This window comes from Roseomonas aerilata DSM 19363, assembly GCF_000711725.1.
GTDB lineage: Bacteria > Pseudomonadota > Alphaproteobacteria > Acetobacterales > Acetobacteraceae > Roseomonas > Roseomonas aerilata.
This window is the reverse complement of record NZ_JONP01000022.1, coordinates 1-55,276: the sequence shown is the minus strand read 5'-3', so window position 1 is coordinate 55,276 and position 55,276 is coordinate 1. Positions and strand designations below refer to the sequence as shown.

The following is a 55,276-nucleotide window of genomic DNA, read 5'->3' as shown; positions in this document are numbered from 1 at the left end:
CATGGTCGCGATGCGTTCGACGTCCTCCTTCAGGCGGGGGGAAAGCGTGAAGGACTGCACGCCGCGCAGGTGCACGCGCTGCTGCGCCAGCGCCCGCCGGGTGCGCCGGGCCTGCGCGTCCTCGCCGGTCACGAGGTAGCGCTGCACGGCCAGCCGCGCCTCGTTCACGCCGTTGCTGAAGGTGATCACGCGGGCGCGGATCTCGTCCATCTGGCTGCGGTCCGGCACCTCGAACTCGAGGGCGCCGAGCACGGCCTCCATGCCCTGGTCGAACTCGCCGTTCACGCGGTACAGCCGCTCGTCGCGCGCCTCGATCATGCGGGCGCGGGCCGCCAGCATGCGCGAGATGGCGGCGCCATAGGCCTGGATGGGAGGGATGGCCGCCCGAGCGGCGTCCCGCGCCGCGGTCAGGCTGGTCAGGGCGGCAGCCTTCTCGGCCAGCTCGGCGGCGGTCGCCAGGGCGGCCTGGCCCTCCGCCGCGGACTTCTGCGCGGCGGCCAGGGTCTGGGCGTTGCTGAGGTCGGACTCCGCGACCGGGGCCCGGCCCGCGCTCGCCCCCGCCTGCTCCACGAGGGAGACGACGTTGGAGGCGGTGGTCATGCCGGCCTGCTGCTCGTTCATCTCCCGCAGCTCGGTCCAAACGATCCCGACCAGCCCGGACAGAAGGAGAAGGGCGAGGCCCGCCGTCGCGCCGAGCTTTCGGGCGACGGATAGGTTTTGGAAAGCGCGCATGTTCCGCAAACGGCTCCGCTGTGGATCTGCCGTCATTTCACGCCCGAATCCCTAATCCAGGGATAATGAGCCCTGTCGGGCGGAACCGCGCGCGCTTGCGATTGGGGCCCCGATGGCGCAGATCGCGGGGCGTGCTGCACCTCATCAAGTTGGCCGTGGGGCCGAAGGACGTGGAGGCGATGCGCCGCGGCCAGGCCGCGCGCGCCGGGGGCCCGGAGGGCCTGCGCCACGTCACCCGCATGACGCCGAAGCGCGCGCCCGAAATCCTCAGGGGCGGCTCCATCTACTGGGTGGTGGCGGGCGTGCTGCGGGTTCGGCAGCGGATCGTCGCGATCGAGCCGGTGCAGCGGGCGGACGGCACCGCCGCCACCGCGCTCGTGCTGGAGCCGGGGCTGGTGGAGGTGCATCCGCGCCCGATGAAGCCCTTCCAGGGCTGGCGCTACCTGGAGGCGGTGGCGGCCCCGCCGGACCTCGCGGCCGGCGAGGTCGGGGCGGAGGGAATCGAGGACCTGCCGCCGAAGCTGCGCCGCGCCCTGCTCGACCTCGGGCTGCTTTAGGGCCCGCCATCCCCCCGGCGTGACGTCCGCGCGGCCGCGTGCTAGGGGCGCGCCTCGCCATGGCCCGCACCTCATGCTCAAACGGCTGACGCGCCATCCGCGCTTCCTCTCCCTGGCCGCCCGGCTGCTGGGGCTCTACGTCGCCTTCGCCTTCCGCACGACGCGCTGGACGCTGGCCGCCGATGCCGCGACCGAGGCGCTGCGGGGCGGGCTGGCGGAGGGGCCGGTCATCCTCGCCTTCTGGCACGAGCGGATCACCCTCGGCCCCGGCCTCTGGGTGACCATGCGCGGGCGCATCCCGGCGCTGGCGCCCAAGCACCCGCAGGTCCTCGTCTCCCGCCATCGGGACGGCGTCTTCATCGGCGGCGTCGTCGCGCGCTTCGGGCTCGAGACGATCCACGGCTCCAGCGACAAGGGCGGCTCCTCCAAGGGCGGCAGCGCGGCGCTGCGGACGATGCTGCGGGTGCTGCGCGGGCGGGGCGTGGTCGCGATCACGCCGGACGGGCCGCGTGGGCCGCGGCGCGTGGCGGCCACGGGGGTGGGGCAGCTCGCCGCCCTCTCCGGCGCGCCGGTCTTCACCTACGGCGCCGCGACGACGCGCTGCATCCGTCTCCGCTCCTGGGACAAGGCTGTGTTCCCCCTGCCCTTCGGACGCGGGCTGATGGTGCTGATGGCCCCCTTCACCGTGCCGCCCGAGGCCGCCGAGGCCGGGCGTGCCGCGGTGGAGGCCCTGCTGACCGAGGCCTGCGACGCCGCCGATGCCTGGGCGGAGGCGGTGCGCCGCGGCACCGGTGCGGAGGCCGCCCTGGCGGCGGCGCGGGCCCTTGCCGGCCGCGCGCCGCCCGTGTTCGCGCCGCCCCTTCCAGCGGGGACCGACCTCCTGCCGGACGAGGCACGGCCGGCTTGAGCGATCCCTCCGACGGCGGCTGGCGCGCCGCCCTGCCGCTGGCCGCCTGGCGCGGCGCGACCCGGCTCGGCGCCGCTGTCCTGCCGCTCTGGCTTGGCCATCGCGCCCGGCGGGGCAAGGAGGATCCGGCGCGCCTGCCCGAGCGGCGCGGCGAGGGCGCGGACCGCCCAGCGGGGCCGCTGCTCTGGCTGCACGGGGCGAGCGTCGGCGAGAGCCAATCCGCCCTTCCCCTGCTGGAAGCGCTGGCCGAGGCGCGGCCGGATCTGCACTTCCTGCTGACCACCGGCACGCTGACCGCGGCCCGGCTGCTGGAGGCGCGGCTGCCGGCGGCGCTGCGCCCGCGCCTTCGCCACCGCTTCGTGCCGCTCGACGTGCCCGCCTATGTCGCCCGCTTCCTCGACGGCTGGCGGCCCGACGCGGCGGTGCTGATCGAGAGCGAGATCTGGCCGAACCTCATCCTGGCGGCCGAGGCGCGTGGCGTGCCGATGGCACTGGTGAACGCGCGGCTCTCGGCGGGCTCGGCGCGCGGCTGGGGGCGGTTGCCCGCGGTGGCGCGGCGGCTCTTCGGCGCCTTCCGGCTGGTGATCGCCCAGAGCGAGGCGGATGCGGCACGACTGCGGGCTCTCGGCGCCGCCGAGGCGCAGCCCTGGGGCAACCTGAAATTCGCCGCCCGCCCCCTGCCCGCCCCCGGCCCGGCGCTCGCGGCGCTGCGTTCGGCCATCGGCGGGCGGCCGGTGCTGCTGGCCGCGAGCACCCATCCTGGGGAGGAGGCGCAGGTGGCGGCGGCGCATGCCGAACTGCGCGCGCGCCTTCCGGGGCTGCTGACGGTCCTCGCCCCGCGGCACCCGGAGCGCGGGCCGGCCCTGGCGCGCGAGCTGGCGCCCTCCATCGGGGCAGAGGCGGTTGCGCTGCGCTCCGCAGGCGCGCTGCCGGGCACGGCCACGGAGCTCTACGTCGCCGACACGATCGGGGAGCTGGGCCTGCTCTACCGCCTCGCGGGCGCGGCGCTGATCGGCGGATCGCTGGTGCCGCATGGGGGGCAGAACCCGCTGGAGGCCGCGCGGCTGGGCTGCCCGGTGCTGCTCGGCCCGCATACCGAGAACTTCACGGCGATCGCCGAGCGCATGGTGGGCGCCGGCGCGGCCCTGCGGGTGGCCGATGCCGCCGCGCTGGCCGAGGCGGCGGCGGCCGTGCTAACGGATGCCGACCGGGCCCGGTCCATGACCTCGGCCGCCGCCCGGATCGCGGCGGATGCCGGGGCGCTGCCCGAGCGGATGGCCGCCGCGATCGAGGCCCTGCTGCCCGAGCCCGACCCGCAGGGGGATCCGGTGCGGGAAGCCACCCGTTCCACAGGATAAGGACGCCCGACGGCACCATGCGTGCCCCCGATTTCTGGACCGGGGATGGCAGCGGGATCGCGCCCTTCCTCCTCTCCCCCCTCGCGACGCTCTATGCCGCGGCGACAGCCCGCCGCGTGGCCAAGCCCGGCTGGCGCGCCCCGGTGCCCGTGATCTGCTGCGGCAACGCGACCGCGGGCGGCGCGGGCAAGACGAGCCTCGCCCTCGATATCGGCCTGCGGCTGGCGAATCGCGGGGTGGCCGTGCACTTCCTCACCCGTGGCTATGGCGGCAAGCTGCGCGGCCCGCTGCGGGTGGAACCCGGCCGGCACGACAGCGAGGCGGTGGGCGACGAGGCCCTGCTGCTGGCGGCCGAGCGGCCGACCTGGGTGGCCGCGGACCGCGCCGCCGGCGCCCGCGCGGCGGTGGAGGCCGGCGCGCAGGCGCTGGTGATGGATGACGGGCTGCAGAACCCGACGCTGGAGAAGGACCTCTCCCTTCTCACGATCGACGGCTCCTACGGCTTCGGCAACGGGCGGGTGATCCCGGCCGGGCCGCTGCGCGAGCCCGTGGAGGCCGCAGTCGCGCGCTCCCACGCGGCGGTGCTGATGGGGGCGGACGAGCACGCGGCCCTGGACCGGCTGCCCTCCGGCCTGCCGGTGCTGCGGGCGCGCACGGTGCCGGGGCCCGAGGCCGCGCAGCTCGCGGGGCAGGCGGTCTTCGCCTTCTGCGGCATCGCCAACCCGCGGAAGTTCTTCACGACGCTCTCGGAGGCGCGGGCGATCATCGCCGGCCGCGCGGCCTATGCCGACCACTATCCCTACGACGCCGGGGACATGCGGGAGCTGCTGGGCGAGGCCGACCGGCTGCGGGCGATCCCCGTGACGACGAAGAAGGACTTCGTGCGCATCCCCCCCGCCTTCCGTTCGCGGGTGACGGTGGTGACGGTGACGCTCGCCTGGGACGAGCCGGCGCGGCTGGAGGCGATACTCGATCCCCTGGTGGCGCGGGTGCCCGTTCCGGCGTAGGACGCCGAGGCGCAATCGAGAATGCTTCCCGATTGCGTCTAACCGCATGTTTTCTCTCCGCTTTCCCCTTCGGCGCGCTCGGGTTACGAAGGGGGCATGAAGCGCTTCGAAGACCTGTCGGAAGCCGAGACCCTCGCGCTGGCCATCGCCAACGAGGAGGAGGACTCGCGGATCTACGCGACCTTTGCCATGCGGCTCCGGGCCGACTTCCCCGCCACCGCCGCCGTCTTCGACGGCATGGCGGAGGAGGAGGGCGGGCACCGCAACCAGCTGCTCGCCCTCTATGAGCGGAAGTTCGGCAAGGAACTGCCGCTGATCACGCGCCAGGACGTGCGCGGCTTTCTCCGCCGCAATCCCGTCTGGCTGGCCGAGGAGTTGCGGATCGAGGTGGTCCGCCGCCAGGCCGCCGTGATGGAGCTGGAGGCGGGGGAGTTCTATTCGCGGGCGGCGGAGCGCGCCCGCGACACCGAGGTGCGGCGCCTGCTGGGGGATCTCGCCCTCATCGAGAAGAAGCACGAGGGCGTGGCCGAGCGGCTGGCCGAGACGCACCTGACGGAAGCTGCCGTCGCGGGCGAGGACGCGACGGCGCGGCGGATGTTGGTGCTTCAGGTGGTGCAGCCAGCGCTGGCCGGGCTGATCGACGGCTCGGTTTCTACCCTGGCCCCCATCTTCGCCGCCGCCTTCGCCACCCACTCGCCGCATGACACCTTCCTCGTCGGTCTCGCGGCTTCCGTCGGCGCGGGGATCTCGATGGGGCTGACCGAGGCCATGTCGGATGACGGGGCGATCACCGGGCGGGGCCGGCCCTGGATCCGGGGTCTCGCCTGCGGCGCGGCGACGGCGATCGGCGGGCTCGGCCATACCCTGCCCTACCTCATCCCCGATTTCTGGACGGCGACCGCGGTGGCCGCCGTGATCGTGGTGCTGGAGCTGATCGTCATCGCCTGGGTGCGCTGGCGCTACATGGAAACCCCCTTCGGCGCCGCGCTGGTGCAGATCGTGCTGGGCGGCGTGCTGGTGCTGCTCGCGGGCATCCTCATCGGCAGCGGGTGACGCCTGCTGCGTCGCAACGAAAACCGTTGCGGCGCGATAAGGGACCATGCGCCTCCTGCCGCTCCTGGCCGTTCTGCTCGCCGCCTGCACGACGGCGCCTCCGCCGCCGGCCGGCGGCGCTCCGGCAGAGCGGCCGCGCCCGGGCGGAGCGGGCGCCGCCCGGCTCGTCGCCGCGGCCGAGGGCGAGTGGCGGGCCTGGGGTTCGATCGCGGTGGAGGGCTGGCCCGTCGCGCTCGACCGCACGCCGGACGCGACGCCCGCGCTCTTCGACCGGCTGATGACCTACTGGGCCGCGACGCCCGAGTGGCCGGAGGTGATCTCGGGCCACCAGCACTTCCGCGACACCATCACCGCGCCGGTGGCGGCCTCGGCCTCGCTCGACCCCGTCTCGGGCCTGCCCTTCGAGGTGGTGCCGGCGAATGTCGCCATCTCCTCCTACAACACGCCGGCCTGGTCGGCGGCCTTCGTCAGCCACGCCATGGCCTCGGCGGGGGTGCCGCGGGCGGAGTTCGACCCCTCGGCCAGCCACGCGCTCTATGTGGACCGGCTGATCGCGATGGCGCTCGCGGATCCCGAAGGCGCGGCCTTCCTGCCGCGAGGCCTCGCGGAACACGCGCCGCGCCCGGGGGACCTCGTCTGCGCCGACCGGTCGGCGGAACCACTGGCCGATTGGACGGCGAGGCTGGGCGAGAGCGGCCGCTTCCGGCCGATGCACTGCGACATCGTCGTGCGGGCGGGCAACGGCGCGGTGGACCTCATCGGCGGCAACGTGCTCGACGTCGTGCTCCGCCGCCGGCTGCCGGCGGATGCGGAGGGGCACCTAATGCAGGCGCCGCCCGACCGGCCGCCCTTCTTCGTCGTCTTCGAGAACCGGCGCTAGGTGAGATAGCGCCCGCGCAGGTGCGCCATGAAGGCGTCCGCCTCCAGCGGGCGGCCGGTCGCCGCGCGCATCAGATCCTGAAAACCGAGACGCGAGCCCTGGCCGTGGACATGGGCACGCAGCCAGCCGAGCAGCGGGGCGAAATCGCCGCGGGCGAGCGCCTCGTCCAGCCCCGGCACCGCCGCCCGCGCCGCCGCCATCAGCTGGGCCGCGGCCATGGCGCCGAGCGTGTAGGAGGGGAAGTAGCCGAAGGCGCCGTCGTGCCAGTGGATGTCCTGCAGGCAGCCGCGGCGGTCGTCGGGCGGGGTGATGCCGAGCAGGCGGCCCATCCCCTCCGCCCAGGCACCGGGGATGTCGGCCACGGCCAGATCGCCGCCGATCAGCGCCCGCTCCAGCCGAAAGCGGAGGATGACGTGCGCGGGGTAGGTCAGCTCGTCCGCCTCGGTGCGGATGAAGCCGCGCTCCACCCGGCGCCAGAGGCGGGCGAGGTTTTCCGGCGCGTAAGGCGCGGGATCGCCGCCGAAGGTTCTGTGCAGCTCGGGACCGAGCCAGGAGAGGAAGGCGTCGGAGCGGCTGGCCTGCATCTCGATGATGAGGCTCTGTGATTCGTGGGCGGCCATGCCGGCGGCCTCGCCCACGGGCTGGCGGGCCCAGGCCTCCGGCAACCCGCGCTCGTAGAGGGCGTGGCCGGTCTCGTGGAGGATGCCGAGCATCGCCTGCTCGAAGCTCTCGGGCACGTAGCGGGTGGTGATGCGGACATCCGTCGGCGTGCCGCCGCAGAAGGGGTGCAGGCTCTCGTCCAGCCGCGCGTGGTCGTAGTCGAGTCCGACGCGCTCCGAGAGGCGGCGGCCGAGGGCGCGCTGCACCTCCGTCGCGAAGGGGCCCTGCGGGTGGACAGGCGCGGGGCGGGCGGCCTGGATCGCCTCGGCGCGCGGCAGGGCCTCGGCCAGGAAGGTCTCGTAGGCGGCGAAGATCGGCTCCACGTCGGCGGCGCCGATGCCCGGCTGGAAGCTGTCCATCAGCGCGTCGTAGGGCGAGAGGCCGGTCGCGACGGAGAGGGCGGCGGCTGCCTCGCGCTGGAGGGCGACGACGGTCTCCAAGGCCGGGCGCACGGCGGCGAAGTCCGAGGCGGCGCGCGCTCCCCGCCAGATCTTCTCGCAGGCCGAGTTGGCCCGCGCCATCGCCTCCACGAGGTCGGCGGGCAGGGCAGTGGCGCGGAGATGGGCACGGCGCATGAGGGTGAGGTTGGCCCCGTCCCACTCGCCCTCGGCCTCCGCGGCGGCGAGGTCGCCGGCCACCTCCGGTGCGACGAGCATCGCGTGGGAGACGCCGGCGAGGACCGCGAGCTGCTCCCCGCGCGCCGCGCCGCCGCCGGGCGGCATCATGGCCGAGGCGTCCCAGCCGAGCATGGCCGAGGCCTCCCCAATGGTCGCGATGCGGGCGAAGCGATCCTTCAGGCGGGCATAAGGCTCGTTCATGTCTCGTCCTTGCGGAGGGACCAGGCCACCAGCACGCCGACCAGGGAGGCGGCGAGGCCGTACCAGGTGATGGCATAGCCGAGATGGGAATTGGGAGGGCGCGGCAGGGTCTGGGCGCCCTGGGGCAGGGCGTCGGGCGAGGCACCGGGCGGCGCGAGCGCCACCAGCAGGTCCGGCATCACCGCGGACAGGCCGAGGGCAGCGCCGATGGCGCGGGGGTCGGCGGTGTAGAAGCGGCGACCGGCGGTGTCGTCGGTGGCGGCGAAGAAGTCGCGGTCCTGCGGCGGCGAGACATAGCCGGTGACGCTGACCGGCCCCTCCGGTCGGGCGATCGCGGCGCCACGGCGCTCCAGCGGAACCCAGCCGCGGTCCACGAGGACTGTGGGACGCCCTTCCCGCTCCAGCGGTGTGACCAGGCGGGTGCCAAGGACGGGCCCGCGCACCTCCACGCCGAGAATAGCCTCAAGGTCGTAGCGGAAGCGCCCGCTGGTCTCGACCTTGGAGAAGGGCTCGGGCGTGTCGGTCAGCGGCACCGGCGGTCCGGCCTCGGCCCGGGCGATCGCCGCCAGCAGATCCGTCTTCCAGTACAGGCGCCGCACCTGCCAGGTGCCGAGCCCGAGTAGGATGGCAAGGACCGGGATGGAGGCGAGGACGGCCGGGAGAATTCGCCGGGCGCGGGGCGACATGGCGGGTCTTTCAAACGACGAACCCCGCCCGGCAGGCCGAAAGCTCGGCAGGCCGGACGGGGTTCGCTGATGCGGTTAGGGGCCTCAGTGCTGGGCGATCTCGCCCGCACCGAAGAGATAGATGCAGATGAAGAGGAACAGCCACACCACGTCCACGAAGTGCCAGTACCAGGCCGCTGCCTCGAAGCCGAAGTGGCGCTTCGGCGTGAAGTCCCCGCCCCAGGCGCGGATGAGGCAGACGAGCAGGAACAGCGTGCCGACGATCACGTGGAAGCCGTGGAAGCCGGTGGCGAGGAAGAAGGTGGAGGGATAGATGCCGCCGCCGGAGAAGGCGAACGGCGCCTCGGAATACTCCACCGCCTGCAGGAAGGTGAAGAACAGGCCAAGGACGACGGTAATCGCCAGGCCCTGGAGCATCCCCTTGCGGTCGCCCTCGATGAGGGAGTGGTGCGCCCAGGTGACGGTGCAGCCCGAAAGCAGCAGGATCATCGTGTTGAGGAAGGGCAGGCCGAGGGGGTCGAAGGTGTGGATGCCCTTGGGCGGCCAGATCGCCGTCTCGGCGCCCGCCACGTGCTCGGGGTAGAGCGCAAAGTGGAAGTAGGCCCAGAAGAAGGCGACGAAGAACATCACCTCGGAGGCGATGAAGAGCGACATGCCGTAGCGCATGCCGATCCGCACGATCGGGGTATGGACGCCCGGCTGCTTCGACTCGCGCACCACGTCGCGCCACCAGAGGGTGGCGGAGGCCAGGGTGCCGACGAGGCCCACGCCGAACATCCAGTGGATGTTGTAATGCGCCCAGAGCACGATGCCGAAGAGCAGCGCGCCGGCCGAGAAGGCGGAGAGCAGCGGCCAGGGGGACGGGTCCACCAGGTGGTAGGGATGCTTGTGCGGCGGCGGCGGCTCGGAGGCGTCGATCGCCATGCCGGCCGTGGTGGTGTCGAGAGCCATAGCGCGTCCTGGTGAAGCGGGACCGAGCCCGTTGATGGCCTGGGGCTGGGCCCCCTTTGGGTAACGCGGGACCGGGGCCCCGGGCGTGCATTGCATCAATCCCGCAAACCGCCCCCGGGATCAAGGGCAGGGCCGGTAATCTCGGCGCGCGCCCGCGCCCGCCGCGGGCAGTCAGCGCGTCGCGGTCGGGGGCTCGGCCATGCGGCCGACATGCGGCCCGGCGCTCGCGAGCGCCCCGGTGCGCTCCGCATCCGCCAGCGTGCGGAAGAAGGTGTAGCTGAGGGTGATGGTGCGGATGTCCCGGGTCTCCGGGTCCTTCGCCATCTCGGGATCGACCCAGAAGCTGACGGGCATCTCGACGGACTGGCCGGGCTGGAGGGTCTGGGCGTCGAAGCAGAAGCAGGCGGTCTTGTGGAAATACTTGCCGACCACCTCGGGCGTCACGTTGTAGGTAGCGACCCCCTCCACCGGGCGGTCCGCCCGGTTGGCAGCACGGTAGAAGGCGAGCCCGGATTCACCGAGATGGACGGGCATAGCCTTCTGCGCCGCCTCGAACTGCCAGGGCAGCGAGGGATGGGTGGTGGCGTTGAAGCGGACGGTCACCTGCCGTTCCACGGCGCCTGGCGCGGCCGGGCCGCCCGTCTGCACCGTGCCGTTGTAACCGGTGGCCTTGCAGAAGGCGGCGTAGAGCGGGACGGCGGCGAAGGACAGGCCGACCATGCCGACCACCGTCCCGAAGGCCGCGATGGCGATGCGCCGGTTACCCTGTGCCCGCTGCTTGTTCGCGGGCGAGGGCGTGGGCTCAGATCGCGGGAAGGGCGCTTCGGGCATGGGGCGGAAATGGTCCTCCCGGAGCCGGCCTCAAGAGACGGAGGAGGTCAGCTTGGCGATGGTGATGAAGAAGAAGATCGCGACGAGGGCGATCAGCAGCACGAGCATGCCGATATTGCGCCCGCGGCGGCGGCGGTAGAACTCCGCCTCCTCCTCCTTGGACATGGAGGGCGCTTCGACAGGGAGTTGGGGCTGGGGCATCAGAGCAGGCCCGCCACGCGCAGCCAGTGGTCCACCGCCAGCGCCCCGAAGAGGCCGGCGAGGTGGAGCAGCGAGAAGCGGAAGGCCTTGCGGGCGGCGGCGTCGCCCCGGAGGCTGACGCCCGCGGCGTCCTGCGGCTCCGTCAACACACGCCAAGCGTGGAAGAGGAAGCCGATGCCGAGCGAAATCGCGTAGGCGCCATAAACCCAGCCGGCGAGGCCCAGCAGCGTCGGCAGGAGACCGAGCGGCGCGAGCACGACCGTGTAGAGCACGATCTGGCGCCGCGTCTCCCGCGCGCCCGACACCACCGGCAGCATCGGCACCCCGGCGCGCGCATAGTCCTCATGCGCCCAAAGGCTGAGCGACCAGAAATGCGGGGGTGTCCAGGCGAAGACGATGGCGAAGAGGATCAGCGGCAGCACGTCGAGGTGCCCGGTGACCGCCACCCAGCCGATGATCGGCGGGAAAGCCCCGGCCGCGCCGCCGATGACGATGTTCTGCGGGGTCCGGCGCTTCAGCCACATCGTATAGACGAAGACGTAGAAAAGGATGGAGCCGAGCAGCCAGCCGGCGGCCATCCAGTTTGTCGCGAGGCCCATCAGCACGACCGAGAGGCCGGCGAGGAAGACGCCATAGGCGAGGCCTGCCTCGGGCTCGATCCGGCCGGCGGCCATGGGGCGGCGCGCGGTGCGGCGCATCAACGCGTCGATGTCGCGCTCGTACCACATGTTGATGCAGCCGGCGGCGCCCGCACCGACCGCGATGCAGAGGATCGCGACGGAGCCGAGCACGGGATGGATGTGCCCGGGCGCGACAAGCATGCCAACGAGGCCGGAGAAGACCACGAGGGTCATCACGCGCGGCTTGAGCAGCGCGAACCAGTCGCGCAGCTCGGACCAATCGGTGGAAACGGCGAGGGGGGCCGTGGCCCCCCTCCTCATCAGGTCACTCATGGTGACGCTCCATATCGTTCCCTCGCGGCGGACCGCAACCGGGAAGGTGCCCCTGTTACCGAATGCGGGGCAGTTCGTCGAAGGTGTGGAAGGGCGGGGGAGAGGAAACCTGCCACTCCAGCGTCGTCGCACCCTCGCCCCAGGGGTTCGCCGCGGCCTTTTCCTTGCGGATGAAGGTCAGGACAACAACCCAGATGAAGAGCAGGAAGGAAGCGGCCGAAATATAGGAGCCGATGGAGGCCACCAGGTTCCAGCCCGCAAAAGCGTCGGGATAGTCCGGGTAGCGGCGCGGCATGCCCTGGGCGCCCAGGAAGTGCATGGGGAAGAAGGTAATGTTGACGCCGATGAAGGTCGTCCAGAACTGCACCTTCCCCCAGAACTCCGGGTACTGGTAGCCGCTCATCTTGCCGATCCAGTAGTAGAAGCCGGCATAGATGCCGAAGACGGCGCCCAGCGACAGCACGTAGTGGAAGTGCGCGATGACGTAATAGGTGTTGTGGAGGATCACGTCGACGCCGGCATTGGCCAGCTTCACGCCCGTGACGCCGCCCACCGTGAACAGGAAGACGAAGCCGATCGCGTAGAGCATGGGCGTGCGGAAATCGAGCGACCCGCCCCACATGGTCGCGATCCAGGAGAAGATCTTGATGCCCGTGGGCACCGCGATGATCATCGTCGCCGCCATGAAGTAGGCCCGCGTGTCCACCGAGATGCCGGAGGTGAACATGTGGTGCGCCCAGACCACGAAGCCCACCACGCCGATGGCGACCATGGCATAGGCCATGCCCAGGTAGCCGAAGATCGGCTTGCGGGAGAAGGTGGACAGGATGTGGGACACGATCCCGAAGGCCGGCAGGATCATGATGTAGACTTCGGGGTGACCGAAGAACCAGAACAGGTGCTGGAACAGCACGGGGTCGCCGCCGCCTTCGGGCCGGAAGAAGGCCGTGCCGAAGTTGCGGTCAGTGATCAGCATCGTGATGGCGCCGCCGAGCACGGGCACGGACAGCAGCAGCAGGAAGGCGGTGACCAGCATCGCCCAGACGAAGAGCGGCATCTTGTGCAGCGTCATGCCGGGCGCGCGCATGTTGAAGATGGTGGTGATGAAGTTCGCCGCGCCGAGGATGGAGCTGGCGCCCGCGAGGTGGAGCGCGAAGAGCGCCATGTCCATCGAGGGACCGGACTGGTAGGTGCTGTCCGACAGCGGCGGGTAGATCGTCCACCCCGCGCCGGCGCCCTGGCCGACGAACATCGAGCCGACGAGCAGCATGAAGGCCGGCACGATCAGCCAGAACGAGATGTTGTTCAGCCGCGGGAAGGCCATGTCCGGCGCGCCGATCATGATCGGCACGAACCAGTTGCCGAAGCCGCCGATGAGGGCGGGCATGACCACGAAGAACACCATCACCAGCCCGTGGGCGGAGATGATCGCGTTCCAGGCCTGACCACCGGAGAAGATCTGCATCCCCGGCTCCTGCAGCTCGATCCGCATCAGGACCGAGAGGGCGACGCCAATGCAGGCCGCCACCACGGAGAAGATGATGTAGAGGGTGCCAATGTCTTTGTGATTGGTCGAGAACAGCCAGCGGGAGACGAATCCCGGGGCGTGGTCGTGATGGTCGTCGTGGCCGCTATGGGCCGTATCGTGCGCGGCTTGCGCCATGGTCTCTTTTCTTCCTGTCAGGCCGCCTTACCGGCGGACCTCCACGGAGGGGGTATCGGCCACCGCGACCGAAGTTGCGCGGTCGCGCTCGGGCCAGCCGGGGGCAGCGCCCTCGGCGAACTTCTGCTTCGCCTCGGCCGCCCAGGTATCGAACTCGGCCCGGGGCACGGCGCGGACGGCGATCGGCATGAACCAGTGGTTGTTGCCGCAGATCTGGTTGCACTGGCCGTAGAAGGTGCCCTCGCGATCCGCGCGGAACCAGGTCTCCAGCGTGCGGCCGGGGATCGTGTACTTCTGCACGCCGAGGCTCGGCACGAAGAAGGAGTGGATCACGTCGTGCCCGGTGGTGAGCACCCGGACCGTCGCGCCCACCGGCACCACCAGGGGGTTGTCCACCGCCAGGTTGCGGAGCTGGCCCGGGCGGAGGTCACCCTCGGCGACGGGGTAGCTGTCGAAGTTGAAGTTGCCGTTATCCGGGTACTCGTAGTGCCAGTACCACTGACGGCCCTGCACGTTCACGGTCATGTCCGCGTCCCGGGCCCGGTCCTCGTAGTAGATGAGGCGGAAGGAGGGGATGGCGATGACGAGCAGGATCAGCACCGGCACGACGGTCCAGGCGATCTCGAGCACGGTGTTGTGGCTCGTGCGGGAGGGCTGGGGGTTCCGCTTCGCCGAGTAGCGGAAGATCACCCAGGCCAGCAGCGCGGCCACGAAGATCGTGATCGCGATGATGATGTAGAGCACGAGGTCGTTGAAGTCGTGAATCGCCGCCTTCACCGGCCCGTAGGCCGGCTGCAGGCCCATGGCCCAGGGCTCGGGGGCACCGAGCGCCTGACCCGCAGGGGGCGACTGCGCGAAGGCGCCGCTCCCGGCCAGGAGCATCATGCCCAGGGCTGTCGATAGGGCCCGGGTCTTCGAGAAAATCCGCCGCATTCCGCCGTCCTGATCCGGTGTTCCGCAGGCCGCGCCAGGCACGCCCGGCGGCCACGCGCCGCTTCACTGTCCCGTCCCGGCGCAGGGCGCGCCGGCCTGTACCGCCCCCGCGCACGGGAGGGTTCTCCAGCGACACTAATCACGCGGCGCCGCGCCGCACAAGATTGGGTGGAATCGCCCTTCGGGAAGGGCCCACGCCAAGAGTGAGGTGATGTTAATCCCGCGGGGTGCAGCCCGCCGGGAAAGGGCTTCAGCCGGGTGAGGCGACCTCGCCTTCGGCCTCCCCCTCTGCCCCGTCCTCGGTCACGTGGTCCACCATGTCGGTCAGCATGGAGCGCACGTGCTGGTCCATCACGGCGTAGAAGACCTGGCGGCCGCGCCGGTCCGCCTGCAGCAGCCGCGCAGCGCGGAGCAGGCGCAAATGATGAGAGACGAGGCTGCCGGAGATGCCGATGCGCTCCGCCATCTCTCCCACCGCGGCGGGGGCGTCCAGGCAGGCGAGGATGATGCTGAGCCGCGTGGGGTCGCTCATCAGCCGGAACATCTCGGCCAGTTCCACTACCTGGTCGTCGCCGATCCTGCCCCGCACCGCTCACCTCGCCGCCTTCGGGTACGGAGTCTCGGGGGACGCGGGCATTCTGTCCAGGGCGCGTTGCGCCCTGGCAGGAGCGATTCGCCTAGTGGCTTGCGGAGAGCAGCCCGGAATGCCGGGGGCGGCGCCAGGGGGAGAAGCGCCCGGCCCAGCCGGCATCGGCGCGCGACCCGGCATGGCCCTCCATCATGCGGCGCGCCTTGCCGGAGAGAGCAACGGGCTGGCCGGGGCCGAACAGCAGGCGCCCCAGGAAGCCGGTGCGGGCGGAGACGATGTCGGCGCCGTCCCGCAGGGCCGAGAGTGTCTCGTAGGCCCAGCGAGGGGCGACCGGAGCGGCCGCGTCCGCCAGCAGCACGGGAAGGTCCGGTGCACCCAGGGCCGCCGCCCATTCGGCGGCCAGACTGGCGGCGCCAAGCGCATCGGCCGGCGCCTGGACGCGAAGCGGGAATGGATAATCGGCCACCAGCCCGTCCACGAGGGCCAGGGCCTCCGCCACCGGCGATGCGAGGATAAGGACAGCCAGGGCGCCGTGTGCCACTGGCACGCCGCACGCCGCGCGGGAGCGGGCAAGCGAGAGAAGGAAGGAGCGCAGCCTCGGCAGATTCTGCGGCCCCACCGAGACACAGACCACGGCCACGGGCAGGCCCGCAGCCGGTTCCACCGGACGCGCGTTCCCGTGCTGGGCTGCGGCCCAGGGGAGATCGACGCTGCTCGAGGACCGGTGGAGAGCGGTTGCCATGGTGTCCATATCGGGAGTGAAGACTGATCAGTCTTACATTTGGCTTAACGCGGCCCGTGCGTTCCGGTTCCAGACCGTGTTCCCACGCGCTTCCCTTTCCCTGCTTCCCCTCGGCCCTTCCCCCGGCCCCCTTCTCGCGCCATCTGAACCGGATGCGCAGACGCCTCCTCGCCGCCCTCCCCCTCCTGTCCCTGCTCCCGCCCGCGGGCCCGGCCGTTGCCCAAGGCGCAGCGCTCTCGGCTCGGGACCGCACGGATATCCAGCGCGCGGAGGCCTATCTCAACGGGCTGACCACGCTGCGCGCCCGCTTCATCCAGATCGCCCAGAACGGGGCGACGGCTCAGGGAACGGCGCTGATCTGGCGGCCCGGGCGCATGCGCTTCGACTACGATCCGCCGGAGCCGCTGCTGCTGATCGCCAATGCCGGACAGTTCATGCATTACGACAAGGAGTTGCGGCAGCCCTCCATCGTGCCCGTCGGCTCCACCCCGCTCGGCATCCTCCTGCGGGAGCGGATCGTGCTCTCGGGCGACGTGACGGTGTCGGGGGTGCAGCGCGAGGGCGGCCTCCTGCGGGTGACGGTGTACCGCACCGCGAACCCGGCGGAGGGGCGCATCACCCTTGTCTTCGCGGAAAGCCCGATGGAGTTGCGGCAGTGGCTGGTGGTGGATAGCCAGGGGCGCACCACCCGCGTCACCCTCTCTGCCATCGAAACCGGCGTGCGGCTGGACCGTGCCGTCTTCGACTTCAACGATCCGCGCTTCCAGGCCGGCCCGGTCGACAATAATTGATCGACCCTGCCGGCACCCGACCGGCGTGAGTTCCCATCCTCGCTGCCGCCCCGCCTGGATGGGTTCAACGGGTGCAGGTCCAGCACCGGGGATCCTTCGGCAGGTGCGACCGGCGCGACACAGCCATGGCGCGCAGGCCGGATCAGACACTCTCACGTCGCTTCTGCCTTGAAACTGACATGCTGCCGTTGCGACATAGGCAGTATGAGGCCCCTGATTGGCATTTCCTGTTGCATCAAGCCTTTCGGCCCCACCGGGATGCCGAACCACGCAGCATCGGATCACTACGTCCGGGTGGTGCTCGGCCCGGTCGGCGGGATGCCGGTGCTGCTTCCCGCCGCGGGCGAGGAGGTGTCGCGGGAGCTTCTCTCGCGGCTGGATGGACTGTTGCTGACGGGCAGCCGGTCGAATGTGTGCCCGGTCTACTACGACGGCCCCTGCCACGCGGAGGGTACGCCCGAGGACCTGGCACGGGACGCGACCACCCTTCCCCTCATCCGCGCGGCGGTGGCGGAGGGCGTGCCGCTCCTGGCGATCTGCCGCGGCTTCCAGGAGCTGAATGTCGCCCTCGGCGGCTCGCTCGACCAGCGAATCCAGGATCTCGATGGCCGGATGGACCACTCCACGCCGAGCGACCAGACGCTCGCGCGGGTGAAGACCGGCAAGGCCCACCCCGTGCGCGTCGCCCCGGAAAGCGGCCTCGCACAGCTCTGGGACGGCCTCTCCTACAATCCGGCGGCCGTGCCCGTGAACTCCCTGCACAACCAGGGCGTGGCCCGGCCAGCGCCGCGCCTGCGACCTGAGGCCTGGGCGCCGGACGGCACGATCGAGGCAGCGAGCATAGAGGGCGCCCCGGGCTTTGCAGTGGGCGTGCAGTGGCACCCGGAATATGACTGGGAACGAGACCAGCTCTCCCGCCGGATCTTCGATCGATTCGGAGAAGCAGCGCTCCAGTTCGCGGCCCGGCGCCGAGTCGGGAGCGGGTTTTCTATGTCTGTAGCAGCGGAATAATTACGATTCTGGCCGTATTCGCTGCTGGAAATTCAGGAGGCTCACGCTGCTGTGATCGCAGCGGGGGGAGTCCGCTTTGCATTCCACCTGTGGATATTGGTAATGTTGCACCGCTGGTGACGAGCCAGTGGTGGCCGGCCTCCCCTGCCGGCTCACCCGACCAATAAGGTAATCCGATCGGAAAGTAGCGTACGGCGCCCGGTGACCCCCCTTACCGGGCGCCACTTTTTTGCGGCGCAGGATCCGGCACTCTCCCGATGGGCTCGGCTGTTCGGCTCCTTCCTGCCGGCCTATACCCTCGGGCGCTCCCTGAACCGGATCGGACCCCCTGCCCATGGCCGACTACGTCATTGCCCCACCCGCGATCGCGGCTCTGCCCGTGCGCGGCGGCGGCCTCTTCCCGGTGCGCCGCATCTTCTGCGTCGGCCGCAACTATGCCGAGCACGCGCGCGAGATGGGCAGCGACCCCGACCGCGAGCCGCCCTTCTACTTCACGAAGCCCGCTGACTCGATCGTCATCAACGGCGCCGACATGCCCTATCCGACCGAGACGAAGGACCTGCATCACGAGATGGAGCTCGTCGTCGCCATCGGCGTGAGCGGCAGCGACATCCAGGAAGCGGACGCGCTGAACCATGTCTGGGGCTACTGCGCCGGCCTCGACATGACCCGCCGCGACATTCAGAACGCGGCCAAGAAGACCGGTCGTCCCTGGGACATGGGCAAGGCCTTCGACCACTCTGCCCCGCTCGGCGAGCTGGTGCCGGCCGGCTCCATCGATCCCGGCAAGGGCCTGATCGAGCTGAAGGTGAACGGCCAGGTTCGCCAGACCTCCGATCTCTCGAAGATGATCTGGGCCGTGCCGGAGGTGATCGCGAACCTCTCCCGCCTCGTGAAGCTCGAGCCGGGCGACCTTATCATGACCGGCACGCCGGAGAACGTGGCCGCCGTGCAGCGGGGCGACCTGCTCGAGGGCGTGATCGAGGGCGTCGGAACGGTCACGACCCGCATCGTCTGATGGCGGCACTCTCCTCGGTGGCCGCGCCGCTGCGCGTGGCCACCTGGAACATCAACTCCGTCCGCCTCCGCGCGCCGCTCCTCGCCGGTGTCGTGGAGGCGCTCGACCCCGACGTCCTCTGCCTGCAGGAGACGAAGACGCCGGACGAGCACTTCCCGCACGAGGCCGCGGCCGCGCTCGGCTACGAACACCGCGTCATCACGGGCATGAAGGGCTACAACGGCGTCGCGGTCCTCTCCCGCCATCCGCTGACGGTTCTACCGGACGGGCAGGACTGGTGCGGCAAGGGCGACTGCCGGCACCTCGGCGTTTCCGTGGACCTGCCGGGCGGGCCGGTGGAGGTGCACAACTTCTACGTCCCCGCCGGCGGGGACGTGCCCGACCCGGCTGTGAATCCGAAGTTCGCCCATAAGCTGGACTTCGTGGCGGAGGTGACCGCCTGGACCGCCGGGCGCGGGCAAGCCCGGCGCGCCGTGCTCGTCGGCGACCTGAACATTGCCCCGATGGAGCACGACGTCTGGAGCCACAAGCAGATGGCCGGCGTCGTCTCGCACACGCCCGTCGAGGTGGAGGCCATCACCCGCTGGCAGGAGGCGGGCAACTGGTACGACGCCCTCCGCCACTTCGTGCCGGCGGAGGAGAAGCTCTACACGTGGTGGTCCTATCGCGCGAAGGACTGGCGCGCGGCAAATCGCGGGCGACGGTTGGACCATGTCTGGGTCAGCCAGGACCTCGCGCCGGGCCTGAAGCGCCACGCGGTGCTGAAGGACGCGCGGGACTGGGTCCAGACGAGTGATCATGTGCCGGTGCTGGTAGAGGTCGCGGTTTAGGAACCGTGCTTGCGGCCCTGGAGAGGGCTCTGCCCTCTCCGGACCTCACCCGCCAAGGGCCTGAGGCCCTTGGATCCCCATCTGACTGTCGCGGATGCGATGATGGAGGCCCTTGCTTCTTCTGGTGCCTTTCCTGTGCGTGCAGTCGCCTCGGGTCCAAGACCCGAGGCGCACCGGCCGTTCAGTGATGCAGACTCGAAGAAAAAGATGATGGTGAGGGGTCCGGGGAGAGGAAGAATTCCTTCTTCCTCTCCCCGGAGTCACCAACACCGCCCTCAGGCCGTCCGGTCAGCCATGGCCGGCGCCGAGGCATTGGCCAGCGCCGCCTGTGCCGCCGCCAGCCGCGCCACCGGTACGCGGTAGGGCGAGCAGGAGACGTAGTCGAGCCCCACCGTCTCGCAGAACTGAATGGATGCCGGGTCGCCGCCGTGCTCGCCGCAGATGCCGAGCTTCAGGCCGGGCTTGGTGGCCCGCCCCTTGTCGGTCGCGATCTGCACGAGGGCGCCCACGCCGTCCACGTCGATGGAGACGAAGGGGTCCTTCGGCAGGATACCCTTCTCCACGTAGAAGGGCAGGAACTTGCCGGCGTCGTCGCGCGACAGGCCGAAGGTGGTCTGGGTGAGGTCGTTGGTGCCGAAGGAGAAGAAGTCGGCAGTCTCCGCGATCTTGTCGGCCAGAAGGGCCGCGCGGGGCAGCTCGATCATGGTGCCGACGAAGTACTCGATCGTCATGCCCGCCTCGGCGAAGACCTCGCGGGCGACCTTGTCGATCTGCTCGTGGCTGATCTCCAGCTCCCGCTTGGTGGCGACCAGCGGCACCATGATCTCCGGCACCGGGGCCAAGCCGGCCTCCTTGGCGACGATGATCGCCGCCTCGAAGATGGCGCGGGCCTGCATTTCCGCAATCTCCGGGTAGGTCATCGCCAGGCGGCAGCCGCGGTGGCCGAGCATGGGGTTGGCCTCCGAGAGGTCGGCGGCGCGGCGCTTCATGGTCGCGAGGTCCGCGCCGAGGCTGGCCGCCACCTCCGCCAATTCCTCCTCCTTGTGGGGGAGGAATTCGTGCAGCGGCGGATCGAGGAGCCGGATGGTGACCGGCAGGCCGGCCATGATGCGGAACAGGGAGACGAAGTCATCGCGCTGGAAGGGCAGCAGCTTGGCCAGCGCGTCGCGGCGCCCGCCCTCGGTCTCGCTCATGATCATCTGCCGCACGGCGGAAATGCGAGAGGGATCGAAGAACATGTGCTCGGTGCGGCAGAGGCCGATGCCCTCCGCGCCGAACTTGCGGGCAGTATCGGCGTCGAGCGGCGTCTCGGCGTTGGCGCGCACCTTCAGGCGGCGGACGCCGTCGGCCCAGCCCATCAGCGTCTCGAAGTCGCCGGAGAGCTTCGGCTCCACCATGGCGACGGTGCCAGCGAAAACCTCGCCAGTCGCGCCGTCGAGGGTGATGGTCTCGCCCGCCCGCACCTGCACGCCGCCGGCGGCCAGGATCTGGGAGGAGTAGTCCACCACCACGCCGCCGGCGCCGGCCACGCAGGGCCGGCCCATGCCGCGGGCCACCACCGCCGCGTGGCTGGTCATGCCGCCGCGGGTGGTGAGGATGCCGCGGGCCGCGTGCATGCCGTGGATGTCCTCGGGCGAGGTCTCGATGCGCACGAGGATGACGCTCTCGCCTTTGGTCGCGCGGGCCTCGGCCTCGTCGGCGGTAAAGACCACCACGCCGCTCGCGGCACCCGGAGAGGCCGGAAGGCCGCGGGTGAGCAGCGTGCGCTTGGCGTTCGGGTCCAGCGTCGGGTGCAGAAGCTGGTCGAGCGAGCCCGGGTTCACGCGGCGCACGGCTTCGGTGCGGTCGATCAGCCCCTCGTTCGCCATGTCCACCGCGATCTTGAGGCTGGCAGCGGCGGTCCGCTTCCCGTTACGGGTTTGCAGCATGTAGAGCTTGTTGCGCTGGACCGTGAACTCGATGTCCTGCATGTCCGCGTAGTGCTTTTCGAGCGTGGCCCGCACCGCCACCAGCTCGGCATAGGCGGCCGGCATGACGGCCTCCATGCTGCGCTCGCCGGGCTTGGCGCGCGCTTCGCTCATCGGCTGGGGCGTGCGGATGCCGGCCACCACGTCCTCGCCCTGGGCGTTGATGAGGTACTCGCCGTAGAAGACGTTCTCGCCGGTGGAGGGGTCGCGGGTGAAGCAGACGCCCGTCGCGCAGTCGTCGCCCATGTTGCCGAAGACCATCGCCTGGACGTTCACGGCCGTGCCCCAGGTGGCGGGGATGTCGTGCAGGCGGCGATAGGTGATGGCGCGCTGGTTCATCCAGGAGCCGAACACCGCGCCGATCGCGCCCCAGAGCTGGGCGTGCGGGTCCATCGGGAAGTCGGCGCCGGTGACCTCGCGGACCATGGCCTTGTACTCGCCGGCCACGCGCTGCCAGTCCTCGGGGGAGAGCTGCGTGTCCTCGTGGACGCCGCGGGCGAGCTTCGCCTCCTCGATGATCTCCTCGAAGCGGTGGTGGTCCACACCCAGCACTACGGAGCCGTACATCTGGATGAAGCGGCGGTAGCTGTCCCAGGCGAAGCGGTCATCGCCCGAGGCGGCGGCCAGGCCCTTCACCGTCTCGTCGTTCAGGCCGAGGTTGAGCACCGTGTCCATCATGCCGGGCATGGAGACGCGCGCGCCCGAGCGGACGGAGACGAGCAGCGGGTTCGTCGCATCGCCGAACTTCGCCCCCACCGCGGCCTCGACCCTCGCCAGGGCCTCCTTCACCTGCCCGGCGAGGTCGGCGGGGTAGGTCTGGCCGTTGGTGGTAAAGTAGGTGCAGACCTCGGTGGTGATGGTGAAGCCGGGGGGCACGGGAAGGCCGATCGAGGCCATTTCCGCGAGGTTGGCGCCCTTGCCGCCCAGCAGGTTCCGCATGTCCGCGCGGCCGTCGTTCCGGCCGGCTCCGAAGCCGTAGACCCAGCTTGTCATGACCTGTTCCTTCAAGCCTCGATGCGCGCGATGTCGGCGAGCTCGTCCATGGCCCCGCGCAGCATCGCCAGCAATCCTAGCCGGTTCTCGCGCAGAGCCCTATCCGGGTCGTTAACGGTTACCCGATCAAAAAAGGCATCGACCGGGGCCCGCAAAGGCGCCAGGGCTGCCATCGCGCCCTCGAAGTCCTCGCGCCCGAGCGCGGCGCCCACCGCTGGCCGCGCGGCCTCAAGCGCGGCGGCGAGGGCGATCTCCTCGGGCGCGCGGAGGAGGTCGGGGATGATGGCGGCGGCGTAGCTCCGTCCGTCCTTCTTCTCCTCGATCCGCAGGATGTTCGCCGCCCGGCGATAGGCGGCGAGCAGGTCGGTTCCCTCGGGCGTGGAGAGGAAGTCGCGCAGCGCGTCCGCGCGGGCGAGCAGCCGGTTCAGGTCGTCGTCGCCCGAGGTGCCGAAGGCGGCGGCCACGAGGTCGTGACGCAGCCCCTCGGCCCGCATCTGAACACGCAGGCGCTCGGCGAGGAACTCCACCACGCCCTGCGCGAAGGCCGCGACCATGGGCGGGTGCGATGAATCGGCGGGCGGCTTCCAGCCGGCATTCATCCGCTCCGCGGCCACTGCCATGCCGAACTCCGGCGTGGCAGTGCTGCCCTGTGCCATGGGGTAGCCGAAGAAGGCCTCGGCGACCGCATCGGCCAGCGGCAGGCGCAGGCGGTTCTCGCGGACGATGCGGATCACGCCGAGCGCGGCCCGGCGCAGCGCGTACGGGTCGCCGGAGCCGGTCGGGCGCTCGTCGGCCGCGAAGAAGCCGGCGAGCTGGTCGAGCTTGTCCGCCAGCGCGACCGCCACCGCCACCGGCTCGGACGGCACGGCATCTCCCGGTCCCAGCGGCCGGTAATGTGCGCCGATGGCCTCGGCCACGCGCGGGTCCTCGCCAGCGTGCAGGGCGTAGTAGCGGCCCATCACGCCCTGCAGTTCCGGGAATTCGCCCACCATGCCGGAGGCGAGGTCGGCCTTGGCCAGGCGCGCGGCGAGGGCGGCGAGGTCGGGCTCGGCGCCCACCATCGGCGCGATGTGCCGCGCCAGCCGCTCCAGCCGCCGGACCCGGTCGCCCTGGGTGCCGAGCTTGGCATGGAAGACGGCGGCGTCGAGCTTCGGCAGGAAGGACTCGAGCGGCTGCTTGAGATCCAGGTCCCAGAAGAAGCGCGCGTCGGAGAGGCGGGCGCGCAGCACCCGCTCGTTGCCGCCGACGATCGCCGCGCCGCCGTCATGCGCCGCGATGTTGGCGACGAGGGCGAAGCGGGCGGCGGGGCGGCCGTCCTTATGACGAAGGGCGAAGTAGCGCTGGTTCACCCGCATGGTCGTCCGCATCAGCTCGGGCGGCAGATCCATGAAGGCGTCGTCGATACGGCCGAGCAGGGGCACGGGCCATTCGACCAGGCCCGCGACCTCGGCCAGCAACCCGCGGTCGGGCACCACCTCAAGCCCCTCGGCCTCAGCCAGGGCGGCGAGGCCCGCCTCGATCATCCGCTCGCGCTCGGCAGCGTCGGGAATGACGGAACGCTCCCGCAGGCCCGCCTCGTATTCCGCGGCGGAGGCGACGGGGAAGGCGCCGGGGGACTGGATGCGGTGGCCTTCGGTCAGATCCGCCGAGCGCAGGCCGTGCGCGGCATCGTCGCCCTCGGCGAGCGACAGCGGCACCACGGCGCCGTCGAGCAGGCAGAGGATGCGCTGGAGGGGGCGGACCCAGATGAGGTCCGAGGTGCCCCAGCGCATCGACTTCGGCCAGGGAAAGCGGCGGATGAGGGCGGGGATGGCCTCGGCCAGCACCTCGGCGCTCGGCCGCGCGGGGTTCCTCAGCCGCAGGAGGAAGGAGGCGCCGGACTTCTCGGGGCGGGCGAGGATGGTCAGCCCCTCCGCCTCATAGACTGGCGCATCCGCTGCTCCGGTCGCCGAGCGCATGGCGGCAACGGCAGCTTCGGGCAGCGCGTGCTTGCGGGCGAAGCCGCCAAGCGCGGCTTCAGGGGCGCCGAGGCGGGGGCCCTTCTCCTCGCGCTCGCTGGCCGGCGTCGCGGCGGGCAACCCCGCGACGAGCGCGATGCGGCGCGGGCCGTGCAGGGTACGCGGAGCCTCCAGCGCCAGCCCGGCGGGCTTCAGCGCCTCCGGCAGCAGCCGCGCGAGGTCCTCGGCCGCGCGGGCCTGCATGCGGGCGGGAATCTCCTCGGAGAGGAGTTCGAGCAGGAGCTCGGCCATCAGGCGGCCTCCCCCGCCAGCCAGCCTTCGCAGCAGCGCTTTGCCAGTGCCCGCACGCGGCCGATATAGGCCGCGCGCTCCGTCACGCTGATGGCGCCGCGGGCGTCCAGCAGGTTGAAGCTGTGGCTGGCCTTGATGCACTGATCATAGGCCGGCAGCGGCAGGCCCGCGTCGCAGAGGGCGTTGCACTCCTCCTCCGCCTCCGCGAAGTGGCGGAACAGCACGGGCACGTTCGCGTGCTCGAAGGAGTAGGCGGAGAATTCACGCTCGTTCCGCAGGAACACGTCGCCATAGGTCAGGCCAGCCGAGTTGAAGGCGAGGTCGTACACATTCTCGACGCCCTGGATGTACATCGCCAGGCGCTCCAGCCCGTAGGTCAGCTCGCAGGAGGGAACCGCGCAGGAGATGCCGCCGACCTGCTGGAAATAGGTGAACTGCGTCACCTCCATCCCGTCGCACCAGACCTCCCAGCCCAGGCCCCAGGCGCCGAGGGTGGGGCTCTCCCAGTCGTCCTCCACGAAGCGGATGTCGTGCAGCATCGGGTCGATGCCGATGGCGCGGTAGCTCTCGATCAGCAGGGACTGCGGATCGGGCGGACTCGGCTTCATGATGACCTGGTACTGGTAATAGGCGCCCAGTCGATTGGGGTTGTTGCCGTAGCGCCCGTCCGACGGCCGGCGGCTCGGCTGCACATAAGCGGCCCGCCAGGGCTTCGGCCCTAGAGCGCGCAGCGTGGTGGCCGGGTGGAAGGTGCCAGCCCCCATCTCCATGTCATAGGGCTGCAGGATGGCGCAGCCCTGGCGGGACCAGAAGGCGTGCAGCGCCAGGATCATGTCCTGGAAGGGAAGCGGCCGGGTCTCGCCGGCAGGGTTCCGGGTCTCGCCCGCGGCGAGGATGGGGCTGGTCATGGCGCGGCCGGTATAGGGGCGGCTCCCCGCGCCCGGCAAGGAAGCCCCGGGCGCACGATAGGGCGACCAGGTCATTCCGTTCTGGTGGGGTCTGCACCCCGCGCCCCCTGGAGAGGGCCCTGCCCTCTCCAGACCTCACCCGCCAAGGGCCTGAGGCCCTTGGATCCCCCTCCGGCTGTCGCGGATGCGGCGATTGAGGCCGGCGCTCTCCTCGTGCCCTTCCTGTTAGAGCAGTCGCCTCGGGTCCACGCCCCGAGGCGCACCGGAGCCCAAGACATTCTGACTCACAGAAAAAGATGATGGTGAGGGGTCCGGGGAGAGGAAGAATTCCTTCTTTCTCTCCCCGGAGTCACGGGCGTCGGCCCCTCAGAAGGGCTCAGAGCCCAAGCCGGTTCCAGGCCCCACGCGCCTCGATGGCCGAGAGCGCCCCTTCAGCCACGGCCTCCGGCGTCCAGGCTGAGCCAAGCGCCGCGCCCGAGAGCAGACGCCAGGGGAGCCGAGGGCGGCGGGCGCCGAGGGGAACGATCTTCGCCTCCTTGCCGAAGCGGCGCTCCACCTCCCCGCGGAGGTCGCCGAGGCGATCCACCAGGCCGAGTTCCAGGGCGCGTCGGCCCGTCCAGAAGCGGCCGCTGAACAGGGGCTCGCCCTCGCGCCTCAGCCGGGGGCCGCGGCGGGACTCGACCCAGTCGATGAACTCGCGGTGCAGACCGGCCATGAGGTCGCGCAGGCGTTCCTGCTGGGCGGGGTCGGTGGGGCGGAAGGGATCGAGGAAGGACTTGTCCTCGCCGGCGGTAACCAGCCGGCGCTCGATGCCCAGGCGCGTGATCGCCTCCTCGAAGCCGAAGCCGGAGGAGATGACGCCGATGGAGCCGATGATGGAGGTAGGATCGGCCACGATCTCATCGGCCGCGCAGGCCAGCCAGTAGCCGCCGGAGGCCGCCGCGTCCTCTACGCAGGCGATGACGGGCACGCCCTTCTCTCCCGCCAGTTGCCGGATGCGGGCGGCGATGAGCGAGGACTGGGCGGGGGAGCCGCCGGGGGAGTTGATGGCGAGCACGACGCCCGCGAGGTGCTTCAACCCGAAGGCGCGCTCCAGCACCGGATCGAGCGCGGCGGCGGAGAGGGTGGGCCCGGCGAAGCCGTTGGCGCGGGGGGCGATCAGGCCCTGCAGCCGGACGACGGCCACGCGCGGGGTACGGTCGAGAAAGGGGAGTTTCATGGCCCTTCAGGTCGCGTGCCCGGCACGGGGTTCAAGGTTCCCGCCCCGCGTCGCGCCCCCGTGCGGGAATCGCGCGGGATGGTGGCGGGCCTGCCCCAATGATGCCGCTTGCACCGCGCGCCGCGCTGCGCGATCTCCGTGGCATGACCTTCTCCAGACGCGATCTCTGGGCGCTTCTCTCCGTGGCCGCCGCCATCGGGTTGATGACCGCCTATCGCCACGTTTACGTGGAGCCGCGGGCCTGGGGGGCGATCTGCCTCGACCTCGCCGGGGCGCCGCTCGCCTGCCGGCCGCGGGCGGCGCTGCTCTGGCTGCAGCACTGGCAGCTCTGGGGCGCAGGGGCGATGCTGCTGGGCTTCTGGGCCTTCCTCGGGGCGCCGCTCGCGGTGCGCGCCGCAGCCGTGGCCCTGGGCGTGATCGCGGTACTGAACTTCAACGCCACCTGGGGGATGATCGGGGTCGCGCTCGGCGCCTGGGCCTGGGTGGAGGCGAATGCCCGTGCGCAGGTGCCCTCCTCACGGACGGCCCGCCGAGGGTGATCCCGAAGCACGACCTTCCGTGGCGTGCCGTGGAAGGCGGGGTCGAGCTACGGGTTAAAACTCAGCCGCGTGCCAGACGGGCCGGGCTGGGCGGAATCGCCGAAGGGGTGGACGGACCGCGGCTGAAAGTCTCGGTAAACGAGGCGCCGGAGGACGGGCGCGCGAACCGGGCGGTCTGCGCCCTGGTTGCGGAGGCGCTCGCGGTGGCACCATCCCGGATCATTGTCGCACAGGGCTCCACGTCGCGGGAAAAGACCTTGCGCGTGGAGGGAGATGCCGCAGCGCTGGCGGCGCGGCTGGCCGGGCTTTCCTGAAGGCGGGGCAGGGAAAAGCCGGCCTTCCGTCCGCAATGGACTTCCGGCCGGCCTCCCGCCCTGGTGGATCCTAGGCAGATCCTGAAACGCTCAGGCAGCCATTCGGTTGACCTTGCTCTCGGCGAGAGCGGTCAGTTTCTTGTCGGTCGCCTTCTCCTCCTCGAGGTTCTCCTCGAGAACCGCGGCGCAGTCGGCGCGGCCGAGCTGGCGGGCGAAGGCGACCAGGGTGCCGTAGCGGGTGATCTCGTAGTGCTCCACCGCCTGGGCGGCGGCGAGCATGGCGGCGTCGAGCACCTCCTTGTCGGCCACGTCGCCCATGATCTCCTCGGCTTCCTCGAGGATGCCGTCCATGGCGGCGCAGGTGACGCCCTTCACGGGCTGGCCGTGCATTTGGAAGACCTTCTCCAGGCGGACGATCTGGTTGCGCGTCTCCTGCAGGTGCAGCTCGAAGCCCTGGCGGAGCTGCGGGTCCGTTGCCTTGTCGATCATCTTCGGCAGCGCCTTCGTGATGCGATTCTCGGCGTAGTAGATGTCCTGGAGGGTGTGGACGAAGAGATCGTCCAGGGTTTTGATCGGCTTGGAGAAGAGGCCCATGGGGGATCGCCTTCCTGGCTGATTTCGGGGGTGGTCAAGAGGCCGCCCGCCCGGCGACGCTGATCAGAACGCCGCGCCCGTGGCCTCCGTTGCGCGGCCCCTCGCCTTCCCGGTTCCCCAGGTGTCAGCCCGCCCGCGCGGCGGGCCCGACGCGGAGCAGGGGCGGCACGGCCAGCCCGATGGCGCAGGCGCTCCAGCCCAAGGCCTGGAGGTTATGGGGCCCCTCCATCACGGCACTCGCGACGGCGCAGGCCAGCAGCGTGCCGCCCGCCACCCATTCCGCCCAGCCGCCGCCCCGGCGCGGCAGGTCGCGTAGCAGGGCGCGGGCGATGATCGCCACCAGGGGCACCGCGAAGGTCGGGAAGGGGAAGTCGCGGTAGCGCGGGTCGAAGAGCAGCATCAGTTGCAGCAGCGCCGCGGTGAAAGTGAAGAGGAAGAGCAAGTCCTCGAAGGCAAAGGCCCGCCAGTCCCGAAACCACATCCGGCCGCGGAAGAGGGCGCGGACGTTGGCGCTCGCCTGGGCACCGTTGCGGGTGGGCTCCACCGGGTCGCCCGAGAGCCGGGCGCCGGCGCGGCGGAGCAGCAGCACCGCGAGGAGCGACTGCCCAAGGAGGTTCACGATGGCCGCGAGCTTCAGGTGCTCGTCGAAGGCATAGGGCCAGCCGCCGCAGAAGGCATAGGCGAGGGCGTTGCCGAGGGCCGTCGCCAGCACCGCGAGCGGCCAGGCCGGGGCGCGGGGCCAGAGGCGGGCGGTGGCGGCGAACATCGCGCCCGAGAGCGCCAGTGCGGCGGCGGCGTACCAGGCCCACCAGGGGTTCTCCCGCACGGGGCCGGATAGGTCGAATTTCGGCTGGCGGTCGGCAGTCCAGAGGCCCCAGGCAGCGCCGACCGTGCCCTCGTTGCGGTATTTCCAAACCTGGTCGAAGGCCTCGATGAAGTTGTAGTCGAAGCCCTCCTCCTGGGAGAGCTGGATGAAGCGGCGCATAAAGACCGCCTGCTCCACGCGCGACGGCACGGCGGCCTCCCGCCAGCGGCCGGCGCTTGGCCAGCCGATCTCGCCGATGGCGATGGGCTTGCCCGGGAACATCGCCTTCATCCGGCGATAGACGTCCCGCGTGTGGGCCATGGCGCGGTCCACGCCCAGCGGCTCGTCCTCCCAGTACGGCAGGATGTGGATGGTGATGATGTCCACGTGCTCAGCGAGTTCGGGGAACTGGGCCCAGAATTCCCAGACATCGGCATAGGTGACGGGCTGGCGGACGGCGGCCTTCACGCGGTCGAGCTGGCGGGCCAGCTCCTCCACCGGCAGGTCGCGGCGCAGCAGCACCTCGTTGCCGACCACCACGCGCTCCACGACATCGGGGTGGCGATTGGCCGTCGCGATCAGGGCGTCGATCTCGCGACCGTTCTGGCGGAGATCGCGGCCGAGCCAGGCGCCCTTCCACATCTTCAGCCCGTGTCGCCCCGCGATCTCGGCCACCTCGTAGCTGCCCTCGATGCTCGCGTAGCTGCGGATGGCGCGCACCCGCGGGGCGATGAGGGCGATGTCCTCCTCCACCTGCGCGGCAGTGGGGAAGATGTCGCGCAGAGGGCTCTGGCCGTCGCGGAAGGGGGCGAAGGAGACGCTGTTGAAGCGCGCCGACTGCATCGGCACGTCGGCGGCCTGCTGGCGGTTGGGGAACCACCAGAGAAGGATCGTCGCCAGCGTGGCCAGGGCCAGCGCGGCCGCGAGGGCGGGGATCGGGCGTGAGACGGGCGCGCGGACGGAGGCGGTGGCCGGGGAGCGGGGGCTGGGCATGGGCCATCGGTGTAGCGGCGCCACGTGGCCCGCGGAAGGCAGAGGCCGCCGGATTGCTGCCGCATTGAAACGGCCCATTGGAACCGTGCTCCCGCCGCCCCAACTGCCCCTGCCGGAATCGAGGAGGCACGGCATGGCACGGGACGGCTTGAGCAACGACCAGGTGCGCGACCTCTTGCTGAGGACGCGGCGAATCGCGGTGGTCGGGGCTTCCGACAAGCCGGGGCGGCCTTCGAATGGCGTTTTCAGCTTCCTGCTCGGGCGCGGCTACACCGCCATCCCCGTGAACCCGGCCCTCGGCGGGCGGAGCGTGCACGGGATGCAGTCCGTCGCCTCCCTCGAGGACGCGGCGCCGCTCGACATGGTGGATGTCTTCCGCCGCAGCGAGGACGCGGGCGCCGTGGTGGACGAGGCCATCCGGCTGGGCGCCAAGTCGGTCTGGCTGCAACTTGGCGTCTGGGACGACGCGGCGGCGGAGCGGGCGCGGGCGGCGGGGGTGACGATCGTCATGGACCGCTGCCCGGTCATCGAGTGGGGGCCGCTCGGCCTGCCGAACCGGATTCCCGCCGGGGCTTAGATTAACATCTTGAAAGGTTTCCCCCGCCGGGCCATCTCGCGCCCGTCGCGGGAACTGCCCGCCGCAAGGAGCCATGAGGGACATGACCGAGGAAGAGCGCCGCATTATCTCCGGCTACGTGGAGCGCGTTTCAGGCGCTGCCGCCGCGCAGCCGGCCGCGACCTCCGCCGGGCCCTGGGGGGCGCGCAGCGTCCCGAACACCCAGGCGGCGCCGAACCTGCCGCCGGTGGACCCGGAGGCCGACCGGCTGATCGCTGACCTGTTCACCCGCTACCCGGAGGCGCGCTACCGCATCACCCAGACCGCCTTCGTGCAGGAAGCGGCGCTGGTGCAGGCCCAGAACCGCATCCAGGAGCTGGAGTGGCAGCTGGAGAACACGCAGCGGCAGGCGCAAGCCCAGGCCCAGGGGTCCCGCGGCGGGCTCTTCGGCGGCATGTTCGGCGGCGGCCGGCCCCAGCAGGTACCGATGACCCCGCGCCCCCAGCCGATCCAGCCACCCATGGGCGCGATGAGCCCCGGCATGATGCAGCAGGGCGGCGGCGGCAGCGGCTTCCTCGGGACGGCGCTGACCACCGCGGCCGGCGTCGCGGGCGGCATGGTGCTGGGCAACATGATGATGGGCATGTTCTCCGGCGGCGGGGCGCACGCGGCAACGGCAGCTGCGGGGGCCACGCCGACCGCCGATGCCGGTGGCGCGGGTGGCTTCGGGGAGCAGGCGGTGAACACGCCCTCCTCCTCGCCCTGGACCGATCCGGGCTCGGCTGGGAACGATGCCTCGCCGGTGTCGGACCAGGGCGGCTGGGGGAACGACGCGGCCAGCTACAATGACGCTTCTAGCGTCGATAACGGTGGCGGCTACGACGATGCGGCTGGCTATGACGACGCCGGCGGTTTCGACGAGGACGTCTGAGCCATCAGCCCGGCTCATCGATCGGCCGGGCTTTCGTTGACGGGCTCATGGGGCGCGGCGCAGCTTGCGCCCCATGAGTGATTCAAGGGGCCGCGTCCCCGACCTCGACCTCGACCTCCTCCGCTGCTTCGTGCAGGTGGCGGAGCGCGGCGGCTTCACCGCGGCGGCGCCGGCCCTCGGCCTCACGCAGTCCGCCATCTCGCTCAAGATCCGGCGGTTGGAGGAGCTTCTCGGCAAGCGCGTGCTGGAGCGGACCAGCCGCGCCGTGGCGCTGACGCCCCAGGGCGAGACGCTGCTCGCCTATGCCCGCCGGATGCTGGCCCTGAACGAGGAAGCGGTGCGACGCCTCGTCGCGCCCCCTGTCACCGGGCACCTGCGGCTGGGGGTGGCGGACCACTTCGTGCCGCGCAACCTCGCCCCGCTCCTCGCCCGCTTCGCCCGCTCCCATCCCGGCATCCGGCTGGAGGTGGAGGTCGGGCGCTCCCACGAGTTGCGGCGGGCGATGGAGGCGGGGTCGCTCGACCTCGTGCTCGGCAAGCGGCGGGACGGGGAGAGCGAGGGCGCCCCTCTCTGGACCGAGCCGGTGATCTGGGCCGCCGCTCCCGGCTGGGCGCCGCCCGATGGAAGGCCCCTGCCGCTGGCCATGCTGCCGGCGGGCTGCATGTTCCGCGACCGTGCCCTGGCCGCACTCGCCCGTGCTGGGATGGATTTCGAGATCACCTATACCTCTCCCAGCCTGCTCGGCGTCGCCGCGGCGGCGCAGGCGGGGCTGGGCGCGACGGTCATCGGCGCCTCAGGCCTGCCCGAGGGGCTGGCGCCGCTGGAAGGACTGCCGCCGCTCGGGGTGGCGGAGATGGCGGTTTTCGGCGACCTCGCGCGCCTCGCGCCGCTGGCCGGCCCGCTGGTCGCGGCCATCCGCGAGACCGTGCCGCAGGCGGCGCCACTGGCCGCCTGACGGGTCTGCGAATCGCGCATTTGACGGGGCTCGGGACGCGGGCGCAGCTTTGGGGGATGACCGACGCCGCTGCCCCCGCCCGCGCCCAGCCCAACCGGGACTGGCGGATCATCGGGCTCATCGGGACCGGGCATTTCCTTTCCCACTTCTACTTGCTCTGTCTCGCGCCGCTCTTCCCCATCTGGCGGGAGGAGTTTGGCGTGTCCTACGCGGTGCTGGGCCTCTCGATCGCACTCATGTCCGCGACCACGGGGCTGCTGCAGACGCCCATCGGGTTCCTTGTGGACCGGCACGGGGCACGGCCCTTCTTGGTGGGCGGCACGCTGCTCATGGCCCTGTCGATCGCGGCCATGGCCTTCGCGCCGAACTACTGGGTGATCCTGGCGCTGGCGATCGCGTCCGGCATCGGCAACTCGGTGATCCACCCGGCCGATTACGCCATCCTCGGCAGCAGCATCAGCGAGACGCGGATCGGCCGGGCCTTCGCCATGCATACCCTGACCGGCAATCTCGGCTTCGCGGCGGCGCCGCTCGCGATCGGGCTGATGACGCAGACCATGGGCCTCGGCTGGCGGCCGGCGCTGCTGATGGCCGGGCTGGTCGGCGTGCCCGTGGTGGGCGCCATCGTCATGCAGTCCCGCATCCTGCAGGACCAGGTGCGAGTGAAGAAGGCGGGCGCACCCCTCGGGCGGGAGGTGCTGCTGTCACGCACCATGCTGATGTTCTTCGCCTTCTTCCTCCTCTCCGCCATGGCGGGGGTTGGCGTGCAGTCCTTCCTCGTCGCCCTGCTGGACAAGCTCTGGGCGACGCCGCTGGCGGTCTCCTCCCTCACGCTCACCGGCTACGTGGTGGGCGCCACGGGCGGGGTGCTCGTCGGCGGGTGGTATGCGGACCGCTACACAAGCCACTTCACCTTCGTGACCGGTCTGACGGTGCTCTCCATCGTGCTGCTGCTGGCCATTGGGCTGGTGCCGCTGCCGGACGTGGTGCTGCCCCTGGTGGCGCTGTTGGCGGGCGGGTCACTCGGCGCCTCGCGCACGCCGAGGGACGTGATGGTCAAGCACGCCGCGCCTCCGGGGCAGATGGGGAAGGTCTTCGGCTTCATCTCCTCGGGCCTGCCGCTCGGCAGTGCGCTGACGCCGGTGCCCTTCGGCCTTATGCTCGACAACGGCGTCCCCTGGCTGGTGATGCCGACGGTCGCGGCCCTGCTGGTCGCCTCGCTCTTTTGCGCGGGCACGGCGCGGGGCGGCGCGCTCCGCGCCGCGCGGGCGCCTTCCCCTCTTCCCGCCGAGTAGGGCTGGCTTGGCCGCACCCTTCGACCTCGCGCTCGAGGCGCTGGGCTGGGTGGGCACCGCGGCCTTTGCGACGGCTGGCGCGCTGACCGCGGCGCGCAAGCGGATGGACCCGGTGGGGTTCCTCCTCGTCGCGGGGGTCACGGCCTTCGGGGGCGGGGCGCTGCGGGACCTGCTGCTCGGCCTTCCCGTGGCCTGGCTGGGGCGGCCGGACCTCGCGATCCTCGCGGCCTGCTTCGCCCTGGCGGTGTTCTTCGTGGCGCCCGCCCTGCAGCGGCGGGTCGCGCTGCTGCTCTGGGCCGATGCGGCGGGCATGGCGGTCTTCGCGGTGCTCGGCGCGGAGGCGGCGCTGCGGGCGGGCGCCGCGCCCTGGGTCGCCGTGCTGATGGGCGTGATGACGGCCAGCTTCGGCGGGCTGATCCGCGATGTGGTCTGCGGGGAAATCCCCCTCATCCTCCGGCGCGAGATCTACGCGACGGCGGCGGCCCTCGGGGCAGGCGGCTTCGTGGCACTGGAGGCAATGGGCGCGGGGCGGACGGTCGCGATCGGCACCGGCGCGGCGCTGGCCTTCCTCATCCGTGCTGCGGCGCTGGGCGGCGGATGGTCGCTGCCGGCCTATGGCGGGGCGGCGGCGGAGCGGGGCGAGGAACCCTGAGAGCCTGGCCGGGGCCGGTTGGCAGGTCCTGGCCTGACGTCGCTCGTAATCCTGGGGAGAGGAAGAATGAATTCTTCCTCTCCCCAGACCCCTCACCATCATCTTTTTCTTCGAATTGAGATTCTCTGCGGCCGGTGCGCCCCGGGCCATGGACCCGAGGCGACTACCTCGGCAGGGAAGGCATCGAGAAAAAGCCGCCACTCAATCATCGCATCCGCGACAGCCGGATGGGGATCCAAGGGCCTCAGGCCCTTGGCGGGCGAGGTCCGGAGAGGGCAGCGCCCTCTCTGGAGTCACCCGCACCGGCCAGATCGGGACTTCCGCAAGGGACGGTATCAGTCCCCGCTCTTCGCCACCGGAAGCGGCCCCACCGGCACCGGCTGCGGCCCGGCGCCGGCGATGGGCTGGCTGCCCATGGCGTTGCGCAGCTTCACCGGGTCGAGTTCGCCTTCCCAGCGCGAGATGGCGAGGCAGGCGACGCCGTTGCCCACGAGGTTGGTCAGCGCGCGGACCTCGCTCATGAACTTGTCGATGCCGATCAGCACCGCGAGCGCCGCGATGGGGATGTCCGGGATGACGGAGAGCGTGGCGGCGAGCGTGATGAAGCCCGCGCCCGTGACGCCGGAGGCGCCCTTGGAGGTCAGCATCGCCACCAGCAGGATCGTCATCTCCTGCCCGAAGGTGAGGTGCGTGTTGGTGGCGTAGGCAAGGAACATCGTCGACAGCGTCATGTAGATGTTCGTGCCATCGAGGTTGAAGGAGTAGCCCAGTGGCACGGTGATGCCGACGACCTTCGGCGAGGCGCCGAGCGCCTCCATCTTGCGCATGATCTGCGCCAGCACGCTCTCGCTGGAAGAGGTGCCGAGGACGATTAGCAGTTCCTCCTTGATGTAGGCGATGAAGCGGAAGATCGAGAAGCCGCAGAAGCGCGCGATGAGGCCCAGCACCACGATCACGAAGAACAGGGCGGTCAGGTAGAAGGTGGCCACCAGCTCGGCGAGCCGCGCGAGGGAGCCGAAGCCGTAGGCGCCGATGGTGAAGGCCATGGCGCCGAAGGCGCCCACCGGCGCCGCCTTCACGACGATGCTGACGATGCCGAAGAAGATGGCGCTGAGGGAATCCACGGCGTGGGAGATCGGCTCGCGCAGGCGCTCGGGCAGGGCGTTGATCGCGAAGCCCGTGAGCACCGCCAGCAGCAGCACCTGGAGAAGGTCGCCGTTGGCGAAGGCGCTGACGAAGGTGTCGGGGATGATCGCCATCAGGTGGGCGGCGACGCTGTCGTTCGCGGCGCGCTGGGTAAAGCCCTGGATGGCCGTCGCGTTCATCTGGCTGGGGTCGATGTTGAAGCCCTCGCCCGTGCGGAAGATCTTCGCGACGGCGAGACCGATGAAGAGGGCGAAGGTGGAGACGACCTCGAAGTAGAGCAGCGCGCGCAGGCCGACGCGCCCGACGCTGCGCGCGTCCCGCACGGAGGCGATGCCGTGGACGATGGTGCAGAAGACCACCGGGGCGATGATCATGCGGATGAGCTTGACGAAGCCATCGCCCAGCGGGCGCATCGCCGCGCCCGTCTGCGGCCAGATCACGCCCACGGCGACGCCGAGCACGATGGCGATGAGGACCTGCACGTAGAGCAAGGATAGGGCGCGTCGGATCATGGGGCTCCTCCCGGGCAGCAGGGGCCCTGCGCGTCGGCCCTGAGTTTCGGGAGGAGAGATAGGGCAGATGAAAGATACAAGACAAATGACCGGGCGGATCAGCGGCCGCGCGGCCAAGTCATGGCTCTATCACTTCCATAACAATTCAGATGAAATTCTTTTCACATTACTTTCGCTTCATTGGCTGGTCCGCGCAACATTGTCGCGCGGACCGCAGGCTGGCGTCAGGCCGCTTCCAACCCGAGGAGTTCCGCATAGCGCGGCGTCGCCTTGAGTCCGGTGCCGGTGAGGATGACCGCCACGCGCTCGCCGGGGCGCACCGTGCCCGATGCGGCCAGCTTGCCGAGCGCCGCCGCCGCCTGGGCACAGGTGGGCTCCACGTAGATGCCGGTGCGGGCGAGGGCGAGCGAGGCCTCGGCGATCTCCGCCTCCTCCAGCAGCACGCCGCCGCCGCCGCTGCGCCGGAGGGCGGCCAGCACCTCGCGCGGGCGGATCGGCTGGGCGATTGCCGTGCCCTCGGCGATGGTCGGGCGCGCTGCCGCGGGCGGCAGGCCCAGGGCTTCGCGCGCGATGGGCCCGCAATTCGCGGGCTGGGCGGCGTAGAGCCGGGGCAGCCGGTCGATGGCACCGGCGCGCAGCAGCTCCCCGAAGCCGATGTCGCAGCCGAGCACGTTGGAGCCGGCGCCACAGGGGATCACCACCGCGTCCGGCGCCTGGAAGCCGAGGTCCTCCCACAGCTCGTAGGCGAGGGTCTTGGTCCCCTGGAGGAAGAAGGGGTGCCAGTTGTGGCTCGCGTAGAAGAAGCCCGAGGCGGGGTCGCGGCCCTGGCGCAGCGCCTCCTCCGCGCAATCCTGGCGGCTTCCTGGGGTGAGCTGGATCTCGGCCCCCGCCGCGCGGGACTGAACGGTCTTGGCGGGGGAGGTGCTGTCCGGCACGAGGATGCGCGCGCGCATCCCGCCGGCCGCGGCATAGGTCGAGATGGCGGCGCCCCCGTTACCGGAGGAATCCTCCAGCACCGCCGCGATCCCCTGGTCGCGTAGCAGGGAGAGCATGACGGAGGCCCCACGGTCCTTGAAGGAGCCGGTGGGCATCAGCCACTCGCATTTCAGCAGCGCGTCGAAGCCGCCGATCCGGCGCGGGAGCAGCGGCGTGCGCCCCTCCCCCATCGTGATCGGCTCGCGCGGGCGGAAGGGAAAGGCGGCGGCGTAGCGCCAGAGGCCGGGGGCGGCGGGGTCGATGGCCTCGCGGCCGATGCCCGGCAGATCCGTCAGAAGGAGCGGCTGCCCCTCCTCGCCGCACCAGCGCGGGGTTTCGATCGGCCAGGTGCGGCCGCTATGGGGGTCGAGATAGGCGGCCAGGGATCCCTCCATCACAAAGCGGGCGGCAACCTGTCTTGCGGTGGCGGGGCCCGCAAGGGATACCCCCGGGCATGACCGATCGCACCGATTCCGAAGCCGTTGCCGCCCTCGCCGCCGAGCTCATCCGGATCGACAGCCGCTCCTTCGTGACCAACCTGCCGGTGGCGGAGCGGATCGAGGCGCTGCTCGGCGATTTCGAGGTCGAGCGGCTGGACTACGAGGACGCGGCGGGCGTGGCCAAGCGCGCCATCGTCGCGCATCGCGGCGGGCCGGGTGGCCTTGCGCTTTCGGGCCATATGGACACGGTGCCCGACACAGGGTGGGAGGAGGACCCCTTCTCCGGCCGCGTGGACGATGAGGGGATGATGCACGGCCTGGGCGCGGCCGACATGAAGGGGCCGGTCGCCGCCTGCATCGTCGCCGCGCGCGGACTGCCCGCCGACGTGCCGGTGACGCTGCTGCTCTCGACCGACGAGGAGACCACGAAGGCCGGCGCAGCCCTCATCGCGGAGGGGTCGGACCTCGCCCGCCGCGCGGCGCTGCGCGGCATCATCGTCGCGGAGCCGACCGGCCTCGCACCGATCCGCGGGCACCGCGGCACCGTCAACTTTGAGGCGGTGGCGACGGGCAGCCAAGCGCATTCCTCCACCGGCAAGGGCGTGAACGCGAATCTCGCGCTGATCCCCTTCCTCGCGGATATGCGCGCGCTGCACGACCGGCTGCGTGAGGACCGCGAGGGCTGGGACGAGGCCTACGAACCGCCCTTCCCCGACTTCAACATCGTGATCGACAACCACGGCACGGCGCTGAACGTGACAGCGGCGCGCGCGACGGCGCGGATGAAGTTCCGCTACTCCCGCGGCCTCGCGCCCGAGCCGGTAATCGAGGCGGTGAAGGCGGCAGCAGCGCGGGCGGGACTCGCCTTGAAATTCGTGGTGGACGGTTCCCCTCCCGAGCTGCCGGCGGACCACCCGCTGGTCGCGGCGGCGGCAGCGGCGACAGGCCGGCCAGCCCGCACCGTGCCCTTCGGCACGGACGCGACGCGGCTGAACGCGCTGGCGCCCTGCGTGGTGCTCGGGCCCGGGGACATCGGCTTCGCGCATACCCCGCGGGAGAGGGTACCGGTGGCGGAACTGACCGCCGCCGTGCCCTTGTTCCGGGGGCTTCTCGCGCAGCGATAGGTCATCCCTCCCCGGCCGGAGCATCCGGCCGGTCAAAACTTTTTGACGGATAGAACGAGCACCCGACCAACCGTGGCGGGCTGACCGGCGTTGGCATGTTTCGACGGCGGGAACGCCGAGGACTGTCTTTCCGGAGAGCACGGTTATGCCCGAGTTGCGCGAGATGATGGTGGACCAGCTGAAGGATGCCTTCAGCGCCGAGAAGCAGGCCATCCAGGCCCTTCGCCGGGCCATGCGCAAGGTGTCGGAGCCCCAGCTCAAACAGGGGCTGGAGGCGCATGTCGCGCAATCCGAGGAGCAGCGGGACCGTGTCGAGCAGGCGCTGGACAAGCTCGGTGCCCGCCCGGGCCGCAAGGTCTGCGAGGCGATGCGCGGCCTGGCCGAGGAAGCGCAGCATGAGCTGGAAGAGTACGAGAAGGGGCCGGTGCTGGACCTCGTGATCGTCGCCGCCCAGCAGCGCATCGAGCACTACGAGATCGCCGCCTACGGGACGATGGTCGAGCTGTCCAAGGCGATGGGCGAGAAGGAAATCGCTGACCTGCTCGCGAAGACGCTCGACGAGGAGAAGGCGCAGGACGGGCTCCTCACGGAGGTGACGCGCTCTGCGATCCTTCCTGCGGCCCTCGAGATGGAACAGGCCGCCTGAACGGCGCGCTGTTCCGAACAGACACGACCAACAACAACCAAGGACTTCACCGATGCAGGAAAGCACCCAGAGCCTCTACGTGACCGGCCTCGTCAATGCCCGCGCGCTCGAGACGCAGGCCATTGAGCTGCTGAGCCGCCAGGTCGAGCGGCTGGAGAACTACCCGGAGATGGAGGCAGGCCTTCGCCAGCACATCAAGGAGAGCGAGGCGCAGCGCGAGCGGCTGGACGAGATCCTCAGCTCCATGGGCGAATCGAATTCCTCGATCAAGGATTTCGTGACGGGGCTGATGGGCAACATGGCCGCCCTCGCCCACGCGCCGATGCAGGACGAGGTGCTGAAGAACCACATGGCGAACTACGCCTTCGAGCACTTCGAGATCGCCTCCTACAAGTCGCTCCTTGTCTTCGCCGACATGGTCGGCGACACGCGCTCTCCGACCGCGCTCACGCAGTCGCTGCGTGAGGAGGAGCGGATGGCGCAGTGGGTGGCGGACAACCTTGAGCCGACGGTGCGCACCTTCGCGACGCGCGCGGCGCAGGGCCAGAAGGCGGGCGTCTGATCCGGCGGGCCTCGCCTGCCCGACCCTTCAACCAAGCCTTCGAACCGGAGCAAAGAACATGAATTCACTGAACTTAATGAATCGCCGCACGCTCGGCGTGGCCCTCGCCGGGGCCGCGCTCGCGGGTTGCGCCGCCTCGGCGGAGCCGGGGATGACGGCGCGGCAGATGGCGTCCAGCACGGACCCCGTCTCCCTGCGCACCACGGCCGTGCAGGGCGGCGCCTTCCTCATGCAGACGGCGCAGCTCGGCACCACCAAGGCGCAGCGGCCCGACCTGCGCCGCTTCGCGACCTTCGAGAACAGCGAGCAGCAAGGCATCGTGCAGGCGATGGCGGCCGTCGGTCAGGCTGTGCCCCCGCCCCCGCCGCCGGCCGAGAAGGCGGCGATGCTGCGCCAGCTCCAGGCCGCGAACGGACCCGAGTTCGACCGCCTCTTCGTGACGGCGCAGCTACAGGGCCACCAGGAGGCGCTCTCGGTCTACAACGCGATCATGGAGAGCAGCGGCTCGACCGCGAGCGACAAGGCGATCGCCATCCTCGCCTCCGACCGCATCCGCGAGCACATCGCCTTCCTGCAGACGGCGATGCAGCGCGCCTGAGCCTCAGGCCAGTACGAGGCGCGGCCCCGCCGGTGCGGGCCGCGCCTTTTTCATGCGCGCCGTGGCGGCGCGGCCGGTTTCGCATGCCGGTTCCGGCGCCGCGCACCATCGCCCCGAGATCCCCAGCGCCGACACTTGGGAAGGCCTTTCGGCCTCGCCTAATTCTCCGGCCGCTGACTGAGTGCGGGTGCCGCCACCGCTCCCGCGAGGCGGCTTCCCTCCCCGATGCGGATCGTGCCGTCCGGCTGGGGAACGGCCAGTGGCGCGACGAGGACCTGCGCGCTGCCTCCCGTGACACCCAGGGCGCGCGCGACGGGCGGGGTGATATCGAGCAGCCGCCCGGCGCTGGCGGCGCCTCCAGGCTGGACCTGGATGAAGGTCGAGCGCCCGTTCTCGAGGTTCTGCACGCGTGCGGTCGTACCCTGCGGCAGCACGCCGCTCACGCCGACCGCCGGCAGGTTCGCCAGCGCCGGGTCGTTCAGCACCTTCGCCTGCGTCTGGCGTGCCTTGCCGGAGCGGTCGGCGGGTTCCCTCGGCGCGGCGCGGGGGGCGATCTCGATGACGGTGCCCCCGCTCTGCTCCCGCGGCGCAGCCGCCATCGGCCCGGCCTGCAGGATGCCGGCGAGCACGACGAACAGGCCCGCCTTTCCGCGCAGCGTCATCTTCTTCCTCTCGGGACGGCAACGTCCTCGACACAGCCCCTTTCATAGCACTTCTCACGTGATCAGCGCACGCGGGCAGGGGCCGCGAGGGGCGGGGCGCAAAGAGCTTGCTCTTTCGATCCGGCGCTGCTGAGATTTCGGCCCAGGGGAAGCGGACCGGCGGGAACTTGCCGGGTACAGGGAAACGACGGGGTGAAAGAAACCCCGCACCGGGAAGGAACACGCATGCGCGCCATGATGATGGACGTGCCGCTCCTGACCACCTCGGTACTCCGGCACGCGGCCGAGTATCATGGCGACACGGAAATCGTCTCGCGCCTGCCGGACGGCGCGCTGCACCGCACCAACTACGCCGAGACCTGGAGACGATGCGCGCGGCTTGCGGCGGCGCTCGGCGCCCTCGGCCTCGTGCCGGGCGACCGGGTGGGAACCCTCGCCTGGAACGGGCACCGGCATCTCGAGCTCTACTACGCCGTCGGCGGCGCCGGCATGGTCTGCCACACGATCAACCCGCGGCTCTTCCCCGAGCAGGTCGCCTACATCATCGGGCATGCCGGCGATGCCGCGCTCTTCGTCGATCCCGGCTTCGTCGGCCTGCTGGAGGGGATCGCGGACCGCCTCGAGCGGCTTCCCACCGTGGTCGTGATGACGGACCGGGTGGGCATGCCGGCCTCGTCATCGCTTCCCAGCCTTCTCTGCTACGAGGAACTGATCGAGGCTGCGCCGGAGGGCTTCGCGTGGCCCGAGCTGGACGAGCGGGAGGCCTGCTCGCTCTGCTACACCTCCGGCACCACGGGCGAGCCGAAGGGCGTGCTCTACAGCCATCGATCCTCCGTGCTGCACGCCATGGCCGTCTGCGTGCCGGATGTCTTCGCGCTCTCGGCGCGCAGCGTGGCGATGCCGGTGGTGCCCATGTTCCACGTCAATGCCTGGGGCCTGCCCTATGCCGCGCCGATGGTGGGCGCGAAGCTCGTCCTGCCCGGCCCGAAGCTCGACGGCGCCAGCCTGCACGCGCTGATCGAGGAGGAGGGCGTCACCTTCACCGCCGGCGTTCCGACGGTCTGGATGGCGCTGCTCGACTGGATGCGGGACAACGGGCGGTCCTTCCACGGATTGCAGCGCGTGGTCATCGGCGGCTCCGCCTGCCCACCCGTCATGATCGAGCGCTTCCGTGCACTGGGCGTCGGCGTGGTGCATGCCTGGGGCATGACCGAGACGAGCCCGCTCGGCGTCGCGAGCACGCCCAAGGCAAAGCATGGGAACCTGCCGGAGGAACGCCAGGCCGAGTTGTCGGCGAAGCAGGGGCGGCCGCTCTTCGGCGTCGAGCTGCGGATGGTGGACGGACAGGGCCGTGACGTCCCGCATGACGGCACCGCCCGTGGCAGCCTTCTCGTGCGCGGCCCCTGGGTCGCGGCCGGCTACTACCGCCAGCCGGATGCGCCCGCCTTCGCCCATCCCGGCTGGTTCGAGACGGGCGACGTCGTGACGATCGACGCCGACGGCTACGTGCAGGTGGTGGACCGCACGAAGGATGTCGTGAAATCCGGCGGCGAGTGGATCGGCAGCATCGAGCTGGAGAACATCGCCCTCGCCCATCCGGCGGTGCGCGAGGCCGCCGTCGTCGCCCGCCCCGACGAGCGCTGGGGCGAGCGCCCGCTGTTGGTGCTCGTGCTGCATGACGGCATGTTCGTCACCTGCCAGGAGATGGCCGCCTTCTACGAGGGTAAGATCCCGAGATGGTGCATCCCCGACGCCATGGTGGTGGTCGAGGAACTTCCCCACACCGCGACGGGCAAGCTCCAGAAGGCGCGCATCCGCGAGATGCTGCGGGCGGGCGAATTGCCGCCGGCGATGACGGCATAGGGCGCAACAGCGGCAGCCGCCCGGCACGAGGCGGCACCGCAAAGGGAGGAACGGAACCATGACAGGCATCGCGAGGCGCAGCCTTCTCGGCGCGGCAGGAATGGGGGCGGCGGGCCTTTCCGCCATCCCGGCGTCACGGCAGGCGGCGGCCCAGCCCCGAGGCGCGCGGCCCATCCGCATCGGCGTGCTGACGGACATGTCCGGCCCCTATCGCGACCCGACCGGCCCCGGCTCCGTCGCCTGCGCGCGCCAGGCCGCCGAGGAGTTCATGGCCGCCAATCCCGGCATCGCCGTCGAGGTGCTGCAGGCCGACCACCAGAACCGGCCGGATGTCGGCAGCGGCATCGCGCGGCAATGGTACGACACCGAGGGCGTGGACATGATCCTCGACGTGCCGACCTCCTCGGTCGCGCTGGCTGTCGCCGCGGCGGCACGGGAGAAGGACAAGGTCTTCGTCAATTCCGGCGGCGCCGTCGTGGAGCTGACGGGCGCGCAGTGCTCGCCCAACACGGTGCACTGGACCTACGACACCTGGATGCTCGCCAAGTCCACCGGCGCCGCCCTCACCCGCGCGGGCGGGGATACCTGGTTCTTCATCACCGCCGACTACGCCTTCGGCCACGCGCTGCAGCGCGACACCTCCGCCTTCGTCGAGGGCGCGGGCGGGAAGGTGCTCGGCGGCGTGCGCTACCCCTTCCCGCAGACGACCGACTTCTCCTCCTTCCTCGTGCAGGCCCGCGCCAGCCGGGCGAAGGTGCTCGGCTTGGCGAATGCGGGCACGGACACGGTGAACTGCGTGAAGCAGGCGCGGGAATTCGGCCTCACGCGCCAGGCGAAGCTCGCGACGCTGCTCATGGCCATCGCCGACGTGCACGCGCTGGGGCTCGAGACGGCGCAGGGGCTGCTGCTGACGGAGTCCTTCTACTGGAACCTCAACGACCGCACCCGCGCCTTCACCGCCCGCGTGCGGCCGAAGCTGCCGGGCGGCATCCCCATGGGCATGATCCAGGCCGGCTGCTACGCGGGCGCGCTGCACTACCTCAAGGCCGTCGCCTCCATGGGGGTGGCGGAGGCGAAGCTCTCCGGCCGCGTGACGGTGGAGCGGATGAAGGCCATGCCGACCGACGACGACGCCTTCGGGCCCGGCCAGATCCGGATGGACGGGCGCAAGATCCACCCCTCCTACCTGTTCGAGGTGAAGAGCCCGTCCGAGCAGACCGCACCAGGGGACTACTACAAGCTCGTCGGCACCACGCCCGCGGAGGAGGCCTTCCGCCCGATGTCGGAGGGCGGCTGCCCGCTCGTCAGGACCTGACCGGAAGGGGGTGCCGGCGCCGCCGGCATCCCCGAGGCGGCGTCAGGCCGGCAGCGCCGCCGCGCGGATCGGCCCGCGGGTGGCCCAGTTCGCCAGCACGGCGCCGAGCCCGACGAGCACCATGACCGGCCAGAAGGCAGCGTAGCTGCCGGTCTGCGCCACCAGCACCGCCGCCGCGCCCACGCCGAGGAAGCCGCCGATCTGATGGCTGAAGAAGCACACGCCGTAGAGCGCGCCGAGATCCGCCGTGCCGAAGCGCCGCGCGATGGCAGCCGCCGTCAGCGGCACGGAGCCGAGCCAGATCGAGCCGAGCACCGCCGCGAAGAGCAGCGTGCCCCACTCCGTCACCGGCAGGGCGGCGAAGAGCGCGATGGCGACGCTGCGGGCGAGATAGATGGCGCCCAGCGCCACCTCCGGCCGGATGACGCTGCCGAGTTTCCCGCAGAGCCAGGAGCCGGGGATGTTGAACAGCCCCACCAGCATCAGCGAGGTGGCCCCGACCCAGGCCGGCATGCCGCAGAGCGCGAGATGCGCCGGCAGGTGGGCCGTGAGGAAGGCGAGCTGGAAGCCGCAGGCGAAGAAGCCGACCGTGAGCAGCGCGTAGTCGCGCTCCCCAAGGGCGCGCCGTGCCAAAGCCGGCAGCTCCGAAAGCGCGCGGTGCGGCGCCGAGGGGTTGCGCGGCGACCACTCCATCACGCGCGCCGCCGGCAGGATGAACAGGGCCGCGATGGCCATGGCGCCGAGCGCCGGGGCCGCGCCGAGCCAGCCGATGCCTGTTTGCGCGTAGGGCACCAGCAGCGCCTGCCCGACCGAGCCGCCAGCGGCGGCGATGCCCATCATGTTGGCCCGCTGCTCCGGCGTGGCGGCGCGGCCGACAGCGGCGATGACGCTGCCGGTGCCGGCACAGCCCACGCCGATGCCTGTCATGACGCCGATGCCGAGAAGCGCCGTGAGCGCGGAAGGATAGATCGCCACCAAAGCGAGCCCGGCGGCGTAGAGCAGCCCGCCCACCGCCGCCACGCGCCCGGCGCCGTAGCGGTCGCCGAGCGAGCCCGTCACGGGCTGGGCGAGGCCCCAGGTGAGGTTGTGCAGGGCGACGGAGAAGCCGAGCGCCACGGCGGAGATGCCGCCCTCCGCCCCCAGCGGCAGGAGGAAGAGGCCGTAGGTCTGGCGGATGCCCATTGCCATGGAGCCCGCGACGGCGGCGGCAGCCACGACTGCCCAGACGCTCTGATTCCGCATGGCCTTCGGCCCTTTCATTCCCGGCGCGTCCCGTTTCCCCGGGAAGCTTGGCGCCGATCCCCTTCCGCGCACCAGCCCTGCTCGTGCAGGGCTCCCCTGCCGCGAGGCCATGCGGGCGGACGGCTCGACCCCTTCGCCCGGGCGTGCCACCTCGGTTCCATGCGACCGACCCTTCATCCGCGCCTGCTGAACGGACGGACCGGCGATCCCGGCGTCTTCGTCGAGGCCCTGCACCTGTCGGAGACGGTGCTGCTGGACTGCGGCGATCTCTCATCCCTCTCGATACGCCACCTGCTGCGGGTGGGGCTGCTGGCGGTCTCGCACGCGCATATGGACCACTGGGCGGGCTTCGATCGGCTGCTCAGGCCGCTGATCGGGCGGGAGAAACGGCTCCTCGTCGTGGGGCCGGAGGATTTCGCGGCCCGCATGCACCACCGGTTGCAGGCCTATACCTGGAACCTCGCGCACCGCATCCCCGCCGACCTCGTGATCGAGGTGACGGAGGTGGTGCACGGCCCTGCCCTGCCCCGCGCGCGCTTCCGGCTGCACCACCGCTTCGCGCGCGAGGACCTGCCGCCGCAGCCAACCGCGCCGGACGGCACGGTGCTGGAACTCGGGCCGCTCCGCCTGCGCGCGGCCGTGCTCGACCACGGCACCTCCTGCCTTGGCTTCGCGCTGGAGGAGGGAGCGCATCTCAACGTCTGGCGCACCCGGCTCCAGGAGCGCGGGCTGCCCACCGGGCCCTGGCTCGCAGGGCTGAAGGCGGCCGTGGCGGCGGGGCTGCCGGACGACCACCCGATCCGCGTCTTCGCCCGCCCCGCCGAAGCGGCGCTGGCCCCGGCGCGGCCTCTCGGCGAGTTGCGCGACCTCGTCGTCGCCAGCCCCGGGCAGCGCCTGGCCTACCTGACGGATTTCGCGGACGTGCCGGCGAACCGGGCGGCGGCGACCCGCCTCGTGCGCGGCGCCGACACGCTGTTCATCGAGGCCCCTTTCGCCGCCGAGGACGCGGAGATCGCGCTCGACCGCCGGCACCTCACCACCCGCGCCGCCGGCGAGATCGCGGCCGCGGCGGGGGCACGGCGGATCGAGCCCTTCCACTTCTCGCCGCGCTACGCGGGGCAGGAGGAGCGGCTTATGGCGGAGGTTGTGGCCGCGGCCGGGAAGGGCCGCGTCCTGGGCGGCGAGGCATCGGGAAGGGAATAGGAGGCGCGGCGATGCGGCAGATCATGATGGCGGCGATCCTGGCCGCAGCAGCCCTGGCGCCGATGGAGGCCGCGCGGGGTGCGGCGCTTCCCCCGGCGGATGGAAGCGCCTTCCTGAAGGAGTGGATGCGGCCCCAGTCCCAGCCCGCGCCAACCCCGCGCCCCTCTCCTCAAACCGGCGCGCAGCCGTCGCGCCCGTCCCCTCAGGCGGGCGCGCAGCCCCCGCGTGCCGCCGACCCGTCCTCGCCCGCCAACTGCGCCGCGACGCTGCGCAACGGCTGCGAGGCGCAGCAGAGCGCCTGCCGGATGGCATGCCCGCCGATGTGGAGCACGAACCCGGGCGCCCCGGCCTTCACGCCGACCGACCGCGCAGGATGCACCCAGCAGTGCTTCACCCGTTATCTCGCCTGCCTGAACCTCTACGGCTGCCGCTGAGGGAGGTGGCGAATGCGCTTGCGGCCGCGATCTACCATTCGATACACCTGTCCCGCATAACGGGCGGAAAGCCCGGCCGCCCCGCCACCGAGCTGGGCGTCGGAGGAATGGGAAGCGTCCATGTGGATTTCCGCACGCGCACCTGCCTGCCCGTTGCTGCCCCTCCAGCAAAGGCAGAGCCTCATGATCACCCATTTCGGGACCGCTTGCCCATGAGCAGCGGCCACCAGGTTTCGATCCGCGAGCACTGCATCCCCACTCCCGGCAGCGGTCCCTATATCTGCGCGCCCGGCCCGGACGGCGCCCTCTGGTTCTGCGAGAGCGGCACCTCGCGCATCGGCCGGATGGACGCGGCGGGCCGCTTCACCGAATTCGTCCTGCCGACGCCGAACGCCACGCCCATCGGCATCATCGCCGGCGCGGACGGGCGGCTCTGGTTCTGCGAGAAGGCAGCGAACCAGGTCGGCGCCATCACGCCCGGCGGCGAGATCACCGAGTACCCGCTGCCGAGCGCGGGCGCGGGGCCCGACGGCATCATGGCCGGGCCGGACGGGAACATCTGGTTCTCCGAGACCTCCATCGGCCGGATCGGGCGCATCACGCCGGCGGGCGAGGTGACCGAGTTCAGCGAGGGCCTCTCGCCCGACTGCCGCCCCCTCTCCATCGTGCCGCGCGACGGCGCGCTGTGGTTCAGCCAGGCGGCCGGCAACAAGGTCGGGCGCATCGGGATGGACGGCGCGATCAGCGAGATCCCGATCCCCACCCACGACAGCCAGCCCCGCGCCATGGCGCCGCACCCGGATGGCAGCATCTGGTTCGTGGAGACGAGCGGCAACGCGCTCGGCCGGCTGGACCGCGAGGGGCGCATCACGGAGCACCCCGTCTCTGTGCCCGAGGCCTCGCTGCGCGGCGTCTGCGTCGGCGAGGACGGCACGCTCTGGATCACGGCCAACGCCGCGAACATGATCCTGCGCATGTCGCCCGAGGGCGCGATGATGGGCGCCTTCCCGATCCCGACCGCGGGCAGCGGCGCGCGCTGCATCGCCACGATGCCGGATGGGCGGATCTTCTTCACGGCCTACGACGCGGGAGCGATCGGCGAGGTGGTCTGGCGCTGAACGGCCGCCTGCCGCCGGCTGGCGCGGCGGATCAGACAGGGAGGAAAAGGAAAATGAGCCTCATAAGCTGTCTTCGGCGCCTCGCGCTGGCCGCCCTCCTCGCGCTGTCCGCCGCAGGGCCGGCGGGGGCGCAGGCCTGGCCGGACCGCCCGATCCGCCTGCTGGTGCCGATCGCGGCCGGCAGCGTCACCGACGTGATCCTGCGCGCCGCCGCGCCCGAGCTCTCCGCCCGCCTCGGCCAGCCGGTGGTGATCGAGAACCGCACCGGCGCCAGCGGCATCGTCGGTGCCCAGGCCTGCGCACGGGCGACGGCAGATGGCTACACGGCCTGCGCCGTCTACCACAGCACCATGTCCTTCAACCCGCTGCTGTTCGAGCGCCTGCCCTACGATCCCGTGGCGGATTTCGCGCCGGTCACCTCGCTCTTCTTCCTGACGGAGGTGATGGCGGTGAACGCCGCGATGCCCGTGCGCTCCGTCGCCGAGTTGCGGAGCTTCGCGCGGGAGTCAGCGCAAGGCCTCACCTTCGGCACACTGGGCGAGGGTTCCTTCCCCGACCTGCTGCTGCGCTGGCTGAACAGCCAGTGGGGCACGCGCATGGTCGGCGTGCCCTATCGCGGTGGCGGGCCGATCGCGCTGGCGGTCGCGGCGGGCGAGATCCAGCTCAGCAACATGGGGCTCGGCAACTTCATGGGGCAGATCGAGGCCGGGCTGGTGCGGCCGCTGGCGGTCACCACCACCCGGCGCTCCCCCCTGCTGCCGACGGTGCCGACCTTCGCGGAAGCAGGGCTCGGCGGGTATCAGGGTCGCGGCTGGTGGGGCATCGCCGTCCCGCGCACGACCCCGGCCGCGGCGGTGCAAGGGCTGAACGCCGCCTTCGTCGCCGTGCTCGGCGACCCGCGCTTCGCCACCTTCCTGGAGCGCCAGGCGGTGGAGCCCTTCACCAGCACGCCGGAGGAGTTCGCCAATTTTCTGCAGGAGGACCGCAAGGCCGCGGAGGCGCTGGTGCGCATCGCCAACACGAAGCCCGAGGTGTACAGGCCGGCGCCCTGAGGGGCCGCGGGGCGGTGAATCCCGCCCCGTCGTTCGCGGGAAGGATGTAGAAGCGGCCCCTTACCGAGGAGGAACCGATGTCAAAGCATCCCGAGACGCTCGCGCTCCACGCCGGCTGGCGGAACGATCCCGCCACGAAGTCGGTGGCCGTGCCGATCTACCAGACCACCTCCTACCAGTTCGACGACGCCGCCCACGCCTCCCGCCTGTTCGGCCTGCAGGAGCTGGGCAACATCTACACGCGCATCATGAACCCGACGACCGACGTGCTGGAAAAGCGCGTCGCGGCGCTGGAGGGCGGCGTCGGCGCGCTGGCCGTCGCCTCCGGGCAGGCGGCCTCGGCGATGGCGGTGCAAAACCTGGCGCTCGCCGGGGACAACATCGTCTCCGCCACCGGTCTCTATGGCGGCACCTGGAACCTGTTCGCCAACACGCTGCGCGACCAGGGCATCGAGGTCCGCTTCGTCGATCCGGCCGATCCCGAGGCCTTCCTCCGCGCCTCCGACGACCGCACCCGCGCCTGGTATGCCGAGACCCTGCCGAACCCCCGGCTGGAGGTCTTCCCGATCGCGGAGGTGGCGGCGCTCGGCCGCCCGCTCGGCATCCCGCTGATCATGGACAACACGGCGGCGCCGCTGCTCGTGCGGCCCTTCGACCACGGCGCGGCGGTGGAGGTGCTCTCCACCACGAAGTTCCTCGGCGGCCACGGCACGAGCATCGGCGGCATCATCGTCGATGGCGGCAACTTCGACTGGGCCGCGCACGCCGCGCGCCAGCCCGCGCTGCACCGCCCCGATCCCTCCTATCACGGCGCGGTCTGGGCGGAGGCGGCGAAACCCATGGGGCCGATTGCCTATATCCTGAAGGCGCGCGTGACGCTGCTGCGCGACCTCGGCGCCGCTATGTCGCCCTTCAACGCCTTCCTCACGCTGCAAGGTATCGAGACGCTGGCGCTGCGCATGCGTGAGCACAGCCGCAACGCGGAGATCGTGGCCGACTTCCTCGCTGCCCGACCGGAGGTGAGCCGCGTCATCCACCCGAAGCACCTGAAGGGCGAGGCCGCCACCCGCACGGCCAAGTATCTCACCCGCGGCCATGGCGGCCTCGTCGGCTTCGAGCTGGCGGGCGGGCTGGAGGCCGGCCGCCGCTTCATCGACGCGCTGCGGATGATCTATCATGTCGCGAATATCGGCGACGCGCGCAGCCTCGCGATCCATCCCGCCAGCACGACGCACTCCCAGCTCTCGGCTGAGGACCAGCTCTCGACCGGCGTTTCGCCGGGCTATGTCCGGCTCTCGATCGGGCTGGAGCACCCGGAGGACATCCTCGCCGACCTCTCCCAGGCGCTCGACGCCTCCGGCACAGAGGCGCAGCCGCTCGCGGCGGAATAGTGGGCGCTCAGGCGGCGTTCGGCACCCAGCTGTTCCCCATCCGCTCCAGCCGCGCGCAGATGGCGGCGTCCTCCGCCCGGTGCTCCGGGACGAGCCGGCGGAGGGCGCCGCCGAACTCACCATAGCTGCCGTAGAGCCGGCCCAGCACCTCCGCGAGGAGGGTGGAAGGCGCCCCCGACAGTTCCTCCACCACCGGCTTCCCGAGCAGGTGCGGGGAGGCTGACAGGAAGGCCTCGTCGAGCACCTCGCGCAGGCGCGCGGCGTCGGGGCCGGGCACGAGATCCGCGAAGACGGGCACGTCCCGCCCATCCTTCCAGGCCATGTCGAGCACCGTCGGGTGCGGGGCGGGATTGGCTAGCTCGACCAGTTCGTTATCGTAGGGATGGTCCGGGTTCAGTAAGGCGAGGACGGGCGTGGTGCCGGCGGTCGGCGCCCAACCCTCGTAGCGGCCGCGGAGGGAGGCGTCCTTCATCTTCTGGATGAGCAGCGGCTGAACCGTCCCGAGGCCCAGCTGCTCGCAGAGGCGCTGCAGCGACCAGCCGGTGCCGCAGATGTCGAGCACGAAGCTCGGCCGGTCCGCGACCAGGCGCCGGACATAGGCGGCGTAGCCCGCCGAGGGAAAGCTGCGCGGGATGCGCCCGGTATGGAAGTATTCCGTGCGGATGCCGGGGGCGATCCCGTCCTGCAGGAAACGCAGGAAGTGAAGCCAGAGGTAGCAGTCCCGGCCGGAGGCGAGGATCTGCGAGATGCCGGCCTGCCGCGCCGCGCGCAGCACCAGCACGCTGGCCGCGAGCAGCACCGGCGCGTTCACCTGCGCCTGGACGAGTTGCAGGTCCCGCTCCACCGGGTCCGACCGCCAGCCGCGCAACCGGGCCTCGCGCATCCCCTCGGCCAGCCGCGGCAGGCCGAGCCCCGCCACCTCCGCCTCAAGCCGCGTGGGCACCGCGACGGTGGTGCGGCGCGCGGAGATGCCGAAATTGGCGGGCGAGCGGATGTCCGTCTCGGGGTTGTCCCCCAGGTGCTCCGCCAGCTTGAAGCGCTGCTGGAGCATCGGCCAGACCGTGCCCTGCCGCTTGCCGTGCGGCGAGACGAAGACGGAAACCTCCTTCAGCCCGGCGACGGAGTGCACGAGCGCCTCGATGACCTCCGCCGGCAGGTACATGTCGGATACCACGATGTCCCCGGGCGAGACCTCCGCCACGTGCTCCGCGATCGGGAAGAGGTTTTCCAGTTCCAGCCCGATCTCCATCTCCTGCGCCCCGGCCAGCCGTGACGCGGCCTCGGGCCAGCGGGCGGCCATGGCCGCGTAGATGTCCTGGAGGGAGTAGTCGCCGAAGGAGACGCTCGCCTCCGCCGACAGCCGCTGCACGGTGAAGCCCGGCAGGCCGAGGCGCGCCTCCATCCTGTCGAAGATGGCGCGGGGATGGATGCAGCGGCGGGCGATCAGCGTGTCGAACAGGTCGAAGGAGCGCACGCGGGGCGGGCCGGCACTCTCCACCGGCACAGTGGCGGCCACGGGTTCCACCTGTTCGCTGGAGGCGTCGGCGGCACGCTTTCGCAGCACGAGGACCTTCGGGCGATCCGTGCGTCCCGTGAAGTCGCGGAAGATGGAGCAGGCCGCCACCTCCTCCCGCAGGTTCGCGAGTTCCTTGCGCGAGAAGAGCGGCGTGTCCACCGCGGCGCCCTCGCCGAAGGCGCCCGCGAAGAGTTCGGCGGTCAGCGGCACCTTCGGCAGCGCGGCCTCGAAGACCGGCGACTGCCAGTGCAGGTCCTCGACGATGTAGAGGCCGCCTGGCTTCAGGCAGGACCAGAGGTGCTTCAGGAGGTGCTGCTGGTGGTAGGAGGCGTGCGAGCCATCGTCGATGATGATGTCGAAGGGCGGCGCCGCAGCGGCGAGCCGCGCGAGATCGGCCGCGCTGCCGGCGTCGCCGCGCAGGAAGGTGAAGCGGTCGTGCCGGATATGCGAGAAGTCGGAGATGTCGAAGCCATAGACCTGCGCCCGCGGGAAGTAGTCGAGCCACATCGAGACGGAGGGGCTGGCCACCTGGCGCTCCACGCGCCCCTCCGCCGTCTCGGGCCCGCCGACCGCGAGGCCGATCTCGAGCAGCGCGATGCCCTCGTCCCGCTGCGGGCCGAAGAGCAGCTCGTAGAGATAGGTGTAGGCGTGCCGGTCCCGGACGCGGTCGCCCTTGTCGGAACCGTGGCGGTTGGCAAGCTCGGTCAGTGTGGCGCGGCGCGGCATGCGCATGGGCGATGCTCCCTCCCTGCGCCTGGGCGCAGGCGAAACGTCGTGGCGAAGGGACTTGGCAGGCGGGTTCATTGCCAGAGCCGCACCTCTTCCCTCGCCGCCGGGGAAGGCCAGCCATCGCCGGGCAGGACCCGGTCGTGCCGTTCGTCCGCGAGATCGGCCCAGGGCTCGCCGGACCGGCAGGTCACGTCGCCGCGCAGCATGAGCGCGTGGCGCGGCGCTTCCGGGCAGGCGTGCAGGGAGTAGCCGAAGGCGCGCGCCATCTTCCGGTAGACCGGGTGCCGCAGGATCCCGTCCGTGGCGTCCGTCCGCTCGCCGCGCGAGGCTTGGAGCTCGGCGGCCCCCACGGAGTGCTCGACCGGCAGGACGACCACCCTCGGCCGGAAGGAGGGAAGGAGGCAGGACAGGATCTCGGCATGCCCTTGCCCCGTGCCGAGATGCAGCAGGTCGAAGCCCGCCGGCACCGCGCGGTCCTGCAGCGCCTTGAGGAGCATCGCCGGCCGCACCGCGATGTCGAAGCCGCCCCAGCCGGCGCGCCGCAGGTCGGAGGTCGCGAGCACCGCGTCGTGCGAGGTGCGCAGCCCGATGGCCGTCTCGTCGGTCGCGCCGACCTCCTCGAAGATGGTGAGGAAGGCATCGCCCGGGAAGGTGTCCGCGGCGGCCACCCGCCCGCGCGCGGAACCCTGCACGGTGCTCAGGTCGTGGTCGTTCTCGTTGAGGACGAGGGGCGGCACGGCGACATAGGCCAGCATCGACGGCCAGAGATGGGCGAGCATGTTGTCGATGCCCGTGTTCGGCATCGGGTGCGGCAGGGCGGGGTGCCGCGTCTCCATCGGGCGCAGCGGCAGGCAGAACTCGATCAGCCGCATCGCGCCGCGCGGCGAGACCGAGTAGCAGACGGTGCCGAAGCCCCGCAGCAGCTTGAAGAGGCGCGAGGCCACCTCCACCCGCCCGAAGCCCGCCACCTTGCCCCTGACCACCGGCTGGTCGAAGAGCGAGGTGCAGGGCGAGAACTCCTCGCCGAGGTCGTAGGTGAGCGGGGCGTCGAAGTTGTAGCCCCACATGACGTATTCCCAGTCCGGCGGAAGCGTCGCGATCAGGCGCGCCGATTCCTCCCTGAAATTGGCCGACAGCACCGCGTCGTCCTCGATGATGGTGAGGGGGACATCGCGCCTGACGGCGTCGCGCCACTGGTTGAGGTGGGAGAGCGCGCAGCCCACCGCGCCGTCGGAGTAGGAGAGGTCGGGCGACATGATGCCGTTCACGCGGAGCCATTCGCGGTCCGCCGCCCGGCCGTCGATGGCCGGTACACGCTGGATGTCCGGCAGGTGGGGGTTGCGGGCCTTGAACAGGGCCAGCCGGTCGCTGCTGCGCGCGAGATTGATCAGCCGCTTTTCCATGCCGGATTTTCCGTGCGAAGTGCTCCCGGCCAGACTGCACGCGCAGGGTGTCGGAGAGGTTAACGGCCGCTCCTGAGCGGTCACGGCGCTCCTGTTGTGCTTCGTTACGGCGGGGCGGCAGACATCGCGAGAGGCTCGTGCGTTCCTATCTCATCCGACTCGGCCGGCGCTCCATGATCCCCCTTCGCTTCCTGCTCCCCGTCGCGGCGCTCACCCTCTCCGCCTGCGTGGCCGTGCCGCCGGCGCCGCAGCCGCCCGCGGCACCGCTCGTAGCCTATCCGGGCGCTGGAAAAACGGCGGAGGCTCTCCAGGCGGACGATGCGGCCTGCCAGGCCCAGCCTGACGGCGCCCTGCCAGGCACCGCGACAGCCATCCCGGCGACGCCGCCCGGGAACGCGGCGGGCGCGCCGGCCGGGCCCGGGACCAGCCCGCCCGCCGCATCGGCTTTGCCCGCAGAGGCCTACCTGCAATGCATGGCCGCGCGCGGCAACGTCGTGGCCCCCGCCTACGCGCCCCCGGCCTTCGGCTACGCGCCCCCGGCCTTCGGCTACGCGCCGGTCTATCCATCCTACTTCTACGGCGCCTATTCCTGGGGTTACCCCTATCCCTTCTTCGGCCACGGCTATCACCGGTTCTACGGCCGCTATCGCGGCTTCTATGGCCGGCCGGTGCCGCCGCATGGCGGGTTTCGGGGAACCCCCTTTGGCGCCGGGCGGGGCGGATTTTCGCATCGCGGCCGGCACTGAGGGCCGGCCGGCCCTCGCCCCGGGGTTGCGCGGCCTGCCGGAAGCTGCGACGAGGCGCGGGCCGGCGGCAGGCCTGGGAATTCTGGCCTTCGATACCTTTTCCGAACATCTGTCAGTTTTTTTGACGGATTTTATTCCCGTTCCTAATCACGAACGAAGTTCGACAGGAAAAACAACTCGCTGTCGAACTGGCACGCTTATCGCTCGATAAGGGCAACTTCACAGGAGTTGGCTCAAAATGAAGAACCTCGTTCTCGGTGCGATCTTATCCTTAGGTGTCGCGACCGCGGCCCAGGCCGCGCCGATCACCGTCAGCCCGGGCGATCTCAGCTCGATGGGGCAGATCACGGCCGTCTTCGTCTACCGTGACGCGGCGGACACGAGCACGCTCTCGCGCGCCGGCGCCTCGGGCATCATCTTCAACAACCAGACGGCCGCCATCGGGACGTCGGTGAATG

53 protein-coding genes (1 of these 53 cut by a window edge) are annotated in these 55,276 nt (G+C 71.1%); 30 read left to right on the top strand and 23 right to left on the bottom strand.

All coding sequences use genetic code 11. The features are described from left to right. Positions 1 to 732, bottom strand: the 5' portion of a protein-coding gene (locus tag BO39_RS20860) for a methyl-accepting chemotaxis protein (RefSeq protein WP_043837147.1). 1,584 nt of this gene lie to the left of the window's left edge; 732 of the gene's 2,316 nt are visible here — the first part of the coding sequence; it begins with the start codon at positions 730 to 732; the stop codon falls past the left edge of the window. A 131-nt stretch (positions 733 to 863) separates the two neighbouring features. On the opposite strand from BO39_RS20860, the gene BO39_RS20855 reads away from it, so the two are divergent. From BO39_RS20855 to BO39_RS20830, 6 genes are all read left to right on the top strand, one after another. Beyond that, on the top strand, positions 864 to 1,289 hold the full coding sequence (locus tag BO39_RS20855) for a DUF1489 family protein (RefSeq protein ID WP_043837075.1): 426 nt from the start codon (positions 864 to 866) through the stop codon (positions 1,287 to 1,289). Between the two features lie 73 nt (positions 1,290 to 1,362). After that, positions 1,363 to 2,196 (top strand): lysophospholipid acyltransferase family protein, encoded by an 834-nt coding sequence (locus BO39_RS20850; RefSeq protein ID WP_084698313.1) that lies wholly within the window; start codon positions 1,363 to 1,365, stop codon positions 2,194 to 2,196. Further along, complete coding sequence (locus BO39_RS20845) at positions 2,193 to 3,554, top strand: 3-deoxy-D-manno-octulosonic acid transferase (protein WP_245615303.1); 1,362 nt, start codon at positions 2,193 to 2,195, stop codon at positions 3,552 to 3,554. Before BO39_RS20850 ends, BO39_RS20845 begins: the two co-directional genes overlap by 4 nt. A gap of 17 nt (positions 3,555 to 3,571) precedes the next feature. Further along, a complete protein-coding gene (lpxK, locus tag BO39_RS20840; RefSeq protein ID WP_043837073.1) occupies positions 3,572 to 4,561 on the top strand; it encodes a tetraacyldisaccharide 4'-kinase in 990 nt (329 codons plus the stop codon). A 96-nt stretch (positions 4,562 to 4,657) separates the two neighbouring features. Then, positions 4,658 to 5,614, top strand: coding sequence for an iron exporter MbfA (mbfA, locus tag BO39_RS20835; RefSeq protein ID WP_043837071.1), 957 nt, complete (start codon positions 4,658 to 4,660; stop codon positions 5,612 to 5,614). Between the two features lie 46 nt (positions 5,615 to 5,660). Further along, positions 5,661 to 6,494: a DUF2272 domain-containing protein gene (locus tag BO39_RS20830; RefSeq protein ID WP_245615301.1), complete on the top strand. Its 834-nt coding sequence runs from the start codon at positions 5,661 to 5,663 to the stop codon at positions 6,492 to 6,494. Here BO39_RS20830 and BO39_RS20825 read toward each other — a convergent pair. The 10 genes from BO39_RS20825 to BO39_RS20785 all read right to left on the bottom strand — a co-directional run bounded on the left by BO39_RS20825 (position 6,491) and on the right by BO39_RS20785 (position 15,443). Next, positions 6,491 to 7,972 carry a carboxypeptidase M32 gene (locus BO39_RS20825; RefSeq protein WP_043837069.1) on the bottom strand — a complete coding sequence of 494 codons (1,482 nt, stop codon included), beginning with the start codon at positions 7,970 to 7,972 and terminating at the stop codon, positions 6,491 to 6,493. The genes BO39_RS20830 and BO39_RS20825 overlap by 4 nt on opposite strands. After that, positions 7,969 to 8,658, bottom strand: coding sequence for an SURF1 family protein (locus tag BO39_RS20820; protein ID WP_043837067.1), 690 nt, complete (start codon positions 8,656 to 8,658; stop codon positions 7,969 to 7,971). Before BO39_RS20820 ends, BO39_RS20825 begins: the two co-directional genes overlap by 4 nt. Before the next feature lie 84 nt (positions 8,659 to 8,742). Continuing rightward, complete coding sequence (locus BO39_RS20815) at positions 8,743 to 9,609, bottom strand: cytochrome c oxidase subunit 3 (protein WP_084698312.1); 867 nt, start codon at positions 9,607 to 9,609, stop codon at positions 8,743 to 8,745. Between the two features lie 171 nt (positions 9,610 to 9,780). Next, on the bottom strand, positions 9,781 to 10,440 hold the full coding sequence (locus tag BO39_RS20810) for a cytochrome c oxidase assembly protein (protein WP_043837065.1): 660 nt from the start codon (positions 10,438 to 10,440) through the stop codon (positions 9,781 to 9,783). A 30-nt stretch (positions 10,441 to 10,470) separates the two neighbouring features. Beyond that, entirely contained in the window at positions 10,471 to 10,605 is a 135-nt protein-coding gene (locus BO39_RS35010) for a hypothetical protein (protein WP_281175613.1), read from the bottom strand. A gap of 35 nt (positions 10,606 to 10,640) precedes the next feature. Next, positions 10,641 to 11,594: a heme o synthase gene (locus BO39_RS20805; protein ID WP_043837063.1), complete on the bottom strand. Its 954-nt coding sequence runs from the start codon at positions 11,592 to 11,594 to the stop codon at positions 10,641 to 10,643. Positions 11,595 to 11,649: 55 nt separating this feature from the next. Continuing rightward, positions 11,650 to 13,257 carry a cytochrome c oxidase subunit I gene (gene ctaD / locus BO39_RS20800; RefSeq protein WP_043837061.1) on the bottom strand — a complete coding sequence of 536 codons (1,608 nt, stop codon included), beginning with the start codon at positions 13,255 to 13,257 and terminating at the stop codon, positions 11,650 to 11,652. 27 nt (positions 13,258 to 13,284) lie between these two features. After that, complete coding sequence (gene coxB / locus BO39_RS20795) at positions 13,285 to 14,190, bottom strand: cytochrome c oxidase subunit II (protein ID WP_084698311.1); 906 nt, start codon at positions 14,188 to 14,190, stop codon at positions 13,285 to 13,287. A gap of 250 nt (positions 14,191 to 14,440) precedes the next feature. Next, complete coding sequence (locus BO39_RS20790; protein WP_043837059.1) at positions 14,441 to 14,779, bottom strand: ArsR/SmtB family transcription factor; 339 nt, start codon at positions 14,777 to 14,779, stop codon at positions 14,441 to 14,443. An 88-nt stretch (positions 14,780 to 14,867) separates the two neighbouring features. Beyond that, a complete protein-coding gene (locus tag BO39_RS20785; RefSeq protein WP_156963801.1) occupies positions 14,868 to 15,443 on the bottom strand; it encodes a hypothetical protein in 576 nt (191 codons plus the stop codon). Positions 15,444 to 15,673: 230 nt separating this feature from the next. On the opposite strand from BO39_RS20785, the gene BO39_RS20780 reads away from it, so the two are divergent. The 4 genes from BO39_RS20780 (at position 15,674) to BO39_RS20765 (ending at position 19,171) form a co-directional block, all read left to right on the top strand. Then, positions 15,674 to 16,312, top strand: a complete 639-nt coding sequence (locus BO39_RS20780) for a LolA family protein (RefSeq protein ID WP_043837055.1) — start codon at positions 15,674 to 15,676, stop codon at positions 16,310 to 16,312. A 204-nt stretch (positions 16,313 to 16,516) separates the two neighbouring features. After that, positions 16,517 to 17,323 carry a gamma-glutamyl-gamma-aminobutyrate hydrolase family protein gene (locus BO39_RS20775; RefSeq protein WP_043837053.1) on the top strand — a complete coding sequence of 269 codons (807 nt, stop codon included), beginning with the start codon at positions 16,517 to 16,519 and terminating at the stop codon, positions 17,321 to 17,323. Positions 17,324 to 17,657: 334 nt separating this feature from the next. Next, positions 17,658 to 18,341 carry a fumarylacetoacetate hydrolase family protein gene (locus BO39_RS20770; protein ID WP_043837051.1) on the top strand — a complete coding sequence of 228 codons (684 nt, stop codon included), beginning with the start codon at positions 17,658 to 17,660 and terminating at the stop codon, positions 18,339 to 18,341. Next, on the top strand, positions 18,341 to 19,171 hold the full coding sequence (locus tag BO39_RS20765) for an exodeoxyribonuclease III (protein ID WP_043837049.1): 831 nt from the start codon (positions 18,341 to 18,343) through the stop codon (positions 19,169 to 19,171). The genes BO39_RS20770 and BO39_RS20765 overlap by 1 nt, the downstream gene beginning before the upstream one ends. A gap of 275 nt (positions 19,172 to 19,446) precedes the next feature. On the opposite strand, the gene ppdK is transcribed toward BO39_RS20765, so the two are convergent. The 4 genes from ppdK to BO39_RS20745 form a co-directional block, all read right to left on the bottom strand. After that, the gene (gene ppdK, locus BO39_RS20760) at positions 19,447 to 22,131 is read right to left on the bottom strand and encodes a pyruvate, phosphate dikinase (RefSeq protein WP_043837048.1); all 2,685 of its coding nucleotides are present in this window, start codon (positions 22,129 to 22,131) and stop codon (positions 19,447 to 19,449) included. Positions 22,132 to 22,142: 11 nt separating this feature from the next. Further along, positions 22,143 to 24,380: a glycine--tRNA ligase subunit beta gene (gene glyS / locus BO39_RS20755; RefSeq protein ID WP_043837046.1), complete on the bottom strand. Its 2,238-nt coding sequence runs from the start codon at positions 24,378 to 24,380 to the stop codon at positions 22,143 to 22,145. After that, positions 24,380 to 25,288, bottom strand: coding sequence for a glycine--tRNA ligase subunit alpha (locus tag BO39_RS20750; protein WP_084698319.1), 909 nt, complete (start codon positions 25,286 to 25,288; stop codon positions 24,380 to 24,382). Before BO39_RS20750 ends, glyS begins: the two co-directional genes overlap by 1 nt. A gap of 376 nt (positions 25,289 to 25,664) precedes the next feature. After that, complete coding sequence (locus BO39_RS20745; protein ID WP_043837044.1) at positions 25,665 to 26,507, bottom strand: S49 family peptidase; 843 nt, start codon at positions 26,505 to 26,507, stop codon at positions 25,665 to 25,667. Positions 26,508 to 26,650: 143 nt separating this feature from the next. On the opposite strand from BO39_RS20745, the gene BO39_RS34515 reads away from it, so the two are divergent. Beyond that, positions 26,651 to 27,046 (top strand): hypothetical protein, encoded by a 396-nt coding sequence (locus BO39_RS34515; protein ID WP_156963800.1) that lies wholly within the window; start codon positions 26,651 to 26,653, stop codon positions 27,044 to 27,046. Next, a complete protein-coding gene (locus tag BO39_RS34510) occupies positions 27,043 to 27,360 on the top strand; it encodes a DUF167 domain-containing protein (RefSeq protein ID WP_245615299.1) in 318 nt (105 codons plus the stop codon). Before BO39_RS34515 ends, BO39_RS34510 begins: the two co-directional genes overlap by 4 nt. A 90-nt stretch (positions 27,361 to 27,450) precedes the next feature. On the opposite strand, the gene BO39_RS20730 is transcribed toward BO39_RS34510, so the two are convergent. Continuing rightward, a complete protein-coding gene (locus tag BO39_RS20730) occupies positions 27,451 to 27,954 on the bottom strand; it encodes a YciE/YciF ferroxidase family protein (RefSeq protein ID WP_043837042.1) in 504 nt (167 codons plus the stop codon). Between the two features lie 124 nt (positions 27,955 to 28,078). After that, positions 28,079 to 29,752, bottom strand: a complete 1,674-nt coding sequence (locus BO39_RS20725; protein ID WP_052402370.1) for a glycoside hydrolase family 17 protein — start codon at positions 29,750 to 29,752, stop codon at positions 28,079 to 28,081. Between the two features lie 133 nt (positions 29,753 to 29,885). Here BO39_RS20725 and BO39_RS20720 point away from each other — a divergent pair, with 133 nt between their 5' ends. The 5 genes from BO39_RS20720 (at position 29,886) to BO39_RS20700 (ending at position 34,141) form a co-directional block, all read left to right on the top strand. Continuing rightward, positions 29,886 to 30,329 carry a CoA-binding protein gene (locus BO39_RS20720; RefSeq protein WP_043837040.1) on the top strand — a complete coding sequence of 148 codons (444 nt, stop codon included), beginning with the start codon at positions 29,886 to 29,888 and terminating at the stop codon, positions 30,327 to 30,329. Between the two features lie 82 nt (positions 30,330 to 30,411). Next, positions 30,412 to 31,239 carry a DUF2076 domain-containing protein gene (locus BO39_RS20715; protein ID WP_043837038.1) on the top strand — a complete coding sequence of 276 codons (828 nt, stop codon included), beginning with the start codon at positions 30,412 to 30,414 and terminating at the stop codon, positions 31,237 to 31,239. 73 nt (positions 31,240 to 31,312) lie between these two features. Then, entirely contained in the window at positions 31,313 to 32,194 is an 882-nt protein-coding gene (locus tag BO39_RS20710; protein ID WP_043837036.1) for a LysR family transcriptional regulator, read from the top strand. 56 nt (positions 32,195 to 32,250) lie between these two features. Continuing rightward, positions 32,251 to 33,489 carry an MFS transporter gene (locus BO39_RS20705; RefSeq protein ID WP_084698309.1) on the top strand — a complete coding sequence of 413 codons (1,239 nt, stop codon included), beginning with the start codon at positions 32,251 to 32,253 and terminating at the stop codon, positions 33,487 to 33,489. Between the two features lie 7 nt (positions 33,490 to 33,496). Then, positions 33,497 to 34,141 carry a trimeric intracellular cation channel family protein gene (locus BO39_RS20700; RefSeq protein WP_245615298.1) on the top strand — a complete coding sequence of 215 codons (645 nt, stop codon included), beginning with the start codon at positions 33,497 to 33,499 and terminating at the stop codon, positions 34,139 to 34,141. Between the two features lie 335 nt (positions 34,142 to 34,476). On the opposite strand, the gene dctA is transcribed toward BO39_RS20700, so the two are convergent. Further along, the gene (dctA, locus tag BO39_RS20695; protein WP_043837034.1) at positions 34,477 to 35,799 is read right to left on the bottom strand and encodes a C4-dicarboxylate transporter DctA; all 1,323 of its coding nucleotides are present in this window, start codon (positions 35,797 to 35,799) and stop codon (positions 34,477 to 34,479) included. A gap of 224 nt (positions 35,800 to 36,023) precedes the next feature. Beyond that, positions 36,024 to 37,169, bottom strand: a complete 1,146-nt coding sequence (locus BO39_RS20690; RefSeq protein WP_043837033.1) for a threonine synthase — start codon at positions 37,167 to 37,169, stop codon at positions 36,024 to 36,026. Positions 37,170 to 37,228: 59 nt separating this feature from the next. Between BO39_RS20690 and BO39_RS20685 the strand changes: the two genes are divergently transcribed. The 4 genes from BO39_RS20685 to BO39_RS20670 all read left to right on the top strand — a co-directional run bounded on the left by BO39_RS20685 (position 37,229) and on the right by BO39_RS20670 (position 40,144). After that, entirely contained in the window at positions 37,229 to 38,338 is a 1,110-nt protein-coding gene (locus BO39_RS20685; protein ID WP_043837031.1) for a M20/M25/M40 family metallo-hydrolase, read from the top strand. A 145-nt stretch (positions 38,339 to 38,483) separates the two neighbouring features. Then, positions 38,484 to 38,984: a YciE/YciF ferroxidase family protein gene (locus BO39_RS20680; protein WP_043837029.1), complete on the top strand. Its 501-nt coding sequence runs from the start codon at positions 38,484 to 38,486 to the stop codon at positions 38,982 to 38,984. Positions 38,985 to 39,036: 52 nt separating this feature from the next. Then, positions 39,037 to 39,546 (top strand): ferritin-like domain-containing protein, encoded by a 510-nt coding sequence (locus tag BO39_RS20675; RefSeq protein ID WP_043837027.1) that lies wholly within the window; start codon positions 39,037 to 39,039, stop codon positions 39,544 to 39,546. 76 nt (positions 39,547 to 39,622) lie between these two features. After that, positions 39,623 to 40,144 carry a DUF4142 domain-containing protein gene (locus tag BO39_RS20670; RefSeq protein WP_043837025.1) on the top strand — a complete coding sequence of 174 codons (522 nt, stop codon included), beginning with the start codon at positions 39,623 to 39,625 and terminating at the stop codon, positions 40,142 to 40,144. 158 nt (positions 40,145 to 40,302) lie between these two features. Here the strand turns inward: BO39_RS20670 and BO39_RS30250 are convergent, their stop codons facing one another. After that, positions 40,303 to 40,806, bottom strand: a complete 504-nt coding sequence (locus tag BO39_RS30250; protein ID WP_052402369.1) for an RlpA-like double-psi beta-barrel domain-containing protein — start codon at positions 40,804 to 40,806, stop codon at positions 40,303 to 40,305. 225 nt (positions 40,807 to 41,031) lie between these two features. Here BO39_RS30250 and BO39_RS20660 point away from each other — a divergent pair, with 225 nt between their 5' ends. Both BO39_RS20660 and BO39_RS20655 read left to right on the top strand, forming a co-directional pair. After that, positions 41,032 to 42,669, top strand: coding sequence for a long-chain-fatty-acid--CoA ligase (locus BO39_RS20660; protein WP_043837023.1), 1,638 nt, complete (start codon positions 41,032 to 41,034; stop codon positions 42,667 to 42,669). A 58-nt stretch (positions 42,670 to 42,727) separates the two neighbouring features. Beyond that, positions 42,728 to 43,984, top strand: a complete 1,257-nt coding sequence (locus tag BO39_RS20655) for an ABC transporter substrate-binding protein (protein ID WP_043837020.1) — start codon at positions 42,728 to 42,730, stop codon at positions 43,982 to 43,984. A 42-nt stretch (positions 43,985 to 44,026) separates the two neighbouring features. Here the strand turns inward: BO39_RS20655 and BO39_RS20650 are convergent, their stop codons facing one another. Beyond that, positions 44,027 to 45,226, bottom strand: coding sequence for an MFS transporter (locus tag BO39_RS20650; protein ID WP_169742796.1), 1,200 nt, complete (start codon positions 45,224 to 45,226; stop codon positions 44,027 to 44,029). 159 nt (positions 45,227 to 45,385) lie between these two features. Here BO39_RS20650 and BO39_RS20645 point away from each other — a divergent pair, with 159 nt between their 5' ends. The 5 genes from BO39_RS20645 to BO39_RS20625 all read left to right on the top strand — a co-directional run bounded on the left by BO39_RS20645 (position 45,386) and on the right by BO39_RS20625 (position 50,424). Continuing rightward, positions 45,386 to 46,429, top strand: coding sequence for an MBL fold metallo-hydrolase (locus tag BO39_RS20645; protein ID WP_043837015.1), 1,044 nt, complete (start codon positions 45,386 to 45,388; stop codon positions 46,427 to 46,429). A gap of 11 nt (positions 46,430 to 46,440) precedes the next feature. Further along, positions 46,441 to 46,863, top strand: a complete 423-nt coding sequence (locus BO39_RS20640) for a hypothetical protein (RefSeq protein WP_043837013.1) — start codon at positions 46,441 to 46,443, stop codon at positions 46,861 to 46,863. Between the two features lie 212 nt (positions 46,864 to 47,075). Then, positions 47,076 to 47,981: a Vgb family protein gene (locus tag BO39_RS20635; RefSeq protein ID WP_043837011.1), complete on the top strand. Its 906-nt coding sequence runs from the start codon at positions 47,076 to 47,078 to the stop codon at positions 47,979 to 47,981. A gap of 53 nt (positions 47,982 to 48,034) precedes the next feature. Beyond that, on the top strand, positions 48,035 to 49,033 hold the full coding sequence (locus BO39_RS20630) for a Bug family tripartite tricarboxylate transporter substrate binding protein (protein WP_043837009.1): 999 nt from the start codon (positions 48,035 to 48,037) through the stop codon (positions 49,031 to 49,033). A 77-nt stretch (positions 49,034 to 49,110) separates the two neighbouring features. Further along, the gene (locus tag BO39_RS20625; RefSeq protein WP_043837007.1) at positions 49,111 to 50,424 is read left to right on the top strand and encodes an O-acetylhomoserine aminocarboxypropyltransferase/cysteine synthase family protein; all 1,314 of its coding nucleotides are present in this window, start codon (positions 49,111 to 49,113) and stop codon (positions 50,422 to 50,424) included. A 7-nt stretch (positions 50,425 to 50,431) separates the two neighbouring features. Here the strand turns inward: BO39_RS20625 and BO39_RS30245 are convergent, their stop codons facing one another. Both BO39_RS30245 and BO39_RS20615 read right to left on the bottom strand, forming a co-directional pair. Beyond that, positions 50,432 to 52,672, bottom strand: a complete 2,241-nt coding sequence (locus tag BO39_RS30245; RefSeq protein WP_052402368.1) for a hypothetical protein — start codon at positions 52,670 to 52,672, stop codon at positions 50,432 to 50,434. A 68-nt stretch (positions 52,673 to 52,740) separates the two neighbouring features. After that, positions 52,741 to 54,072, bottom strand: a complete 1,332-nt coding sequence (locus BO39_RS20615) for a glycosyltransferase family 25 protein (RefSeq protein WP_043837006.1) — start codon at positions 54,070 to 54,072, stop codon at positions 52,741 to 52,743. A 173-nt stretch (positions 54,073 to 54,245) separates the two neighbouring features. On the opposite strand from BO39_RS20615, the gene BO39_RS20610 reads away from it, so the two are divergent. Then, complete coding sequence (locus BO39_RS20610) at positions 54,246 to 54,818, top strand: coiled-coil domain-containing protein (protein WP_156963799.1); 573 nt, start codon at positions 54,246 to 54,248, stop codon at positions 54,816 to 54,818. 238 nt (positions 54,819 to 55,056) lie between these two features. Then, positions 55,057 to 55,276, top strand: a 220-nt coding sequence (locus BO39_RS20605; protein WP_043837001.1) for a hypothetical protein, incomplete at its 3' end; no start/stop codon positions are given.

Coding starts and splice junctions, on each gene's coding strand:
- BO39_RS20850 (WP_084698313.1), top strand. CDS start 1,363: ATGCTCAAACGGCTGACGCGCCATCCGCGCTTCCTCTCCCTGGCCGCC.
- lpxK (WP_043837073.1), top strand. CDS start 3,572: ATGCGTGCCCCCGATTTCTGGACCGGGGATGGCAGCGGGATCGCGCCC.
- mbfA (WP_043837071.1), top strand. CDS start 4,658: ATGAAGCGCTTCGAAGACCTGTCGGAAGCCGAGACCCTCGCGCTGGCC.
- BO39_RS20830 (WP_245615301.1), top strand. CDS start 5,661: ATGCGCCTCCTGCCGCTCCTGGCCGTTCTGCTCGCCGCCTGCACGACG.
- BO39_RS20825 (WP_043837069.1), bottom strand. CDS start 7,972: ATGAACGAGCCTTATGCCCGCCTGAAGGATCGCTTCGCCCGCATCGCG.
- BO39_RS20820 (WP_043837067.1), bottom strand. CDS start 8,658: ATGTCGCCCCGCGCCCGGCGAATTCTCCCGGCCGTCCTCGCCTCCATC.
- BO39_RS20815 (WP_084698312.1), bottom strand. CDS start 9,609: ATGGCTCTCGACACCACCACGGCCGGCATGGCGATCGACGCCTCCGAG.
- BO39_RS20810 (WP_043837065.1), bottom strand. CDS start 10,440: ATGCCCGAAGCGCCCTTCCCGCGATCTGAGCCCACGCCCTCGCCCGCG.
- BO39_RS35010 (WP_281175613.1), bottom strand. CDS start 10,605: ATGTCCAAGGAGGAGGAGGCGGAGTTCTACCGCCGCCGCCGCGGGCGC.
- BO39_RS20805 (WP_043837063.1), bottom strand. CDS start 11,594: ATGAGTGACCTGATGAGGAGGGGGGCCACGGCCCCCCTCGCCGTTTCC.
- ctaD (WP_043837061.1), bottom strand. CDS start 13,257: ATGGCGCAAGCCGCGCACGATACGGCCCATAGCGGCCACGACGACCAT.
- coxB (WP_084698311.1), bottom strand. CDS start 14,190: ATGCGGCGGATTTTCTCGAAGACCCGGGCCCTATCGACAGCCCTGGGC.
- BO39_RS20780 (WP_043837055.1), top strand. CDS start 15,674: ATGCGCAGACGCCTCCTCGCCGCCCTCCCCCTCCTGTCCCTGCTCCCG.
- BO39_RS20775 (WP_043837053.1), top strand. CDS start 16,517: ATGAGGCCCCTGATTGGCATTTCCTGTTGCATCAAGCCTTTCGGCCCC.
- BO39_RS20770 (WP_043837051.1), top strand. CDS start 17,658: ATGGCCGACTACGTCATTGCCCCACCCGCGATCGCGGCTCTGCCCGTG.
- BO39_RS20765 (WP_043837049.1), top strand. CDS start 18,341: ATGGCGGCACTCTCCTCGGTGGCCGCGCCGCTGCGCGTGGCCACCTGG.
- ppdK (WP_043837048.1), bottom strand. CDS start 22,131: ATGACAAGCTGGGTCTACGGCTTCGGAGCCGGCCGGAACGACGGCCGC.
- glyS (WP_043837046.1), bottom strand. CDS start 24,380: ATGGCCGAGCTCCTGCTCGAACTCCTCTCCGAGGAGATTCCCGCCCGC.
- BO39_RS20750 (WP_084698319.1), bottom strand. CDS start 25,288: ATGACCAGCCCCATCCTCGCCGCGGGCGAGACCCGGAACCCTGCCGGC.
- BO39_RS20745 (WP_043837044.1), bottom strand. CDS start 26,507: ATGAAACTCCCCTTTCTCGACCGTACCCCGCGCGTGGCCGTCGTCCGG.
- BO39_RS34515 (WP_156963800.1), top strand. CDS start 26,651: ATGACCTTCTCCAGACGCGATCTCTGGGCGCTTCTCTCCGTGGCCGCC.
- BO39_RS20730 (WP_043837042.1), bottom strand. CDS start 27,954: ATGGGCCTCTTCTCCAAGCCGATCAAAACCCTGGACGATCTCTTCGTC.
- BO39_RS20725 (WP_052402370.1), bottom strand. CDS start 29,752: ATGCCCAGCCCCCGCTCCCCGGCCACCGCCTCCGTCCGCGCGCCCGTC.
- BO39_RS20720 (WP_043837040.1), top strand. CDS start 29,886: ATGGCACGGGACGGCTTGAGCAACGACCAGGTGCGCGACCTCTTGCTG.
- BO39_RS20715 (WP_043837038.1), top strand. CDS start 30,412: ATGACCGAGGAAGAGCGCCGCATTATCTCCGGCTACGTGGAGCGCGTT.
- BO39_RS20710 (WP_043837036.1), top strand. CDS start 31,313: ATGAGTGATTCAAGGGGCCGCGTCCCCGACCTCGACCTCGACCTCCTC.
- BO39_RS20705 (WP_084698309.1), top strand. CDS start 32,251: ATGACCGACGCCGCTGCCCCCGCCCGCGCCCAGCCCAACCGGGACTGG.
- dctA (WP_043837034.1), bottom strand. CDS start 35,799: ATGATCCGACGCGCCCTATCCTTGCTCTACGTGCAGGTCCTCATCGCC.
- BO39_RS20690 (WP_043837033.1), bottom strand. CDS start 37,169: ATGGAGGGATCCCTGGCCGCCTATCTCGACCCCCATAGCGGCCGCACC.
- BO39_RS20685 (WP_043837031.1), top strand. CDS start 37,229: ATGACCGATCGCACCGATTCCGAAGCCGTTGCCGCCCTCGCCGCCGAG.
- BO39_RS20680 (WP_043837029.1), top strand. CDS start 38,484: ATGCCCGAGTTGCGCGAGATGATGGTGGACCAGCTGAAGGATGCCTTC.
- BO39_RS20675 (WP_043837027.1), top strand. CDS start 39,037: ATGCAGGAAAGCACCCAGAGCCTCTACGTGACCGGCCTCGTCAATGCC.
- BO39_RS20670 (WP_043837025.1), top strand. CDS start 39,623: ATGAATCGCCGCACGCTCGGCGTGGCCCTCGCCGGGGCCGCGCTCGCG.
- BO39_RS30250 (WP_052402369.1), bottom strand. CDS start 40,806: ATGACGCTGCGCGGAAAGGCGGGCCTGTTCGTCGTGCTCGCCGGCATC.
- BO39_RS20660 (WP_043837023.1), top strand. CDS start 41,032: ATGCGCGCCATGATGATGGACGTGCCGCTCCTGACCACCTCGGTACTC.
- BO39_RS20655 (WP_043837020.1), top strand. CDS start 42,728: ATGACAGGCATCGCGAGGCGCAGCCTTCTCGGCGCGGCAGGAATGGGG.
- BO39_RS20650 (WP_169742796.1), bottom strand. CDS start 45,226: ATGCGGAATCAGAGCGTCTGGGCAGTCGTGGCTGCCGCCGCCGTCGCG.
- BO39_RS20645 (WP_043837015.1), top strand. CDS start 45,386: ATGCGACCGACCCTTCATCCGCGCCTGCTGAACGGACGGACCGGCGAT.
- BO39_RS20640 (WP_043837013.1), top strand. CDS start 46,441: ATGCGGCAGATCATGATGGCGGCGATCCTGGCCGCAGCAGCCCTGGCG.
- BO39_RS20635 (WP_043837011.1), top strand. CDS start 47,076: ATGAGCAGCGGCCACCAGGTTTCGATCCGCGAGCACTGCATCCCCACT.
- BO39_RS20630 (WP_043837009.1), top strand. CDS start 48,035: ATGAGCCTCATAAGCTGTCTTCGGCGCCTCGCGCTGGCCGCCCTCCTC.
- BO39_RS20625 (WP_043837007.1), top strand. CDS start 49,111: ATGTCAAAGCATCCCGAGACGCTCGCGCTCCACGCCGGCTGGCGGAAC.
- BO39_RS30245 (WP_052402368.1), bottom strand. CDS start 52,672: ATGCGCATGCCGCGCCGCGCCACACTGACCGAGCTTGCCAACCGCCAC.
- BO39_RS20615 (WP_043837006.1), bottom strand. CDS start 54,072: ATGGAAAAGCGGCTGATCAATCTCGCGCGCAGCAGCGACCGGCTGGCC.
- BO39_RS20610 (WP_156963799.1), top strand. CDS start 54,246: ATGATCCCCCTTCGCTTCCTGCTCCCCGTCGCGGCGCTCACCCTCTCC.